This is a genomic window from Nocardia paucivorans NBRC 100373, assembly GCF_000308675.1.
Classification (GTDB): domain Bacteria; phylum Actinomycetota; class Actinomycetes; order Mycobacteriales; family Mycobacteriaceae; genus Nocardia; species Nocardia paucivorans.
The window spans coordinates 1-57671 of record NZ_BAGE01000125.1 but is presented as its reverse complement, the minus strand read 5'-3'; the positions used below and the strand labels follow the sequence as shown (position 1 = coordinate 57671).

The window sequence follows — 57671 nt, the reverse complement described above, 5'->3', positions numbered from 1 at the left end:
AGATCGGTTACCGCCACACCGTGGAGGACTCGGTCTACGTCGACGAGCGTTTCCACCGGCGCGGTGTGGCGACGGCCCTGCTCACCGAGTTGATCGCCCGGGCCCGGCGCGCGGGCGACGTGCACGCTGTGATCGCCGCCATCGAATCCGGCAATACCGCCTCCATCGCCCTGCACGAGCGTTTCGGTTTCCGCACCGTCGGCGTGTTGCCGGAGGTGGGCCGCAAGTTCGACCGCTGGATGGACCTGACACTGATGCAGCTCACGATCGAGATGGGCGTAACGTCATGAAGGTGAACAACACGCGCACCGCCACCCGGTCGGCTCGCTACGACACCACACCCGTCGTCGTGCGCGATCTGGGCCTCATCGACTATCAGCAGGCGTGGGACCTCCAACGTTCCCTCGCCGAACAGCGCGCCGCGGACAGCGGCTCCGACCATCTGCTGCTGCTCGAACACCCGTCGGTATACACCGCGGGCCGGCGCACCCAGCCGGAGGACATGCCCGTCGACGGCAGCCCGGTCGTACAGACCGACCGCGGCGGCAAGATCACCTGGCACGGTCCCGGCCAGCTGGTCGGCTATCCGATCATCCGCCTGGCCGAACCCATTGATGTGGTCGATTACGTGCGCCGCCTCGAGCAGGCCCTCATCCAGGTGATCACCGACCTCGGCGTGGAATGCGGCCGGGTGGAAGGCCGCTCCGGGGTCTGGTTGGCCGCCGACGGCCCGCTGCGGCCCGAACGCAAGATCGCCTCCATCGGTATCCGGGTGCAGCGCGGTGTCGCCATGCACGGGATCTCCCTGAACTGCAATCCCGACCTCGACGCGTTCGGCACCATCATTCCGTGCGGTATCCGCGATGTCGGCACCACCACACTGTCGCGTGAGCTCGGCCGTGAGGTCACCGTCGCCGAGGTCCGCCCCCAAGCCGCCGAGGCCATTATCGCCGCCCTCGAGGGTGATCTGCCCGTCACCGCGCACGATATCCCCCGCGCCCCGGCGAACGAGACGAAAGTGGAGCAGGTTTCGTGACTTCCGCCCAGGCCCCCGCCGGCCGCAAACTGCTGCGTATCGAGGCCCGTAATGCCGAGACCCCGATCGAGCGCAAACCGAAATGGATCCGCACCCGCGCCACCATGGGCCCGGAGTACTCCGAACTCAAGGGTCTGGTGAAACGCGAAGGCCTGCACACCGTGTGCGAGGAGGCCGGCTGCCCGAACATCTTCGAATGCTGGGAGGATCGCGAGGCGACATTCCTCATCGGCGGTGAACAGTGCACCCGCCGTTGCGATTTCTGCCAGATCGACACCGGTAAACCGGCCGCCCTCGACCGGGACGAGCCCCGTCGCGTCGCCGAGAGTGTCCAGGCCATGGGGTTGCGTTATTCCACCATCACCGGTGTCGCCCGCGACGATCTCGACGACGGCGGCGCCTGGCTGTACGCCGAAACCGTCCGCGCCATCAAGAAACTCAATCCCAATACCGGCGTCGAACTCCTCATCCCCGATTTCAACGCCGATCCCGACCAGTTGGCGGAGGTGTTCTCCTCCCGCCCCGAGGTGCTCGCCCACAACCTGGAGACGGTGCCTCGAATCTTCCGGCGTATCCGTCCGGCGTTCCGCTACGAGCGCTCCCTGGCGGTTATCACCGCCGCCCGCGAGGCCGGCCTGGTCACCAAGTCCAACCTCATCCTCGGTATGGGCGAAACCCCCGAGGAGGTCACCCAGGCCATGCGTGACCTGCACGAGGCGGGCTGCGACATCCTCACCATCACCCAGTACCTGCGTCCGTCCCCCCGGCATCATCCGGTGGACCGCTGGGTGAAACCGGAAGAGTTCGTCCGGCATTCGAAGGTCGCCGAGGAGATCGGTTTCGCCGGTGTGATGGCGGGACCGCTGGTTCGTTCGTCCTACCGCGCCGGCCGCCTCTACGCCCAGGCGATGGCCCATCACGGGCGCGAGATCCCCGCGGCCATGGCGCATCTCGCCGAAGAGGGCACCGCCGCCCAGGAGGCGAGCGCGGTGCTGTCGCGTTTCGGCAGCTGAACACCGATCGATACCACCGCCCGGGAAACACGACCGTTACCCGGGCGGTTTCCTTTTCCGTATGGTTTACCGAAAACCTTGCCGTTCAGGCTGTTTCGATGATCTAATGCGTCATCCGCGACAGGCAAGACAGTGGCGCCGTGGCTGCTGGACCATGGCCGGTGTTCGCGTATTCGGATACCGCGCGGGCACCGCGCCGGTATCGTGGACCATTGGACCCGAGACCGGAAGTGGGGGCGGTTGTGACGCATATCGAACGCGTCGAAATGCCGGACGGCGCGGTGATCTACGCGCAGATCGAGGAAGCGGAGACAGCGCAGACCGGAGTGGACGTGGGTCTGCGCGACCGGTTTCGGCTCGACAATCTCGGTCCGACGATCAGAAGTGTCGCGACCTCGGTGCATCGGAGTGTCGACGGATTGAAACCGGATCGGATCGCCGTCGAATTCGGACTGGAGCTGGCCCTCGACGCCGGCAAGGTCGTGGCGGTGTTGGCGTCGGGCGGGGCGAAGGCCTCACTGAAGGTCACCCTGAAATGGAATCCGGGCGCCGCGTCCACCGGAGAGTAAGGGGGCCTGGGCCGTGCCGGGGCACGCCGAGATACGGGATCTACTCGAACCCGCCACCGCGGCGGTGAGCCGCGACGAAGCGGACGCCGAACGCATCGGTACCGCGTTTCGAGTGGCCCCCGACTACGCGGTGACGGCGGCCCATGTCGTACCACCGGATCCCCGAGCCCGGGTCCGGCTGGAATTCGGCGAAGGCAGTGCGTGCGGCGCCACGGTCGTGGCCGCGGACCCACCCGACCGGCAGGGTCGGTGGACCTTCGAAGACCTGGCCGTGCTGCGACTCGAACGACCGGACGAGGTCGCGGCGCCGTGTGTGCTCATGGCCGATGCGCTGCCCGACCACGGCGACGAACTGGTCGTCTGCGCGCTGAACGCGGCTTTTCCCCCGCGGGTTCTGGAACTGTACGACCAGTACCGGGTTCGGGAGACCCATTCGCGGCAGAATCCGCCGTTCTTCACCGTCGACGGCAGCCGGGCGGTGGTCAAGGGCATGTCGGGCGGACCGGTGTGGTCGGTGCGGCACGGCGGGGTGATCGGACTGGTCAAGGCGAGCGAGCATATCGGGGCCGCCCAGGGCGGTGCGGTGGCCTGTCTGCTCCCCGGCCTGCGCCGAGTGTGCGATCCGGAGCTGTACGACCGGCTCGTCACCGGGCACGATGCCTATCACCACGAGCGTCAGGCGTGGACCGACCGGCTGGGCGGTTCCGAGGAGGCCGTTATCCGCCGCTGGCTGGTGGAGATCCACGGCCGACTGGCCGGGGCGGCCACCGCGGAGGAGCGCCGTGTCCCCGCCGGTCTGCTCGACACCCTGCTCGACCTCTACGCGCCCGACGACCCCTCCCGGTTCCTCACCCTGCGCGATCTGGCCGAGTTCATGGGAACCGATACCCAGGAACCGAAATGGGGCCTGGCCAAATTCTGTGTGCACACCGCGGCCCATCTGTCCCCCGACTCCCCGCTCGCCACGGGGCTGCGGGAACTACCGGAGGTCCGGGGTATGGTCCCGCGGGCGCGGACCCGGGAATACGCCGCCTTGCTGCGGTCGACCCGTTCGTCGCCGAACGAGGTCACGACCCTGTTCGGCATCATCCTTCCCGAGGAGGGCCCGCGGGTGGACGACCGTTCGTCGCCGCCGTACCGGGTCGAACTGGCCCGCAAAACGGGTGACCGGGAAATCGTCGCCCTCGACGGTGGCCGGCGCTGTGCCGACTACGCCGAGGCCACAGCGGTGCTGAAACGTGAATTGGACCGGGTGCTGCACGATATCTATCGCCGGCGCGACACCGTGGAGATCGTGATCGCGCTCCCCGACGAACATCTGGGCGACGAGCCGCTCTACACCTGGCAGCGTCCGGATGCCCGCCCGTTCGCCAAATTCCTGATGCGGCTGCGACGCAGCTGCACCTGGGAGAAGAGCGGCGAACAGATCGCCGAGCTGGAGGATCGGTGGGAGGTGTTGCAGCGCTGGGGAATCGACGCGGTGGAGTGGTTCGACTGCGCCGATCCGCGCGGCCGTGACCTGCCGGCGCTCCAGGAACTGTTCGTCCCCGAACCCTCGCCCGCCGCGATCGCGGTCACGGAGGTTCCCACGGCCCAGATGCTCACGGCGGCGCATTCGAATTCGGTGCCGGTGACGATCTGGCGTAACGACCGGTGCGCGGTCCACTACGACGCTCCGGCGTCCACCGCGGCAGCGACGCGTTCGGGCGACACCCCGCCGGCGCCCGCGGTGGGTGCTTCCACGGACGATACGGAAAAAGTACCCTGCGCGGGGGCCGTGTTTCGCCGCCGAGTCGAGGAAAGCCTGGCAGGATTGCCGCCGGTCGATTGGTACACCACGGTTTGGAACAACCAACGGGACGCGAGACCGTCCACCGATGAGCGAGACCGGCTCTGGCGCACCACGGTCTTCATCCTCGATATTCCGGGGCAGAGTAAGCGCCGCCCGCACCCGCTCGCCGGCCCGCGAAGTTCATGAGACGGGAGTGCAGATGACAGCGCCGAATTGGCACGTGTTCCGCGGTTCGGGTGAGCCGCGGCCGGACGGCTGGGACGCCGTGCCCCCACCGATGATCGCCCGCACCTTCACCGGATCCCCCGTCCTGGCCTCACCGAAGCCGCAACCGGACCAACCGGCCCAGATGGACCGGAAGCTGGGTCGCGGCGAGATCGGCGCACATCAGTTGCGCCCCGACGATCTCGACATCATCAATGCCGCCCTGTTGTGCCGACGGCCGCTGCTGGTCTCGGGCGCCCCCGGCCTCGGCAAATCGTCGCTGGCCTATCTGATCGCTCGCGAGCTGGGGCTGGGCCCGGTGCTGCACTGGCCGATCACCAGTCGCAGCTCCCTCGGGGAGGGTCTCTATCACTACGACGCGCTGCGCAGATTCGAAGAGGCCCAGCTCCGGGGCAACGCGCAGGCCACCGGGGACGGCCGCGATATGGCCGACTACATCACCCTCGGCCCGCTCGGCACGGCCCTGCTTCCGTATCGGCGGCCGCGCGTGCTGCTGATCGATGAGATCGATAAGGCCGATATCGATCTGCCCAACGATCTGCTGCACGTCTTCGAGAACGGCGAATATCACATCGATGAGCTCCGCCGGGTGCGCGCGCACCTGCCCGAGGTGGAGGTCTTCACCCACGAGGGTCGGGAGCGGGTGCCGATCCGGGACGGGTTCGTGCAGTGCAACGCGTTCCCGGTGATCATCATGACCAGTAACGGCGAGCGCGAGTTCCCGCCCGCGTTTCTGCGCCGGTGCCTGCAACTGCGTCTGGGCAAACCCGATCGACCGCAGCTGGAACGGGTGGTGGCCGCACATCTGGGAAGTGCGGTGGTGGACGAATACGGCGATATCATCGATGATTTCATTCGTCGACGCAGTGAACTGGGAGCGTTGCCGACCGACCGTTTGCTCATCGCCCTACACGTCCTGACCCAGGCCGAGGGCGTGGACCGACGGCAATTGGCCGAGCGGCTGCTGCAACCGACGGATGCCGGAGGCTGAGATGGCGACCTTGTCCGACCTTCTCGACGCACTGCGCGGCATCGACGTGGACGGTGGCGTCGTCGCGGAAGCCCTCTGGCTGGCCCGGCATATCGACGACCGGGCGGAGACGGCCCCGGCCCCGGAACCTCCACCGGCCGAGCCCGATCCCCGCGCCGCGCCCGTCCACTCGTCCGGTGGGCAGAGCCGACCGTTGATACCGCGCGAACCACCGCCCGTCGCGCGACGCGGTACGGCGCAGGAGTGGCGGTACCGTCCCGAGGTCGATATTCCGGCCCCGTCACCGCTCGATTCCGCCGGACGTCTGCTCGGCGAACTGCGTCCGCTGTCCCGCCGAATCCCCGACCCGCGGCAACGTGAATTCGACGAGACGGCGACGGTGGAGCGGGCCGCCCGCACCTCGATCGCGTGGCCGGTCACCCGCGCGGTGCCGGTGCGGCAGCGGGAAGCGGCGGTGGTTTTCGATCGGCACGCGTCGATGGCGGCGTGGAGCGGGTTGGTCGACGCGGTGCGCGCGCTCATGGACACGGTCGGCTTCCGCCGGGTGACGGTGTGGTATCTCGACGCGGACGACGCCGGTGAGCCGCGGTTGGCGACCCGCCCCCACGATGCGGCGAACCGCCCGTTGTCGGCGTTGAACGACCCCACCGGCCGCCGGGTGATCATGGTTTTCACCGCCTGCCTGGGCGATGCCTGGGTGCGCGGTACCGCGGCGGCCGCGCTGGAACGACTGGCGGCACGGACCCCGGTCGCGATCGTGCAGACCCTGCCGAACCATCTGTGGCGGCGAACCGGCCTGGAATGGGGGCAGGGACGGATAACCTCCGTGATCCCGGATCGCCCCTCGCCGTTGCGTGTGCTCACCCCCGCCGACGATGCCCTCACCCCTGTCCCGGTTATCGAGTTGACCCCCGACTGGGTCGGGCCGTGGGCGCAGTTGTTGGCGGGTGAACGCCTTACTGTCGGTTATCCGCTGCTGCGCCGACCGGCTCCGGACCGGATCGAACGCGCCCGCTCCCTGGCCGAACTCCAGGAGGCGGAGCTGGGGGTGGGGGCCACCGAGCAGGTGCGGCGTTTCCGGGCGGCGTCCTCGCCGGAGGCGTTCCGGCTGGCCGCCGCGCTGGCCCAGGTTCCGCTGGTGCTGCCGATCATGCGACTGGTGCAGCAGGCGGTGCTGCCGGGCAGCAGCCGCAGTGTGCTCGCCGAGGTGCTGGCCGGCGGCCTGATCGAGGACGCCACCACCGGTTCGGCGCCGCCGTACACCGTGCCCGAGGACAGCCGGATGTTCACCTTCCGGCCGGGGGTGGCCGATGTGCTGCGGCGCGCTCTGCCGCGCAGCCAGGCCACCGAGGTGCTGTCGTCGGTATCCCGATTCATCACCCAGCGCTACGACGTACCGGGCTCGGTATTCCGTGCCACCGTCTCGCAGTCGACCGAGGGCCAGACCCCATTCGCGTACCTGTCGCCCGAGACCCTGCGCCGGATCGCGCCGAACTTCCCCACCCCGCCCGATGAACCGCCGACCTCCGACGAGGAGCAGCGGTACGCCGATGCCCTCGGCGCGGTGGCGGCCGCGCTGCGGCACGGCGATGGGGAGGCGGTATCGGCGGCGGCGCAGGAGGCGCTGCGAACCCTGCCGATCGGGCACCCGCGACGAGCGGAGTTGGTGCTGCGGGTGACGGGCACGCTGCGGCGGCAGTGGGAACGCACCGGCGAGCTGCGCTGCCTCGACGAGGCGATCGCCATGGCCAAGACGGTGCTGGCCGAACTCGGCGAGGACGACACGGTACCGACGTTGACGGAGCTGAGCCGGCTGTTGTTGCTGCGCTACGAGGCCGCCGGCGGACCCGATTTCCTGAGCGACGCGGGCCGGGTCCTGCGCACCGCGCTCGACACCGTGGAACCGAACGCCACGACGCGGACGGAACTGACCGAGCAACTCGGGGACGTTCTGGTCCGACGCTGCGAGGACACCGGCGACCCGCTGCACGGTTGGGAGGCGGTGGACCGATATCTGGAGGCGGGTGAGGAAGCGCCGGACGACGATCCCGAGCGGTCCCTTCGCCTGATGCTCAAGGTGGTCCGCGCCTATCTCGATATCGCGGCGGTGTCGGCCTACCCGCAGCAGGATGTGGAGCAACGCATCGTCGAACAGTTCCGTTATGCGACAACCGCTCTCGCGGAGCCGGGGAACGAGACGGTCGCGGCCCTGCGCGCCGTGGCCGAACGGGCGGCGTACGCCGTGCGTTCCGATGCGCTGCCGCCGGTGACCGCGAGCCGATTGGCGGAGATCCTCGCGGCGGTTCCCGGCGTGGAGGACGACCCGACCCTGGCCCGCGCCCACCGCCTCCTCGCCGACGCGGGGACCGACCACGGTTCGCCGTGATGGCATCGGACAGCACGCTACGCCGGTGGGGGGTTCTCGGCGCCGCCCTACTGTCGGCGGGTGTGGCGGCCGGACTCGGCGCCGTGGCTCTGCGGGCCGCCCTCGATCTCACCACCGAGGTTCTGCTGGGTTCGATTCTGCGGCTCGAACCGATCGCGTCCGGCCTGTGGTATGCCCCCGCCGAAGCGCTACCCGACCGCCGAGCACTGCTGCTGCCGCTGCTGGTGGCGGGAGGCATGATGGTGACCGTGGCGATCTCACGGTCGGCCGGCCCGCCGGTGAACGGCACCGACGGGGTCATTCACGCGGTCAATACCCGTGAGCTGTCCGGTCTCACCGCCCGCGGCGCCCTCGTCAAACTGGCCGGCACCGCGGTGACCCTGGGCGCCGGCGGTTCGGGTGGCACCGAGGGACCGGTGGTACAGGTGGGCGCCTCCTTGGGGGCCGCGCTCACCCGCCGGTTCGGATTGTCCGCCGCGGACGCGAGTCTCGTGGTCGTCGCCGCCATGGGGGCGGGGGTGGGCGCGTTGTTCGAAGCACCCCTGGGTGGCGTGATATTGGCCGGGGAACTGTTGCGCCGCCGCGGTATCGGCTGGACGGCATCGGCGGCCGCGCTGCCGACCGCACCGGTCGCGTTCGGCGTCTACGTCGCCGTGTACGGCTACCACCCCATGTTCGGCAGTACCGGTTTCGGTTCCCCGTGGAATCCGCTCACCACCGGTCTGCTCGTGGCGGTGGGGGTGGGCTGCGCATTGGTGGCGCGCCTGTATGTCCGGATCTTCCACCGTCTCGGCGTTCTGCTCGCACCGGCGCGGAAACGGCCGTGGCTCACCGCCGCCGTGTCCGGTGCCGTTATCGGGGCCGTCGGTATCGCGGTGCCGATGACGCTCGGAACCGGTTACGGCGTGGTGTCCCTGGGTATTTCCCCGACCTCGGCCGCGGCGCTGCCGTTGTGGCTGTTGGCGGTGTTGCCGTTCGTCAAGATCGTGTCCACCGCTGTCACCCTGCATACCGGCGGAGTGGGTGGAATGTTCGGTCCCGCCATGGTCATCGGCGCGTCGGCGGGCACGTTCGGTTGGCGGCTCGCAACGGATTTCGGCGTGGACGCCGGCCCCGTCGCGGTTTTCACCCTCACCGGGCTTGCGGCCTGCCTCGGCGCGTCGGTGCGCGCGCCACTGGCCGCGATCGTGCTCGCCGTCGAGGTGGCCGGATATCCGATACCCCCGATCGGCATGGTCGCGGCGGTGTTGCTCGCCGCCTTCGTCACTCGTGACATCACCCTGTTCCCCAGTCAGATGGTGTCCGCGCATCCGCGTGTTCCCCCACGCCCGACTGTTTCGGTTATGTTGAAAACAGCTGCCGCGTGGTCGAACCGAACGGTTGGCGGACCCCGGCCGGTTCGTCGCGACCGGCTCGGCCCGCCCAGGGAGGGGTGCTCGATGGAAACCGAAACCGCCTGCGGTATGCCGGATCTGACCGATGTGCCGCTCGAGGAGCTGCGCGACAACCATCACCCCGATGTGCTCGACGCGTTTCGCACCGCGCTGCGTCGCCGCGCCGCGGCCGGGATCATCCTGGCAGGTTTCAACGGGGGCGGGGGCGCGTGATCGGCATATCGAAAACAGCTGCGGCACCGCGTGATGTCCTGACCGTATCCGATGCCGAACTCGACGCCCTGGCGCGGCTGACGGACACCCCCGCCACCCTGCCGCTGTTGCAGCGCGCCCGAACCAGCCGCAATATGGCCTTCCTCGCCGCGCTGCTGCGCAACGGTTCTCCCGACTCCACGCGCGATTCCCGAAACCACCGCGCCACACCGCTATCGGCCCTGCTGCGTGGCCGTTCCGACACATCGGCCCGGATGGTTCCGCCGGGGTACGAGGTTCTGGTGCGGGTCCAGCGCCGCCGCCCGGATGTGGTGCGCGATATCCTGCACCACCACCGTTTCGGCGCGTGGGTGGCGGTATGCGCGGCCGAAACCGCCACGGAATCGCCGGACGGCGATCCGAACGCGCTCTCGGCGCATCTGGCGTCGTTCGCGGCCGTGGCCGCCCTCCGGACCGGTATCGAGTTCGATCTGGAACTTCCACAGATCGGTGACACGGTGGTGCTGCCCGGACTGGGCTGCTGGACCGGCCCTGTCGCCGAACGGATTTCGGTGCGCTATCACGGTGCCGAGCCGCCACAACCGACCGGATATCACTGGACGCCGCTACGTCGGTTGACCGCCGCGTCCCCGATCGGTACGGCCGAGGTCGAATTCGACGACCTACCCCCCACACCTTCGGCCTGGCCGGAGGCCCCCGATGGTCGACTTCCCCACGACGACACCGAATTCCATCGCTGGCAGCAGCTGTTCGCGGCGGCGGTGCCGCTGCTGGCCGATGCCGTGCCCGAACTCGCCGCGCCGCTGGTCCAGGGCATGCGCGCTCTGCTGCCGCGCGGCCGGGAACCGGGCGGGTTCCTCACCTCCACCCTGGTGGATTCGTTCGGCGCCGCCGCCATGATTCGCCCGGACGATCCGGTGACGCTGGCCACCGGTTTGTTGCACGAGTTCCAGCATTCGAAACTGGCCGTGCTGATGGAACTTCTACCGCTCATCACCGAGAACGGCCCGGCCGATATGCCGTCTCCGTGGCGGCGCGAACCCCGGACCGCCGGCGCCGTTCTACACGGCGCATACGCGCATCTGGCCGTGGCCCGGTTCCTGCGGCGAGTGGCCGACACCCCGGACGGTGTTTCGATCCCCGACGCGGCTGCGGTGGAGCAGGATGTGCGTATCGGATGTGAGACTCTGCTCGACTCGGATCGGCTGACCCCGAGTGGTCGCCGATTCGTGACGGTGATGCGGCATGCCGCCGCGGCCGAGGACACCGGCACAACGGCCGGATCGACAGTGTGATGGGAGTGGCGAACGTGGTGCCGATGTCCGCGCAACCGGCTCCGCCCGGTTCGATCGTCGTCGCGTACACCTCCGCGGACACGGTGTGGGCATTGTGGTTACAGCAGCTCGGCACCGAATCCGGCCTCGAGTTCCGACTACACCGGATCGAGGCGGGCGCCGGCCTCCCCACCCGACCCGAGTTCGGCACGCTCATCCTCGTGATCAGCGACGATTTCGTGCGCGATATCGATTTCTCCCCGGACGACTGGGCGGGTTACGCCGCCGACCCGCGCGGCCTGCTCGCGGTGATCGTCGCGTCCGCCGAGGTACCCCCGGCCACCCACGCCATCCCGGCCGCCGATCTGCGGCTGCTACCCGACGAGAAGCAGGCCCGAGCCCGGATCCGACGCGCCCTCGGCCGCACCGACCCGACCGTGCCGCGGGCGACCCTCGGGCAGGCGGGCCACATGCGGGTGCGGTATCCGAACCAGCAGATGTTCGTCGACTACCGGTCGACGAGCGTGCCGCAACACCAGCCGAATTGGTTCTACGGCCGGGAGCGGGAACTCGAGGCGCTGCGGGACCGGCTGGACATCTCCGGTGCGGTGGTGTTGACCGGTGAACCCGGCTGCGGCAAAACCTCCATCGCCGCCGCCTACATCCACCGTTTCCGCTCCCAATACGACATCATCGCCTGGATATCGGGCGATAACGATGCCATGATGCGCACCGAACTGGGCCGCCTGGCACAACCTTTGGGTCTGCCCGACTCGTTGCCGCGCGCCACCCGGCACCGTGATGTGGTGGCCGCGCTGCGCGCCACCACACGTCGCTATCTGCTCGTCTACGACAATGTGGTCCCCGACCATCACCGGTCGGTCCCGGAGGGGATGCTGCTGCCGAGTCGTCCGGCGTTGCTGTCGGAGATCGCTCCCTGGGACGGTTCCGGCCATATCCTGCTGACCTCGAAGACCACCGACTGGGATTTTCCGCATGCGATTCCGGTGCCGCTGTTCACCGCGGCCGAGGGCAGCGATTTCCTGCGCCGGCACAGCGATATCGACGAGGACCTGGCCCGACGGTTCAGCCTCGCGGTCGACGGCAGCCCCGTCCTGCTCAGCGCACTGGCCCGCCGGGGTTCCCGCGGTACCCCGCTGGACGAAGCGCTGTTGGAGCAGGTTCGAGCCGAACCGTTCGCCTCGCTGCGGGACGAGTCCTACAAGCGGGCCGCGTCGATCGTGGGCGATTCGCTGCGTCCGTTCGTCGACGAGCCGATCGGCTCGGACGGGTGGGCCGCCGGTCGGTTGCTGCGCCTGCTGACCGCTTTCGCCCCCGATCAGCCGGTCTCCTTGGAGCTGTTGACCTCCCAACTGGCCGATACCGACCGCCCCGCGGCGACCCGGCTGCCGGCTCCGCTGGCCGAGGCACTGGCCAACGACCACCGCCGCAAGAACATCGTCGACCTGGTCACCCGCGATTCGGTGGCACAGGTGTGCGCCGATCCGCTCGTCGAAAACGGCACGGCGCTGAAGGTCCATCTGGTGCCCTGGCACGGTATCCACGACTTCCTGCCCCGGGACGTCTCCGAGGCGAACCGACACATCGCGCATCGGCTGCTCTGCGACGCCGACCCGAACGACACCGATCTACCGGCGATGTGGAACCGCTACCTGTGGCTGTGGCAGCAGGTGGAACACACCGACGCGCTGAACTGCCCCCGGGTGTCGGATCCGGACGACCCGTGCGCGCATCTGCCGGAACTGGTCCGTCACCTCATCAAATCGCTGCGGGTACAGGGTGAGTTGACCGCCGCCGCGAGCCTGGGACAGCGGGCGGCGCGGCTGTGGTCGCAGCGACTGGGCGACACCCATATCGGTGTGGTGCGCATACGCATCGTGACCGGCAATGTGCTGTGGCAGCGGGGGGAATGGGAACGCGCCCACGAGGCCGCCGCGGCGGCCCTGTCCGGTGTCGCGGACCGTCGCGACAGCGATCCGGAGGAATACGTCTGGGCGGCCGACCTGCTCGCCGCGTGTATGCGCATGGCCGGCGACTGGACCGGCTCGGTCGCCATCAGCGAACGATCGCACGGGTGGGCGCGCGAATGCCTGGGCGAGGCTTCCCTCGAAACCGTGCGCGCCGCCCACAATCTGGCGGTGGCCTACCGGGTCATGGGCCGATTCACCGAGGCCATGACCCTCGACGCCACCAATTACCAGCGTTTCCAGAACGATCCGGCGCTGTCCGTCGACCCCATTCTGCGGTTGCACTGCGTGAACAATGTGGCCCGCAATCACCGGGAACTCGGCAATTACGAGGTGTCGGTGGCCCTGCAGGAACGGGTGCTGGCCGATTTCAGCGATATGTTCGACAGCCCGCTCCAACAGAACGTCCTGCGGGCACGAAAGAATCTGGCGGTCTCCTACCGCAAGGCCGGCCGTTACGACGAGGCGCTACGGCTGCAATACGAAAGCCTCCTCGACCACGAGAAGGTGTACGGTCTCGACCATCCGGAAACCGTGGCCGCGCGCACGAACACGGCCAACGATTATCGGGTGACCGGCGATACGGAACGAGCCCTCGAATTCGCCGCCGAAGCGCACCGCCGATACGCCAACCACCACCCCACCCACCCGTATACGGCCGCATGCGCGGTCAACTACGCGGCGGCGCTGCGACTCGCCGACCGATACGAGGATGCCCTGTCCCTCGACCGGGAGGCCGTCGAAATCCTCACCGACCGCCTCGGCGAGAACCATCCGTACACCCTCACCGCCCACACCGGTGTCGCCTCGGACCTGGCCGGATCGGGTCGGGTGGCCGAAGCGGCGGAGCTCGGCGCCCAGGTGCTGTCCCGCAACCGTCGGGTTCGCGGCGCGGACCACCCCTACACCCTGCAGAGCGCGATCAACCTCGGTCTCGACCTGCGGGCACTGGGCCGAATCGAGGAGGCCGACGCCCTCGAGCAGGACGCCCTCGACCGGTACGCCGAAACCCTCGGCACCGGACATCCCGACTATCGAGCCGCGAAGGAGCGTATTCGCGGCGTTTGCGATATCGAGCCACCGCCCATGTGATTCCCGCGGTCGTCCCGACAACGGCACACGCTCCGGTCGGCGGTGAAACGCCCATCATGTCGCACAGCGCATGACCGAGACGTCCTCGGTCGGATGGCGGGCACGACCGTGCCGGAGGTTCACACCGATGTGGTCTCTCGATCGGCACCGCTACGGTGTCTCGCTCGGCCGAGACGCCATCGGGATTCGCCGATCGATGACGTCACGATTCACCGACGCAGCCATCGGCTACTGTGCACTGGCCGCCGGACGGACGATGATTTCGTTCACGTCCACTTCCGCCGGTTGACCGATCGCGAAAGCGATGGCGTCGGCGATGGCGGAGGCCGGAATCGCCACGGATCGGTAGGCTTTCATTTCCTCGCGGGCTGTTGGATCCGAGATGGATTCCGCCAGTTCGGATTCCGTGACTCCGGGCGATATCGTCGTCACCCGGATATCGCCCGTCGATTCCTGCCGCAGCCCCTCCGAGATCGCCCGGACGGCGAACTTCGTGGCGCAGTAGACCGCCGCGGTCGGAACCACCTCGTAGGCACCGACCGAAGCGATATTGACGAAATGTCCACTCCCCTGGGCTCGCATGATCGGCAGCGCGGCGGCGATTCCGTGGAGGACGCCGCGGACATTGACGTCGAGCATGCGGTTCCACTCGTCGACCTTCAATGCCTCGAGCGGCGACAAGGGCATGACACCCGCATTGTTGACCACCACATCGATGTGCCCGAAACGCTCGCGTGCAGTGGCGGTGAAGGCTCGAACGTCGTCGAGGTCGGTGACATCGACGCGGTGGAAGTCCGCCTCTCCATCCGAGGCGGTGATCTCCTCGGCCAAACGCCGGAGGCGGTCGGTGCGGCGCGCGCCGAAGAACACCCGGTGTCCCTCGGCGGCCAACTTCCGGGCGGTGGCTTCGCCGATACCGCTGCTCGCCCCGGTGATCAGCACTGTTTTGGTCCGGGTCATGATGCTCGGTCCTCTCGGTACAGGACGAGGTGCTCGTGGTGGAGCACGCCGTCGCGGATATCTCCGGTGGCGGTGAAGCCGAGGTCGTCGACATGGTCGGGGTGTTTTCCCGTCACCGTGCAACTGCCGGTGTGGGCGCTGCGGCGCGCGTCCCTGGCCTCGTCGTAGCGACCGTCCGCGCGTAATTCCTGTCGGATGTACCCGTCACCGGTCACCCACACACCGACGACATCCGCTGTGCCCACGGTTGTCCTCGGCCGATCGGTATCGCTTTCCTCGTGTGAATGCACGATCCGAGTCTGTCCGGCTCCCGGCCGGGCGAACAGGACGCGTCCCACCTGGGTGCCGCACACCCAGGCAGCGGAAAACGGTGGTGACGCCAGGGTCGGGTGGATGTATCGCACCCCTACGGGCCCGGGTCCGGAACTACGCTCGATGTATGCCGTCGTCCAATGAGCTCGGACAGTTCCTCCGGTCGCGTCGCGCGCAGGTCTCGCCCGAGAACGCCGGGGTCCGGACCTACGGCGTTCGCAAAGTGGCGGGGTTGCGACGTGAGGAGGTCGCGTTCCTCGCCGGGCTCAGCGCCGACTACTACACGCGTTTGGAGCAGGGCCGCGAACGCAACCCGTCGGTCCAGGTGATCGATGCCCTCTCCCGTGTGCTCGGGCTCGACGCCGACCAGGAGATGCACCTGTACCGGTTGGCCCGGCTGGTGCCGACGGCACGGGGAGGCGGTGGCCAGGGGTCGGTGAGCCCGGTGCTTCTGCAACTGATGAACACTTTCGCCTCGACGCCGGCGTTCGTGCTGAATCGGACGCTGGACATCCTGGCCACCAACCGTCTGGCCGCGGCCCTGTTCTCCCCCTTCACCGACGCGGACAATCTCGTGCACATGGTGTTCACCGATCCCGCGGGCCCGGAATTCTTCACCGATTGGGACCGCGCGGCCCGGTCCACGGTCGCGTCCCTGCGCCTGGCGGTGGGACATGCCCCCGATGCCGCCCGGGTAACCCGGTTGGTGGACGAGGTCTCGGCGGCGAACCCGACTTTCCACCGGTACTGGGAACAAGGTCATGTGCGCGGTAAGACGGTGGAGACCAAAAAGCTCACCCACCCCGACGTGGGCCCGCTCGACCTGACCTTCCAGACGTTCGATGTGCGGGACAAACCGGGACAGCAACTGGTGATCTATCAGGCCGAACCCGGATCAGCCGGTGACCACGCCCTGAAACTCCTCGGGTCGCCGGCCGCGACGAAATACCGCGACCGTGAGAACACCGACCTCGCCCTCCCCGATCACGGCTGACATAGCGACCTGACCTTCCGCACCGGTATCCCACCGCGACTCACCTGCGGCGAAGGCCCACTCGTCCCCTCGAGAACCACCGACACGGTTGGGCGGCGACACCGGTGGCGAACTCCTGGATGTATCCGCGCTGTCGCCGGATTTCCCACCACTTCATATCCGGGGCCGCGGGGCCGACCCGGACGTTCACCCCTCTTCCTTTTACTCCCCGCTCATCCCGGTAATGGTGTTGACTATCCGGCATGTTGGACTCGAACGCCCCTGCATCTCAGCCATTACCACCTCGGCCGCAAGGGACTTCTGCGCCCACTCGGACCGGACAGACAGGCCATGTCCTGTTGTCGGTCGCGATCATGGTCGCCGGTATCGGCGGAGGGCTGCTCGCGTGGCATCCGTGGGACAAGGGACCCGCACCGGAACCGCCCAAGGATCCGCACCACATCACCATCCAGCGGGTCGGTGAGCAACGGGACCCGACCGGCAGTTCCAGCGAGAACCGGCCGGTGTATTGCATGACCAACGAGGTCGGCGGTCTGTACTGCCTGGTGATGCCCAGCCGCTATGCCGGTATCCAGGAAGAACGCCGCTGACCCCTGGCGGCCGCCTTCGAAGGGGATGTGGGATCGCAAAAGCCCTTTGCACGTGAATCCGCTTCGTTCGGCGGCCCGCCGGGAAGCCGGTTTGTCCGGGCCACAGGTCGGCTCCGGTCGCGCGAGAGCGAGGTGGTCGAATTCTCGACCACCTCTTCCTCTGCCCCGGCCCGGCTCGACAGATGCCCTTCGGTAAAAGGCAACTCGGGCATATAACTCGGGCATATAACTCGGACATATACGAAAACCATCGGCACGGCCGACCGGTCCGATCGGCGCGAAACGACGCCCTCTCCGATCCTGCCAAGACAGCAGGAAGGGCCGCCACGGTTCGGGGGCGGCCTGTGGAATACATCTCGTAGTCGGGCTCGACTTCCTGCTCCAGCCCGATTCGGGCCTGGATGAGCTCCGGCGACTTCGCCGGTCCATCTGCCGGTACCGCGCGACGCGGGAGTCATCGACCACTTTCGACCGTTCGAGTATCCGACGCCGGAGGGCGCCGCGTCGGGTTCGCCGCAGGCCTCGGCGTAGCGGGCGGTGCGGGTATCCACGATCGACTCGACCGATGCGGCATCGGCCGGCGAGTCACCGCTGTCCCCACCCGGAAACCCGCGCGGCCGAGGTCACATTTATTTAGTAGTTAGTAACTAGTAACTTACGGTCATGGCCGAACGGATGAGCAGAACGGAACGCCGCGCCCAGGTGCTGGCCATCGCGGCGGGTGAGTTCGCAGAACACGGGTTACACGGGGCATCGACCGAGGCGATCGCGCAGGCGGCGGGGATCACACAGGCCTACATCTTCCGGATGTTCGGGACGAAAAAGGCGCTGTTCTTGGAGCTGGTTCGTGCGGCGTTCGAGCGGGTCGGCGACGGAATGCGAGAGGCCGGCGACGGCAAGACCGGATTGGACGCCCTCTCGGCGATGGGCGCGCAGTACTTCGACCTGCTCGCCGATCGGACCGGACTGCTACTGCAGCTACAAGGTTTCGCCGCATGCGGCGATCCGGAAGTGCGGGACGTGGTGCGCGAATGTTTCGCACGCCTGTGGCACACCACCGAGGACGGCACCGGACTCGAACCGGTGACGGTGAAAACGTTCCTCGCCTTCGGGATGCTGCTGAACGCGGGCGCGGCGATGGATATCGAGCAGGTCGACGCGGCATGGGCCGAAGGCGTCCGCACCCGGATCCGACCCGGCCTGTTCGCGCACATCACCGCTGAGGAAAACCGATGAACATCCGCACCGAAGGCCGCGGCGAAACCCCCGACCAGAGCGATGGGCGACTGAGCGTCTCGCTTGTCTGCACCGCATTGGCGGGAGCGGTGGTCGGCAGTGTCGGCGCACCTCTCATCACCTCGGTCGCCACCGGAATGCACGTGTCCCTGGATGCGGCGCAGTGGACCCTGACGGTGACCCTGTTCACCGGTGCGATCGCGGGGCCGGTCCTGGGCCGCCTCGGCAGCGGTCCGTACCGCCGCGTCACCATCCTCGCCACCCTGGCCCTGGTCACGCTGGGAGGCCTGCTGACAGTGCTCCCGCTCCCGTTCGCGGTATTGCTGATCGGACGCGGACTACAGGGGCCGGCCGTCGCGGTCGGAGCGCTGTTGATGAGCGTGGCCCGCACCCATCTGCCGTCGGAACGCGCGACCTCGACGATCGCGGCATTATCGGTCGCCTCGACCGTCGGCATCGGGGTCGGTTATCCGGCTGTCGGCCTTCTCGACCAGCTCGCGGGTCTGCGCGCCGCATACGCACTCGGTTTCCTGCTGTCCGCCGCCGCACTCCTCATCGCCTGGCGGACACTGCCCGCCGAGGAACCCGGCGAGCCACCCCGCCTCGATGTGACCGGCGCACTACTGCTGACCCTCGGCACCCTCGGGACCCTCCTCGTTATCGCGCAACCCTCGCTATGGAGCACCACCTGGCTGGTCGGCGGTATCCTCGCCGGCTCTGCCGCGGTCCTGACCCTGTGGGCGTTCATCGAACTACGGACCACAGCGCCGCTGGTGAATCTGCGGTTGCTCGGCCGAGCGCCCGTACTCCGGGCCAACGCGGCGATACTCGTCACCGGAGCAGGTTTGTATCTGCTGTTCAGTCTGTTCACCCGCTACGTGCAGACACCCGGCGACGCCCACTACGGTTTCGCCCTGTCCGGTGTGGCCGCGGGCGCGGCCCTGATCCCGTTCTCCCTGCTCGGATTCCTTGCCGGAAAAGCGGTTCCACGTCTCACCGCACGTATCACCGAACGGTGGACCTATGCGTTGTCGGTTGTGATCGCCGCCGCCGGCTCCTTGCTGTTCGCCGTCGGCAGCCGGTCACTCCTGGCCGTCCTCGCCGCGATCGCTCTCCTCGGTTTCGCCGTCGGAGGTGTGTTCGCGGTGATGCCCAAGCTCGTTCTCGTCGGCGTTCCGCACGAGGAAACAGCCAGTGTGCTCTCGATCAATCAAATCGGTCGCAGCATCGGAATGAGCATCGGCAGCGCACTCGCCGGCTTCTTCCTCGCCGCCGCCACACCGAACGGCGCAATGCTGCCCACCGAAAACGGTTACATCGGCACCGCGCTGTGGGCACTACCCCCACTCACCGCCGGCGCGCTCATCGTCGCCACACACCGAACCCCTCGTCCACCGGTCCACGCAACGAAGGGAACTATGGCGTAGGGCACATAGTGATGGACATAGGGAACCGATACCGCACTGCGTACAGCAGAATGATTGAAAATCAATCGTTTTGGTCATCATGATTGCGGGGCATTCCTGCCGTCGGGCCAACGACAGAAGGAAACGAAATGCGCTGGAGCAAGGTCGTCGGCTCGGTGTTGATTGCGGCAAGTGTCGTGTCCGGTTCGGCGGGCGTGGCGTCCGCCGAGGGAAACGAGCCCGCAGCGCCGACTCATGCCACCACGGTGCCCGGGAGTGAAATATCGTCCCTCTTCGGCTGCTCGGAGGTCGCCGGTTACACCGTCTTCGGTCATGTGGAAGTGATGCAGGAGGGTATTTCGGAGGTCCTGATGAACCAGGCCATCCGCTGGGGTGAGGAATCCATGGGGGAGGACCCCGGAACGACGCGCTACGAGGACACGGATGTGTGGGTGGTTCTGAACAGGGACTGCGAGGTGGTGGCAGCGGGTTGGACCTGATCCACCCGCATCGGTCCGTCGGCGAACAGAAGCCTTTCGAGCATGCATGCGACCTACGACCCCGAGGCCGACGCCGCCTATATCGCGGTGAAGCACCCCATCGGCGCGGGCGAAGCGGTCCGACAGCAAAGCGTACCGATCGATAACGCCGAAATCGTCCTCGATTTCGACAAGGACAATCGGTTGCTCGGGGTGGAGATCCTCGGGGCCGGTGGTGTACTGCCCGCACAGGCTCTGGAAGCGGCGCAACATCCGCAATGACGGGCGGATAGCGGCCGGTGCCTACGCGCCGAGTGGTCCCGCTATCCGTCGGATGGTGGGTCCGTTCGGCGCAGCGCCACCGACACAAGAGCGCCGATTACTCCTGATACGGTTGTCGCTGTCGGTCCGAGAAACCGCATCAGCACGGTTATCGTCAGGAGAGCCACGAACGCTCCGACCAGGTCCGCGCCGGTGAAGCGACGGCGTTTTCCCGAGTCGGCGGAACGAGGCCCGGGGTTCGGATAGTTGTCTGTGCTCATTGCCTTTCGCCGGTATTTCCGCAATGGGCGTCCGGTCGCGGACCTGGGTCTCAGGACAGCACCGGTACGGTTCAGGCTCCCACGGACGACAGCAGCATGGGTAGCGCGTTCTGCATCTGCACCTGCCAGGTCGTCCAGTTGTGCCCCTGATCGGGCACATACCGTTCGTCCACTTGCGCGCCCAACTGTTGGAGTCGGTCGACGAAACGGTAGTTCTGCTCGTAGACGGCGCTTTCCACCGCATCGCCCTTGCCGTAGGACACGAACAGTGGTTTGCCGGTGAGGTCGGCGGCCCGACTGTAGGGGTTGTTCTCCTCCCAGATGGCGCGCTGGTCCGGAATCGTGTAATCGCCCCAGACGCGTTTCCAGTCGGCGCCGCAGCCCTGGCCCGGTTTATCGGGTTCGCTCCGCGCTCCGGAGGCCTCGAGCGGGTCGACGTTTCCGCTGAAGGAGGCCGCGGATTCGAATCGGGTGGGGTATTCGGCGGCGAATTTCATCGCGCCGAGACCGCCCATCGAGTTACCGGCGATGGCGCGGGTGGTGCCCGCCCGGTAGCTCGTTTCGAGGATGGTGCGCACATCGTCGAGCAGGTATTTCTCCCAGGCCGGCGCACCCCAGGAGCCGTAGTTCCACCAGTCGGAGTAGGCGCTGCACCAGCTGGTTTCGGGAAGGACGAAAATGGCGTTGCGACCTGCGGTCAGAGCCTCCAGATTGCCTTTGTCGGTCCAGGATTTGTGGTCGTCGAGACCGCCGTGCAGCACCCGGATGGTGGGCCAGGTGCGGTCGGCGTCCTTGGACCATCCGGGTGGTAGCAGCAGGCGGACGACCTTGACCGACCACTCCGGTCCTTCCAGGTTGGGTGAGGAGATCCCGATATCGAGAATGCGGTCGCTCACGCGCGTTTCCCACCGCACGATACCCGCCGCCTGCGCGGGCAACCGTGGCACGAATGTCATTGCAACACCGAGCAGTATCGCGACCACGACCAACGCGATCCTGCTCGGAGCCGACACGGTGGACGCCTTTGCCGCGAAACCATGTTCCGATGCGCCGGCGTTCCGCCGTCCGGATGTCGACCCGCTCATCCTGTCCCCCATGGCGTTCGAGGTTCGCCCGATACGCTCGCAGTCCAATGGCGCCGAGGGCGGTCGGGAGCCGACTGTTGTGGTTACGCCACCCCGTAGGCGCGGGCCAGGGCGAGGCTGTCCTCATAGGTGCGGTAGCGCGTGATGTGTCCGTTCTCGACGGTGAAGTGGAAGGCGAACGGGGAGACGAACAGGTCACCGGTCTTGCGGACCCGTTGACGCATGTTTCCCAGCGCCACCACGTGTGTTCCGTCGACGACGAGCCGGTCCACGGTCAGTTCCTCCGCCGTCAGATGGGTGGGTAGGTCGCGGAAGAACGCGGCGGCCTCGGTGCGGGTGGAACGGCGACCGGTCCACGGCACCTCGTCGGCTCCGTAGACGTACCAGTCGACCTCGTCGGCGAACAATTCGGCGAGGCGGTCGAATTCACCCGCGCGGGAGCGGCGATAGAACTCCTCGACAACGGCGCGTGCATTGCTCATCGGATTACTCCTGTTCTCCGGCCGGCGACAACTCGTCGGAACCGTCAGGCCTCGACGACGGACGGTTCACGTTCGGTCCCGACGGCCGGTGCGGCGGCCGCCGCTCGGGTCAGGGCGTTGGACCACGCGACGATGCCGAGTGCGACCACCCCCAATCCGGCCCCGATCCACGCGACCGACGGGTATCCCAGGCCCGCGCCGATCGCCAGACCGCCGAGCCACGGCCCGGCCGTGATCCCCACATTGAACGACGACACATTGCAGGCCGCGCCCAAGGTCGCGGCCGCGGGGGCCAGCGTGAACACGCGGCTGTTCAGGACGGGGTTGATACCGAAACCGAAGGCGCCCAACAGGAAGGTGAGGAGCACGACCGGCACGATGTGGTGCGCGGTGGCGGCCAGTAGCGCCGAGGTGACGGTGAGGCCGGTGATCCCGACGACCAGGGTGCGTATCGGGTGGGCGTCGGCGACACGGCCGCCGAGAGAGATGCCGAGCACGCTGCCGAGGCCGTAGAGCGCCAATACGATCGGCACCCGGTTCTCGGCCAGTCCGGTCGTTTCGGTCAGCAGCGCGCCCAGGTAGCCGAAGTTCACCAGCAGTGCGGCGGTGGCCACCATGGTGGTGCCGAAGAGCAGGGCGACCGGGCCGGTGGCCAGGGAGCGCAGTTCGTGGCGTATCCGCGGGCGCTCGGCGGGGCGGATATCGGGGACCTTCGCGATGATGCCGAGCGCGGAGACCGCCGTCGTTATGGCGACCGCCCAGAAGGCGGCGCGCCAACCCAGGTGCTGGCCGATGAACGTGCCCGCCGGTAGGCCGATGATGGTGGCGACGGTGAGCCCGCCGGCCACCACGCTCATCGCCCGGGCGCGCGCGGTGACCGGCACCAGGGCGACCGCGGTCACGGAGGCCGCCGACCAGGACCCGGCGTAGACGAAGGCCGCGACGACCCGGGATGCGAACAGCACCCAATAGTCGGAGGTCAGCGCGCCCGCGACGTGCGCGGCGAGGAAGACCGCGATGAAGGCGAGCATGGCGTTGCGTCGCGACCAGCGCAGGGTCGCCACGGCCAGAATCGGCGCGCCGACCAGCATGCCCAGGGCGAAGGCCGAGATGAGCAGCCCCGCACGGGGGATGGAAATACCCAGATCACCCGCCATTTCGGTGAGCAGTCCCGCGAGCATCAGCTCCGAGGTGCCCTGGGCGAAGATCGATAGGCCCAGGATGTAGACGGCCAACGGCATCGAAGCTTCCCTTCACATTTTGTATCGTTCAGTTCAAAACAAAGTCGGACCAAGACGCGCGCCCACGACCCGGATGCCGAAGCCGAAAGGACTACGCCACGGACGCGAACGACGAGATCACAATGAGCTCAACGCGACCTCCGCGATCGCCTGCAATGTCTGCCGGTCCGCCCCACCGCGAGCGACCACTCGCAGCCCACTGATGGTGGAGATCACGAAGTTGGCGAGATCGACGGCGCTCTTGGACCGGTCGATCTCACCGGCCGCCTGCCCGACCTCGAACACACTCGCGAGCGCCGCCAATCGCCGCTGCCGATCCTCGGCCAGCAATCGGGACACCTCGGAATCGCGTTGCCCCATTTCGACGGTGGCGTTCACGACCAGACAACCCAGCGGTTCGTCGTCCGGCGGCTCGACGGCCGACCACAGCAGCGACCGTATCCGGTCCTTCACGGAGCCGGGGCCGTCCAGGATCGCGAAGGTGCGGGCGTTCTTGTCGTCCATATACCGGCGCAACGCCCGCTCGTACAGGTCGCGCTTGCTTTCGAAGGTGTTGTAGATGCTGCTGCGACCCAATCCGGTCGCGACGCAGAGGTCCTGCGTCGACGTCCCCTCGTAGCCGGCGTCCCAGAACGCGCGCATCGCCGCGTCCACCGCCCGCTGTTCGTCGAATTTCCTGGGTCGAGCCACGCGCTCACCCTAACATGTTTTGAACATATCGGTCCAAAACAGTGTCGCGGCATCCCACGATCAGCTCTCGATGGGCAGGACCGCCCCGCGACAAGCGCGATCCGCGCCCTGGCGCTCCCCTTCGGGAAGCCGCTCCGACCGAATCCGGTGACGACCGAATCCGGGTTTCGCCGCTGCGGTTCGGTGGCGACGGATCAATGGGCCCTTCGGCGGGGGTAAGACGCAGACTGCGTTCGAGCTGCACCGGCGTCTTCCCGGCAGTGTCGTATGCGATCCGGAAGAGGTGGGTTTCGGGCTGCGCCGAATGATGGTCACTGTCCGTCACGCCCGTCGGTGAGCGGGCGGACGATCCCGCCGATCCGGATCCGCCGGCGCGGCAGGTCGATATCGTCGAGAACGCGGCCGGGACTACTCGTCGCCACGCGGCGGCGCCGGGAAAATCCGCAACGCGGGTAATACGTTTCCGTCCGCATCTCCACGGCCACCGATACCGAGCACCGAGACGCCGGCATTGTCGAAGGTGCGGAAAACCAGACCCGTGGGCGCCTGGACTTCTCGAAGCACCCCGTTGGCCTGCATCGCCACCGCCGCGCGTTCGGCGGCATCTCCTTCGGGTGCCCCTGCCTCACACGCCAACAGACGCACCGGGGACTCCGGTGTCTTTGCGGCGGCCTCCAACTCGTCTTTCTTCGTCGCGACCAATTTCCCGAACTCTTCCCCGTCCAGGTGCACGTCTCGGGTGGGATACACGAGCTGCTCCGGTATGTGATACCCCGGAATCGAACGAGCGGGTTCGAAGGTGGGTGGCCCCTGCACCCTCACCTTGACGGCGAAAACGTCCGAACTGGCGTGCGAGCTCACCATGATGCTGCGCTCGGTCGCCGGATCGTCCGCACCGGGAAGAGGTTGAGGCGTGGGATCGGGCACCCAGTCCTCTTCTCTCGTACGCACTGTCGTGGCGGGCCAGAAATAGGTGAATTCTCGGTCGATCTTTTCGTCGGACCGCTGAACCCACTGGGCACGAGTGGCCCGGTCCGACGGTTTTGTCGGAAAACTGATGCCGCGCCGGCCCACACGATCTTCCAGCACGTCGTAGATCACCTGGTCCGGTGAGAACACCGCGAGTTTGCCGTCTTCGTCCTTCCCACGAATCTCGTTGATCACCTGAGCTTTTCCGTCCTGCTCGGCCGCCCGGGCGGTTCTCGACACATCACCGAAGCGGTCGGCCATCTCCGTTAGTGGACGCGCGGAAACGGACGCTGCCCGATCCATATCCACGGCAAGCGTCTTCGTCAGATTCTGCAGGACTCCACGCACAGACACGGTCATGAACACCACCGGAGTTGAGGGACCACCCATACGAGCCACGAACGCAGTGATGAGTATCGACCATCCGAGGGCCACTCCTCCGGGCCCCCTCCCCTACAGCGGGATGGACAGGCAGAGCGCCTACCTGGGCATTTGACCGATTCGGGTCAGGAATCCACCCCGCGACAGACTTCGGCGAATTCACGGGCGGCGCGGTCGGAATCCAACCCCAGCACGGCCGAACGCACCCGCTCGCGGGTGGACTCGGTCTGCTCACGCATGTTCTGTTCGAATTTGAGTTCGATATCGGCGGGGGTGAGCGGACGCCGGCCGTGGCCGCGGTTGACCGCCTCCCGATGGGAGAGCACGCGGCCGTCGCGCAGGGTTATCTCGATGGCGGCCGAATACGCTTCGGGGAACAGGCTTTCCGGGTCGTCGGCGACGGTGACGAGGTCGGCGACGGCATGGATGGCGGGGTCGCGTAGGGATTCGTCGGTGAATTCGGCCAGGGTGAGTTCACCTCGGACGATACCGGCGCCGACGACGTACGGCAGGCTGAATTTGGCGTCGTAGACATTGCTCGGCCGCCGTTTGCGTTCCATCGGTTCGCAGATGGCGGCGGCTTCGGTGGGATGGATGAGGCAGTGGATGCCCGCGATGTCGTCGGCCCGGATGCCGTGTGTGTTGCGCAGGTGTAGGACCGCGTCGGCGAAGGAGTGGGTGAAATGGCAGCTCGGGTAGGGTTTCACGCCGGTCGACAGGATTTCCCAGCGGGCCCCCAGCTCCCCGATCAGCGCCTGCTCGTCCCATTCCGCGCCGGGTAGGTGAGTGGCGTAGAGCCCGTAGCGTCCTTCGTAGACCCGGCGGGGTCCGGGCCAGCCGACCGCGGCGAAGGAGGCGGCGGTCAGCGCGGAGCCCGCGGCCCAGCCGGGGTGGAGGCGTTTGGTCCAGGCGCCGTCGTCGAGGAATTCGAGGATTCCCGAGGCCATGGAGCCCACGATCTGTTGCGCTCCCGCGATGACGTCCGCGCCGCCGCCGGCGAGCCGGGCGGCGGCGACGGCGGCTCCGAAGGCGCCGGCCAGTCCGGTGGGGTGGAAACCCGCGTCGTGGAATCCGCCGTGCGCGGCGTGCCCGACGCGGGCGCTGATCTCGATGGCCAGCAGATAGGCGATCAGCAGGTCCCGACACGACCGGTCGGCCTTGACGGCCGCCACGAGTGCGGCGGGTAGCGCGGAGGCCGAGACGTGCACGATCGAGCCGATATGGGTGTCGTCGAAGTCGTGGCCGTGGATGAGGATGCCGTCGAGGAGGGCGGCGTCCGGGGCGGAGAGCCGGTCGGGCAGGCCGAGCACGGGGTAGTCGCCGCCGCGGTCGCGTAGCGCCTGCCGGGCCCGTTCGGCGAAGGGTTCGTCCGCGGCGCGGAAGGCGACCCCGACCGAGTCGAGGGCCAGGTATTTCGCCTGTTCGAGCACCGGGGCGGGGATGTCTTCGTAACGCAACGCGGCGGCGAACTCACCGATGCGCTCGGCGAGGGTGGGGTGGGACATACCGACGTCCTCCGGGTGGCGGCAAACAGTGAACGCGCTCAGTGTGCCAATCTCGACGACACTTGGCAATAAAAGTCAGACTTTTAATCCCCCACCCGAGCGGCCACCTCGGCCGAATACGCCTCGCCCGCCTCGGGGTCCATCTGCTCGTACAGCGGACGCAGGCTGTGCAGATGGGCCCGGGTCAATTGCTCGGCGGCATCGGCGTCACCGTCGAACACGGCCCGGCAGATCTCCTCGTGGTCGGCGTCGATGCGCTCCCATTCCGCGGCCGGCACCCGCTCCCGATGCAGGCGTCGGTGCAGCACCTCGTTGATGGGACGGGACATCATCTGCAACAACGGGTTTCCGGTGGCGGCGACCAGGGTGGCGTGGAAGTCCCAGTGCACCTCGAAACCCTCGGCGACCGGCATGGCGGCGGTGCTGCCGATGGTGGCGCGCAGGGCCTCGAGGGCCTGCGCGTCGGCGCGTTCGGCGGCGATCCGCGCGGCCGCCGGCTCCAGCACCAACCGCGCCTGTAGCAGATTCGCCACGGTCATGTTCTTGGTGTTCACCAGCAGACCGAGGGTGCCGCCGAGGTTTTCGGCCACGACGGCGGCGTCCGGGCTGGAGACGAAGGTGCCGCCGGTGACCCCGCGCGCGGTGTGCACCAGATGCTGACTGGCCAGCAGGCGCAGCGCCTCCCGAACGGTGCTGCGGCTGACCCCGAACAACCGGGACAGTTCGGCCTCGCTCGGCAGCCGGGCCCCCGGCTCCAGCGTTCCGCCGAGGATCTGCCCGCGCAGTTGATCCGCCACCTGCCGATAGGCGGCCTGCACTCGCCGAACCCGCAGACCGGCCTGCGCGGTGGATGTGTCGTTCATTCGTCACAGCCTAGGCCACATCCCCCGGAAAACACCTGGACGAAAAATGTCAGACGTATTGCACATCACGTTTTCGGGATGCATACTTCCAGCAACCGCGTACCGGTCGGCCGGATTCTGGAGGGGACGCGGGCATCACACGAGCAATCAGTTACAGGAGGTGCCGCGTGGCAGTCCACGACGGTTGGCAAGGGCGCTACTACGACGATTTCGTCGTCGGCGACGTCTACCGCCACCCGCTCGGCCGCACCATCAGCGAGGCCGACAACACCTGGTTCACATTGCTGACCATGAACACCCACCCCGCCCACTTCGACGCCAACTACGCGTTGAAGACGCCGTTCGGGAAGGTGCTCGTCAACTCGGGACTGACCATCGCGATGCTGATCGGCCAGAGCGTCACCGACGTCAGCCAGAAGGCGATCGCGAACCTGGCGCTCACCAATGTGAAACTCACCCACCCCGTGTTCGTCGGCGACACGCTGTACGCGGAGTCGATCTGCACCGGTAAACGCGAATCGGCGTCCCGCCCGTACGCGGGCCTGGTGGAGGTGCATTCCCGGGCCCTGAACGCCGACGGCGACGAATGCCTGTCGTTCGACCGTACGGTGCTGCTCTACAAGCGCTCCCACGCCCAACAGATCGACGCGTTCCCCGTCGCGAAGAACGGGCCGCTCACGCTGCCCGAGGAGAAAGCATGACCACGCCCCTACCGCTACAGGACGTGCGCGTCCTGGCCGTCGAACAGTACGGCGCCGGACCGTTCGGCTCGGTGCACCTGGCCGATCTGGGCGCCGACATCATCAAGATCGAGGACCCGCGCTTCGGCGGCGACGTCGGCCGACACACGCCCCCGTACGCCGAGGACAACGACTCGTTGTTCTTCGAGGCCTTCAACCGCAACAAACGGTCCCTGATGCTGGATCTGTCCAGCGCCAAGGGCCGGGAGGTGTTCGAGCGGCTGGTCCGGGAAAGCGACGCCGTCTACTCCAATCTGCGCGGGGACGTCCCGGCCAAGATGCGGCTGCGCTACGACGACCTCAAGCACCTCAATCCCGCGATCGTGTGCTGTTCGCTGTCCGGGTACGGCATGACCGGACCGCGTTCGCGCCAACCCGGCTACGACTACATGTTGCAGGGGCTGGCCGGCTGGATGTCGGTGACCGGGGAACCGGACGGCCCGCCGGCGAAATCCGGTCTGTCCATGGTGGATTACTCCGGTGGTCTGGTGGCGGCCATGTCGCTGCTGGCCGGTATCCATGCCGCCCGCCGCGACGGTGTGGGCATGGATTGCGATGTGAGCCTCTACGACACCGCGATCGGCATGCTCACCTACCTGGCCACCTGGCATCTCAACCGCGGTTTCGAACCGCGCCGCACCCGTCATTCCGCCCATCCGAGCCTGGTGCCGTTCCAGAACTTCCGCACCGCCGATTCCTGGATCGTCATCGGCTGCGCCAAACAGAAGTTCTGGGAGCGGCTGGTGGAGGTGTTGGGCAGTCCGGACTGGGCCACCGAGCCCCGGTTCGCCACCCCGGCCGACCGCTACGAGCACGCCGAGGACTGTGTGCGGCTGCTCGAACGGGAACTGGCCACACGCACCACGGCCGACTGGTTGAAACACCTGGAGGCCGCGGGTATCCCCTGCGCCCCGATCAACACCATTCCACAGGCGCTGGCCGATGAGCACACCCATGCCCGCGGCATGGTCGCCACCACCGAACATCCCCGGTTCGGGTCGGTGCGCCAGGTGGTGTCGGCGGTGCGGGTGGGCCCGCCCCGGCAGCACCATCATCGCGCCCCGCTGTTGGGCGAGCACACCGCCGAGGTGCTCGGCGATCTGCTCGGTATCGACCACACCGAATTCGAGGAACTGGCCGCGGCCGGGGCCTTCGGCGCCGAAGGGAGCGCATTGTGGACTTCACGCTGAACCCCGAACAGCAGCAGTTCCAGCGGATGCTGCGCGATTTCGTCGACACCCGGATCGTGCCGGTGGCCCGGGAATGGGAGCAGGCCGGCCGCTATCCCACCGAGATCGTCGAGCAGATGAAGGAACTGGGTCTGTTCGGGTTGATGGTGCCGGAGGAATACGGCGGGGTCGCCGCGGATTTCGTCTCCTTCACCCTCACCTTCGAGGAGATCGCCCGCGGCTGGATGGGAGTGGCCGGCATTCTGGGCAGCCATTCGCTGTCGTGTTGGATGCTGGCCCATCACGGCACCGACGAGCAGAAGCAGCGGTATCTGCCCGATCTGGCGACGGGAAAGCGTCGCACCGGTATCGCGCTCACCGAACCGGACGCCGGCACCGACCTGCAGGGTATCCGCACCACCGCCACCCGCGACGGCGACCACTACATCGTCAACGGCAGCAAGATGTGGATCACCAACGCCCGTTACGCCGATCCGCTGCCGGTGTTGGTCAAGACCGACCGCGAGGCCGTGCCCGCGCACAAGGGTATGAGTGTGCTGCTGGTGGAGGCCGACAGCCCGGGTTTCACCGTCACCAAGGACATCCCCAAACTCGGCTACAAGGGCACCGAGTCGTGCGAGATCGTGTTCGACGATGTCCGCGTCCCGGCGGCGAACCTGTTGGGCGGTCGTGAGGGTCGCGGTATGCAGCAGGTGTTGTCGGCGCTCGAGGTGGGTCGGCTCAATATCGCCGGCCGCAGTCTGGGCATCGCCCAACGCGCCTACGACGAGGCCCTCGGGTATTCGCGGCAGCGGCGGGCGTTCGGCAAACCGATCGCCGACTTCCAGGCCATTCAGATCAGGATCGCGGAGATGGCCACCCAATTGCAGGCCGCGCGTCTGCTCACCTATTGGGCGGCCTCGGCGCTGGATCGCGGGGAGCGCTCGGATCTGCAGACCGGGATGGCGAAACTGTTCGCCTCCGAGGTCGCCCTGCAGGCCGCGCAGGATTCCATGCGGGTTCACGGCGGCTACGGCTATTCGGCGGAGTTCGAGATCGAACGGCTGTATCGGGATTCGATCCTGATGACCATCGGCGAGGGCACCAGCGACATCATGCGCACCGTCATCGCCCGTTCCCTCGTCGCCGACAAGGGCAGGGTGGGCTGGTGATCCCCCGCAGCCTGCTGTTCTGTCCCGGCGACCGCCCGGAACGCCTGACCAAGGCGGTGGCGCTCGCCGATGCGGTGATCGCCGACCTGGAGGACGCCGTCTTGCCGGCGTCCAAGGCGTCGGCCCGGGCCGCCGTCGCGGCCTGGCTGCATGCCTATCCGCGGCAGGCCGAACGGGTGTGGGTGCGGATCAACGGCGAACCGGATCTGCGCGACGCCGACCTGGCCGCATTGGCGGGGCTCACGATGGCGGGCATCGTGGTCCCCAAGGCCGAACCCCCCACCCTGGCGGCGGTGGCCGAACGGACCTCGGTCCCGCTGTTGGCGCTGGTGGAGACCGCGGCCGGGCTCTGGCAGCTACCCGAGATCGCCCGCACCCCCCGGTTGCACACCATCGCGCTCGGCGAATACGACCTGGCCGCCGATCTCGGCGTCGAACGGCCCGATATCGATGCCGCGCCCCTGGCGTGGGCGCGGGCGCAGGTCGTCGCCATCTGCGCTGCGACCGGGTTGGCCGCGCCACCGGCCGCGGTCACCGCTCGCCTCGACGATCCCGCGGGTTTCGCGGAGCAGACGCGAGCACTGCAACGTCACGGCTTCTTCGGCCGGATGTGCATTCACCCCGAGCAGGTTCGACTCACCCATGAGGCCATCCGTCTCACACCGGATGAGGTGGCCGCGGCCGAGGCGGTGCTCGACGCCGCGGCGGCCGCCGAACGCGACGGCAGCGGCGTCGTCGTGGTCGACGGGCGGTTGGTCGACCACGCGGTCGTGCGGCGCGCCCGACGGGTGCGCGATGCGGCCGCACTGGAATCGTCGAAAACGGCGTTGCGAGAAGGAGCAATCCCATGAAACGCATCGGAGTCGACGTCGGCGGAACGTTCACCGACGTCATGTACTGGGACGAGAACGGCGATATCGCCGTCCACAAGCTCCCCTCCACCCCGCACGACCCGTCGGTGGCGACCGTCGACGGGGTCCGGCAGTTGGCCGAGAAGGCGGGAATCTCGGTATCCGAACTCGATCAGTTCCTGCACGGCACCACCGTCGCCACGAATATCGTCCTCGAGCACAACGGCTCCGACGTCGGGCTGATCACCACCGAGGGATTCCGCGACATCCTGCACATCGCGCGTAAGAAGCGGCCGCTCAACTACTCCTCCTACCAGGATCTGCCGTGGCAGAAATGGCAGTTGGTGCGCCGCCGCAATCGGCGCACCGTGCCCGAGCGGATCAGCGCGTCCGGGGAGATCCTGGTGCCGCTGGACGAGGACGCGGTGCGCGAGCAGGTTCGGCTGTTGGCCGAGCGCGGGGTGCAGGCCATCGCGGTGTGTTTCCTGCACGCCTACCGCAACCCGGTGCACGAGCAGGCCGTCAAACGGATTATCGAGCAGGAGTATCCGGGCGTTTTCATCTCGCTGTCGAGTGAGGTCGCGCCGCAGTATCGCGAATACGAGCGGTTCTCCACCACGGCGCTGAATGCGTTCGTGGGCCCGAAGGTGGCCGGTTATGTCACCAAACTGGCCGATCGCGCCGAGGCGGCCGGGTTCGAGGGCAATGTGCAGCTCATGACCTCGGCCGGTGGTTTGATCACCTCCCGGCGCGCGGTCGAGAACCCGGTGTTGTTGTTGACCAGCGGTGTGGTGGCCGGGCTGCTCGGTGGCTGCGCCATCGGTAAGGCGTCGGGCTATCCGAGTGTCATCACTCTCGATGTGGGTGGCACCTCCGCCGATATCGGGGTCGCCGCCGACGGCCGGTTGCGGATGAAGCATCTGCTGGACACCCGGATCGGCGACTATCACGCCATGGTCCCGATGGCCGAGGTGGACACCATCGGCGCGGGTGGCGGTTCGATCGCGTTCATCGACGAGGGCGGTATGTTCCGGGTGGGTCCGCGCAGCGCGGGCGCGGTGCCGGGACCGGCCTGCTATCAGCGCGGCGGCACGGAACCCACCAGCACCGACGCCATGGTCGCCCTGGGTTGGTTGCGCGCCGACAGTTTCCTGTCGGGCAATATGAGCGTCGATCCGACGCTGGCGGTGCGGGCCATCGAGGAACACATCGCCGGCAAGCTGGGCACCGGTGTGGAGCACGCCGCGATCGGCATCTTCCGCATTCTCGCGCAGGCCATGACCGAGGCGATCAGCCTGCACTCGGTGCGCAAGGGCTATGACCCGCGCGATTTCTCGCTGGTCGCCGAGGGCGGCGCGGGCCCGCTGTATGCCTGGCATATCGCCCGGGAACTGGACATTCCGCGGGTGATCGTGCCGCACCATCCGGGTATCGCCTCGGCGATGGGTCTGTTGGCCACCGATGTGCGGGTGGAGACCCCGGCCACGGTGTGGACCTCGTCCGACGATCCGGATGTGGCGCGGATCGCCGCCGAGTTCGACCGGTTGACCGCGTTGGCCGTGGAACAGCTCGCCGACGACGGTCTGTCGCCCGACGAGATCGTCATCGAACGCAGTATGGACTGCCGGTATATCGGCCAGGGTTACGAGTTGCGGGTGCCCGCCCCCGACGGCGCGATCGACGCCGATTGGGTGGCGCGGGCGGCGCAGGCGTTCCACGAGGTGCACGAACGCACGTATATGCAGCGCTTCGACGACAAACCGGTGCATTTCGTCAATGTGCGGGTCACGGCCGTGGGTCGGGTAGGCGAGGTGCCGTTGGCGGAGATCGAACAGGGCGACGCCGATGCCTCCGCCGCGGTGAAAACCACCACCCGCGCGGTGTTCTGGGACGAATCGGGTGACCCGGTCCCGTTCACCACCACGGTCTACGACCGGTCGAAACTGCGCGGCGGCAATGTCTTGGAAGGTCCCGCCATTGTCGAGCAGTTCGATTCCACCACCATCGTCGGTCCCGGTCAGCGGGCCACGGTCGACCGCGTCGGCCACATCATCATCGAAACCAGCACATCGGCCCAAGGAGGTCAGCGGTGACGCAGCTCGATCCCGCCGGAGTTTCGCTCGCGGGCACGCGGCCCGATACGTTCACGGTGGTCGACGTCGACCCGATCACCTTGCGCGTGATCGGCGGCGCGCTGAACTCGATCGCCAAGGAGATGGCGCAGATCCTCTATCGGATGGCGTATTCGAGCCTCATCCGTGAATCCGAGGACCTGGGTGCCGGCATTTTCGACACCAACGGCCGCGAATTGTGCGAATCGGATTCCACCCCGATGCACTGCGGTTCGATTCCCGCCTATATCCGCGGTATCGACCGCAAACTGGCCGGCACCTACAAGCCCGGTGACGTGATCCTGCACAACCACCCGTATCACGGTGCGGCCCACTCCCCCGATTACGGCATCGTCATCCCGATCTTCTTCGAGGGTCGGCATGTGGGGTTCGCCGGCTGCACCGGGCACGTCTCCGATATCGGCGGCAATTTCCCGGGCCTGTGCATGGATGTCGTCGACGTGTGGGCCGAGGGCAAGTTGATGGATGCCGTCAAGATCTACGACGGCGGGGTCCGCAACGACGCCCTGATCCAGCACATCCTCGACAATGTGCGCACCCCGGAGCAGAACGCCGGCGATCTGGAGGCCCTGATCGCGTGCGCTCGGCTGGGTGAGCGTCGCTTCACGGGTTTGTTGGAGAAGTACGGCCTGGATGTGGTGATGTCGGCGGCCGATCGGTGGATGGACTACTCCGAGGACATGCTGCGCCGCCGGATTCGGCAGATCCCGGAGGGCGAATACAGCGCACCGCTGTCCTACCTCGACGACGACGGCAAGAACCGCGATATCCCGGTGGCCGTCGCGGTGAAGGTGAAGGTCGCCGACGGCGATATCGTGGTGGATCTGACCGGTTCCCACGATCAGGTGCCCACCGCGTTCAACGTTCCGTTCGAGGGTTCGGTGCTGCCGACCGTCGCCTCGGCGGTGCGCACCCTGTTGTTGGACGAGGCCCTCACCGAGGAGTTCGTGCCGCAGAACGACGGCTGTTTCCGCCCGGCCAAGGCCTACGCGCCGGAGGGGTCGCTGTTCAACCCCGATTTCCCGGCCTCGTGTTTCGCCCGCTTCTCCCAGATCAACCGGGTTTTCGACTCGATGAATCTGGCGTTGGCGGATGTGCTGCCCGAACGGGCGGTGGCCGGTTCGTCGGCGGCGTTGTGCGCCATCGCCTATTCCGGTCTGGCCGAGGACGGTAAGTCCTACTGGGTCTATATCGAGATCAACGAGGGCTCCTACGGCGGCCGCAACGGCAAGGACGGACTGGACTGCGTCGACGCGTTGATGGCCAACACCCGCAACAATCCCATCGAGGAGGTGGAACTCAATCGGGCGATGATCGCCGAACGCTACGAGTTGCGCGACGAACCACCGGCGCCCGGACAGTTCCGCGGCGGTATCGGCAGTGTGCGCAAATGGCGGATGACCACCGACACCTTCTTCGGTTCGGAGGCCGACAACCGCAACGATCCGCCGAAGGGGTTGGCCGGCGGGCACGACGGATTGTCGGGTTCGTTCGTGCGCAATGTGGGCACCGACCGGGAGGAGCTCCTGTTCTCCAAGGTCACCCAGGAGCGGTGCGCGGCCGGTGACACGCTCGAGATCAAGATGCCCTCCGGCGGCGGATACGGCGACCCGTATCTGCGGGACCCGGCGATGGTGCTCGACGACGTCCTCGACGATTTCGTCACCGTCGACGACGCCCGGCGGCACTACGGGGTGGTGATCGATCCCGAGACCATGCGCGTCGACGAGTCGGCCACCGCCCGACTGCGCTCGGCACGGGCCACGGTGTAGCGAAAGGAGGCCGAGGTGGGTGAGATACGCGACCACGTCGAGCGGCAGCTGCGACGTATCCGGGAACGCGATCCGGACCTGCGGTCGGTGATCACCCTCCTCGGCGACCGGGCCCGTCGCCGCGCCGACGAGCTCGACGCCGCCTCCGAACCGAGAGGTCCGCTGCACGGGCTGACCGCCGGGGTGAAGGACAATATCGATCTCGCGGGCGCGGTGACCACGGCGGGTTCCGCCCATGCGGGAACGGTTCCCGCCGCCGAGCACGCCACGGTCGTGGCCCTGCTGGAACGCGCGGGCGCGGTGGTGGTGGCGAAGAACAATATGGCCGAGTTCGCCATGGGCGTCACCGGCCGCAATACCGCGTTCGGCGATTGCCGCAATGCCCGCGACCTCGCGCGTATCCCCGGTGGTTCCAGTTCGGGGTCGGCGGTGGCGGTGGCGGCCGGGTTGACCGATATCTCTCTCGGCACCGACACCGGCGGTTCCGGGCGTATCCCGGCCGCCGTCAACGGGGTCGTCGGTATTCGTCCCACCCATGGTCGGGTCTCCAATCGGGGGGTTCTGCCGGTCAGCCCCACCTTCGACACCGTCACCCCGATCGCTGCCGATGTGCGAACCGCCGCACGGGTTCTCGCCGTCCTCGACCGCGACGATTCGGGTGCGCCATGGCCGGAGGCGGTGCCGGTGGACGCGCTCCTCGACACCGGTGTGGGTGGACTGCGCATCGGTGTGGCCACCGGTCATTTCGCCGAGGGCGTCGATCCCGGCGTGGCGCATGTCCTCGATACCGCGCTGCGCCGGATACGCGCGGCCGGCGCGGAGGTCCGTGCGGTGACCGTTCCCGACGCCGAGCAGGCCCAGGAGCGGATGCTCGAGATCATGTATCCCGAGGCGGCCGCCGTCCACGCCGAACGCATCGCGCACGCCCCGGAGACGATCGACCCCGATGTGTTGCGCCGCCTGCGAATCGGGATGTCCATCCCACCCGAGACCACCGACACCGCGCACCGCCTGCGCCGCGAGTTCCGCCGCCGGGTGGACGAGTTGTTCGAATCCGTGGATGTGATCGTGACTCCCACGATCCCCACCGATGTCCCCCGCCGCGATGCCGTCGATCTGGCCGCCTCCACTCGGGACGTCGCCCGATTCACCTACGCCTGGTCCCTCTACGGCGGTCCGGCGATGAGTCTGCCCTGCGGAACTCATCCGGAAAGCGGGATGCCGGTGGGGATGCAGCTGGTGTCGGCGCCGTGGCGGGAGCATGTTCTGTTGCGGGCGGCGGCGGGCGTCGAGGACCTCCTCACCGACAGGACCTGACCCACCGGGTCGATGTTCTCCGGAACCGTGGCCTCAATCTACGTTGTAGACCTTGTCTACGATGTAGACAAGCGCCACGGAGGTGCCGGTGACAGCAGAGCGAACAGTGCGGGTGGTCGAGTCGGCCGGTGCTTGGTTACACACCGAGTCGGCCGGGTCGGGCCCGGCGTTGGTCCTGGTGTCCGGGGGCGGCGGTGACGCGGCCGTATACGAGCAGGTCGCCGGACTGTTGGCCGACCACTACACGGTGATCACCTTCGATCGGCGCGGCAATTCCCGCAGCGCGTTCACCGAACCGGATGCCGAGATCCATGTCGCCGCGCAGGCCGGCGATATCGTGGCCATCCTGGACGCCTACGGCATCGACCGGACACTGGTGTTCGGCAACAGCAGCGGCGCGATCATCACCGTGGATTCGCGCAACGACTGCTGGAGACGTTCACGGAGTTGACCTCATGACCGCGCGAAAAACACCGCAACGCACGCTGCGAACCACCTTGAATCGCGAATACATTGCGGCAGCGGCCCTGTCGGTGATCGACGAGACCGGCCTCGACGGGTTCTCGATGCGCAAACTCGCCGCCGCGCTCGGTGTCGATCCGATGGCCGCCTATCGGCATGTCACCGATCAACAGGACCTGTTCGACGCGGTAGCGGTGCGGCTGTTCGTCGAGATGGACCTCGACACCCTTGCCTGGCAGTCCGCTTGGCGACAACTGCTGCGCGGTTACGCCGAACGGATGCGCACCACCCTGCGACGCCACCCGCACGCGGTGTCGGTGTTCGCCACCCGCCCGGTGCGCGACCCCGCCGCGATCGAGATCGGTGACCGCATGATCAACCGGCTGCGCGACGCCGGATTCACCCCGACGGTCGCCATGCAGCTCACCCGCTGCCTCCGCGAATACACGATCGGGCACGTCATCGGCTGGGCGACGGCCGTGACCGGCCGCAGCCGCAAACCGGCCCCCGATTCCCCCGACTACACCCCACTCGCCGCGGCCGCCGACGCAGCCGCCGGCACCGACCATTTCGACGTCGGCCTCACCGCCCTGCTCGACGGATTCGGCCGCCGCCTCCCTGCGGGAAACCTGCCCGGAACCTAGGCTCGCCGCATCCACAGGGACGCTTCGATGCGGTACAACAGCTCCGAGTCGCTTTCACTGCGCTCGAGCACCGAGAACCACAGCAGATTGTTTCCGTGCGTGATTACGCAGAACGCGTCCCCCGCTTGGCCACGGAAAATCACATTGGTTATTCCCCAATTGTTCTTGGGGTTCTCCGGGCCCTCCGCAATCTCGTAACACAGTTGTGGTGACGGCTCTGCGGCAGGCGCTGTCCGAAGCGGGCCGGAGATCCTCGGACCGGTGTCGTCCCGACAGCTCCGAGAGAACGTCAAATCGCCGGTTTGGTTCGCATTGGTGTGCACAGTGGGAAACGGCTTGTCCCACAATACGATAGTGGCCAGACATCCGCCTCTTTCGATTTTGTGGGAAGCCGGAATATCCAACTGAACGTGCGAGTACACCCGGTTCCAGCGTGGATCGTCGTTCGGCGCAGTCGTTGTCGGGGGCGCGGCTGTCGCTGTGGTCTCCGGGAGCGCGCCGGCCGACGGCACCGAGGGCACAACCGTTATCGGGGGCAGAGCCGGATCGTCGTCGGACACGACTTCGATCACCACCGACACGATGATGCCGATCACCGCGATCACGGTCGTGATCAGCCACTCGGGCTTGCGATACCAAGGTCTCTCGGACCGTCTTTCCGTATCGCGCCGCTCATCGTCCGGCCGGGACGTCTGTTCCTGCTGCGTGGCCACCGACTGCCGCCCTCCCCAACCCGGAGTTCTCCGCTCAGAACAATAGCGCGAAAACGCTTTTCAGATCTGTGCGTACGGAATTCACAAGGCAGCGCGACCGGCGACCAGGGGCCCCGCCGAACGCGCGACAGGGCCCCGACGGATCAGCGTTCCCAGGGCAGGCAGCCGACGGCGCGCAGGCGGGTCGCCAAGCCCTGGTTGACGCCGACGGATGCGGACGAGCCGGAGCCGGCGCTGGAACCGGTTCCGAGTGAGAGCAGTAGGTCGGCGCCCAGTCCGGCGCCGATGGAGCATCCCAGCAGGTTGATATCGATCGAGATGATCTCACGCGGCCCTTCCGGCGGGGGCGCGGGCTCGTCGGCGTATGCCGGAGCTGCCGCGGCCGCGGTTGCGGCGGCCAGTGTCACGGCGGCGACGCCGGCTTTGATGAATCGCACGTATCCTCCTTGTCCGCGCCCATGGCGCGGTTCTCATACCGGGATGGTCGATCTGGTGTTCAACGGGCAGTCACCATTCCCGGATGGGTGAAATGCCCGCCTGATATTTGACAATTCGTACGCAAAACAAACCGCTCGAACGGCGGTCGACATCCTATCGATTCGCGCGAGGGCGCGACGCTGCGATTACCGCACCGACGATTCCGAATACGGCATCAGGCTCGCCGCGTCCATCTCCGGGTCGTTGTCCTCACCGAATCACGTGGTTCCACCCTCGAGGTGCGTGATCCTCCCCCATTGGGCGAGGATCAATGACCCACCTTCGTTTCGCCACTGTGACACCGAGGCGTTCGGCACCGGATCCAATCCTTTCGGCGCGGGCGCCCCCAACCCCGCGGCGATATACCGGAGGGCGGTCACCACCGCGTCGTGGGTGACGAGCAGCACGCGCCGTCCGGCGGCCACCCGCTCCAGATCGATCAGAAACCCGCGCACCCGCAGCACCACATCGGCCAACGACTCCCCACCCGGCGGCCGATACACCCAGGTCCCCACCCGTTCCCGACGCGCCCCCTCCTCCGGCGCCCGGGCCCGGAGCGCGGCGGGTGGGAACAGTTCGAACACACCCATCTCGCGGTCGCGCAGCCGCTCGTCGATGCGCGCCCGCACCTCACCCAGGGTCGGGTCCACCGTGCGGGCCGTGCGCGCCATGATCTCCCACGTCCGCCGGGTCCGCCGATACGGCGAACAGAAAACCAGATCGGGTCGCTGCGACCGATCCGTTCCCGCCCACCAGTGCCCGAGCGCGGTCGCCTGCTCCACCCCGAGCTCGGACAACTCCACCTCGGCATCCACCCCGGGGATGGGCGCGTCCACGGTCGGGTCGGCGTAGAGGTCGTTGGCCGTGCTCCGCCCGTGCCGAACGGCCCACAGACCGGCCAGGCCGGTGGGTGCGGCGATCCCGTCCTCGGTGAATACGTCGTCGGAGTTCATCGCCACCGATTATCGCCGCAGCCGGTCGAGTTTTCCGGAAACGGACCGCTCGGCATCGGGCGCGGTGCTACCGCCGGTGTCGATGGGTGTCAGCTTCGTTGTTCCAGTTCGTGTCGCAGTGTCCGCAGTTCCTCCGACAGGAGCTGTTTGTCGACCGGGTTGTCCGCTTCCGCGATCCGGTTTTCCACGGCGGCGATGCCGTGGCGAATATCGTCGGGCGTCGGGTTCGTGGCACCCGTCAGCAATTCCCCGCTCAGCTGCCCGGGACGATATATCAGCGGCTCGCCGTATCTCTGGGCCAGGAACTCGCGTTGAATGGTGTAGTGGCCGGCGCCGTAACCGGCGAATACGTCGTATCCTCGGTTGCTCCGGTCGTCGATGCAGTCCAGGATGGCGGTTTCGCGTTCGTTGACCCGATAACGCGCTATCTCGTTGACCGGGTTGGTGCTATCGATCCTGTCCGGGTTGAGCATGTCCTGCACGGGCCTATTGGGGTCGAAAGGTTCGCCGAGATATTTCTCGTGCCAGGCGAGCATGCCGTCGAATGTCAGGTGCCGGGGCCCGTCGGGATTGGGCCACCGTCCGCTTTCCCGCAGGCGGGCGTCCTCGCCGGGCACCCATTCGCGCAGCTCCGCCATGATCCGATCCTCGGGATACCCGTCTCTTTGCATACGTTTGACCTGGGTGAGGAAATACCACAGATGGTGGAGCGGTTCCCGTCCGGGATCGATGGTGGTGACGAAGTCGGTGAGACCGACGTCGCCGCGTTCGCCGCGGATACCGTGTTCCAGGGCGAGCCGTTTGACGTGATAGTGATCGCCTCGCCGGACCGCGTCGTCCAGATCGAGTTCACGGATATCGTCGGGAATATCGTTCTGTTCGTTGAGGGCGATACGTCCGCGGCCGTTGGGTTCGGACATGAACCGGTCGAACGCGCTCCGTATCACCGGGTACTGCGGGTGCGCGGGGTCTCGCGTGTGTATCTGCGCGCTGTACCAGATACGACCACCGCCGGGGGTGTCGTATCGAGCGACACTCGCCAGGTGGCCGAACACTTCCCGCTGCCGACCATCGATCACCTCGCACAAGGGCCGGCGATCGTTGAGCCGCGTCGTGAGGTCGGGGCTCGTACCGGGTTGTTCGCGGGAGTGGGGCTCATCGCGTAGCGAGCCGCGAAGCAGTTCGGCGGCTCGCCGGGTTTCGTCGGGCAGGTGGGTGGCGGCGGTGGTGGCGGGTTGCACCACACCGTCGTCGATGTTCCGATGCAGGAGCCGGCCGATCCGACCGGCCGCGTTTTCCAGTCGCGAGGCGACCTGCCGCCACGCCTCGGAGCAGAAGCTCACCGCGGAATCGCCGGCACAACTCGGTCCGGGGCGATCACGGCGATCGTGATCGCGCGGGGGCGTTTCGACACGTGGAACCTGCCTTTCGCGCAAATCGCGATAGTAGTAAACCGCATCGTGGGACCGGCCGTGTCATCGCCCATCACTCACAGCAACCGCGTGGCCACCGGTTACGGCAGCCATGAAGTCGGTGGAACCGTCCCGCCCCGTACTGCGTCATACCTGATGAGCGCGTGGACCTATTCTCGATCCTCTATACCTATGCACGCGCTCGGTGACAGCCGGTCCACCCGGACTCGTGGTTGCCGATCACGGCAATCGCAGGACCGCCACGCAGGAGGGCATGTGAGCGAACCGTTGAAGGTCGACCCGGCCGCATTGGATGTACTCGCCGGGAAGTTGGCGAAGCTCGCCGACGACAACGAGGCGAAAACCGGCTCTTACCTGAAGGAATGGTTGGATGTTCCGGGGGATGTCGGCGGAATCATCCCCATCGTCGCCCAGGCCGTCCACGATATCCGCGACAAGCTGACCTCGAATTACCCGCAACTGGGCAGCCTCACCGCCGCCTCCTCGAACGAGCTCACCAAGTCCGCCGCCATGTACCGGACCACCGATAAGTCCACCGCCGAGGCGCTCGACCGCACCTATCCGGAAGTGAAACGATGAGCGCCGCCCCGATCGAGCACCTCACGAAACCGGAGCCGAAAGACCCCATCCCGGATTTGGCGGAGTTCCTCATCACCGCCAATGCGATCTCGCCGACCTACTGGATCCAGCAGGTCTTTCAGACCTTCATCGGCACCGACCCCATCGAGTGGGTCGCCGATAAATGGGCGGGCGATTGGAAGGCGATCCAGCAGGCCGCTTTCGCGATCGACAACCTCTCCCAATACAACAAGGCCTACGCCACCGCCGTCACCGAAGCCCTGGCGGAGGTGGAGTCCACCTGGCGCGGTAATGCGGCCGACGGCGCCCGACAGTATTTCGGACAGCTCACCACAGCGCTCGATGCGCAGGCGGCGGCGCTCACCGAGATGTCGAACAAGATAGAGGGGTTCGCCCAGTCGTCATATTTGCAGGCCCAAGCTCTCGGCAACGCGTTGCAGGGGCTGGTCGACACCGCCATCATCCTGGCCGTCGAGTGGGCGGCAGCCGCCGCATTGTCGTCCACCGGTATCGGCGCGATTCCGGCCGTCGGTATCGGCGCGCTCAGCGCGTTGCAGATCACGACGCTGCTCGCCCGATGGGGAAAGGTCGTGGAGCTCACCACCCAGACGGTGACCCTCGCGCAGGGTCTTTACGGTGCGCTGCTCGGGCAGATGGCGAGCACCATGTCCGTGGAGCTGCCGCCATTGCCCACGATCAACTACGACCACCCCGGAGCGTGACATGAATCGACAGGAACCGGTGCTCGATATCGCGGGAGGCGATATCGGCCTCTCCCGGCATCTAGCGCGATCGCTCCGGACCATCGCCGACAATACCGCCGACCCGGGTCTGAAGACCCAGATCCGGGAGATCCTGGCAGGTAGGGGAAGCGTTCGGGAACTGGCGCAGGGAGAAGCCTTCAACCGTCTCCTCGACCGCGCCCTGCCGAGCGCACTACAGGCGGCGCAACGGCTGTCCGACGAGCAGTTGCACCGTCTCGCCGAGCAGGGCCGCGGCGAACTCGACCGCCTTCGGAACGAACCACCCGCACCCGAGGCGCCCGCACAGCGACCGCCCGAGCCCGAGGCACCGCCACGGCAACCATCCGCCCCAACGCCCCAACCCCCGAAGCCCTCGGCTCGTCGGGAATTGCCGCCGGAAGTCGTCGAAGCGGATGACGAGTACTTCCAAGAACGCAACCGACGGGGGTGGCTCGTATGAAATTCGACCTCGCCGTTCACCCGGAAATCGGCCCCTCCGCGCCCGGATCGCCCCACCATCTCGTAATCACCGACACGCTGCCGGATGTGTGCGCTCGGCACGGGCGGGAAGCGGTGGAGCATCGCGAAGGGCAGATGACCTTCTACACCACACGACGCGGCGGAAAACAGGTCACCCTCGTGCGCCTGCTGGGGAAACTGCTACAGATCTGGCGTTTGACCGTGGTCGAGCACACCCGGCCGGATATCGTGTTGCACGGTGAATGGCCGGTCTGCCCCTCATGTCTGCGTCCCGGCCGGATCTATCGCCGCGTGGCAACCGCGCTGATCGGTTTGGCAGCGCTGAGCGTCGTGGTCATGATCCTGCTTCTGCTGCAAGGCATCCGCCCACCGAAGTGGACGATGTTCGTCTTCCTACCGGGGTGGATTCCGATCGGGCTGCTCGTCATCATGAGGTTGTTCCAGGCGGGAGAAGTATTCGTTCGCGCGGAGATCTCCCCGGATATGCGGCAGGTCGACATCGAGGCCCACGAACGATTCGCCGCGGCCGCCGTCCGGCTTCCCGAGTGACCCGTTGCGGTCCGGTGAGTGGGTTCGCCGCCGGTGGCATGAACCCGCTCACCCGGACGAACCACGCCGACCATAAGCGCCGATCTCACGCGCGAGCTGGGCGGCCATCGATCCGACACCGCCGGCCGCGGCGCGAGGTTGCGTTCCTCGACGACCACATACTCCGCCAAGGCGCCGTCACGATCCCGGCCGATGCCCCCGACATGCCTTCGACAACCGGTTCGGCGATGTGAGCGATCGGGCGGCCCCGACACCGCCGAACCGGCCGTCAACGATCCTCCACCGACGACAGAGCGTCAGCGTGCGTCGACACGCACCTGCTCGACCGGGCTCGTGTCACGCCGAGACAGGCCGAGCACCGCGACCCCCACCGCTGCGGCGGTGAAGACGGCGCTGCACCACAGCGCCGTGGTCGGCTGCTCGGTGCGGTCGACGAGCAGACCGGCACCGGCGGGGCCGATAACGGCGCCGATATTGAGGGCGGTGGTCGCCAACGCGCCCGCTATCCGCGGAGCAGTCGGTGCGGCGGTCTGCACGATCGTCGCGATCAAGGTCGAACCGACACCGAACGCGACCGCGCCCGCCACCATCGACATGACCATCACCCCGACCAGCGAGTGCGCGACCACGGCGGCCGCGAGCCAGACCCCGACCGATACGGCGGTCCCGACCACGACGATCTGCCGCCGATAACGGTCGCTGTAGCGGCCGGCGACCGTCGCACCGAGAAACGAGCCGATACCGAACAGGGCCAGCACCACCGCAACCCACCGCTCGCCGCCGGCGATACCGGTCGTGATGGTGCCGAGATAGGTGAATCCGGCGAAGGTCGCGGCATTGACCAGGACCCCCGCCGCGATGGCGATCAGGACCTGCCGGTGCCGCAGCACCGACCATTCCCGTCGCATCGAGGGCGCTTGCCCGTCCGACGCCTCACCCTCACGCACATCACGCCCGAGCATCACCCACACCGGCACGAGCGCTGCCGCGCCGATAACGGCCACGGCCCAGAACGCCGAACGCCAACCCCAGACCTGGCCCAACAGCGTGCCCGCCGGAACACCGGCGATACAGGCCACCGTCACCCCGGACACCACCACCGAGGTCGCGCGACCGATTTTCGCCGGCCCGACCATCCTCGGCAACGCGGCCAACGCAACCGCCAGGAAACCGGCATTGGCGACCGCCGCGACACCACGCGTCACCAGCAGCAGCGCAAACCCGGTCGCCACGGCCCCGACGACATGAGCCGCACAGAACAACCCCAAAAACGCTGTGGCCGAATACCGCACAGGCAACCGACCCGCCGCCATCGCCATCACCGGCGCCCCCAGCACCATGCCGGCCGCGAACAGCGAGGCCAACAGCCCGGCAGCGCCAACCGAGACGCCGATATCGACCGCGATCTCTTCCAGCAGTCCCGAAACCATGAATTCGGATGTGCCCTGCGCGAAAACCGCGACAGCCAGCACGAACACCACAATGGGCATCAGAAGACACTCCCCGGATACAGGGCACCGCCGTCATACCCACGGCGCCCGGAACGAGTTGCCGAATCGGGCGAACCCTCACCCGATAGCAAGAAACCGACATCATCCGGCGTTACGAGATGCACGAACCGCACCGATCGCTCGACGACCGGCGGGAAACACACTCACAACGCCGCCCGACCCACAGGCCGAGCGGCTACCGTCTGGACGCCTCCGGGGAATTCACCCCGCCACCATATCAACCCACCCGAACCGAATCGAACCGATAACATCACGATCCGCAACGGCCCGTACGGGCCCGCCTCGAGCGATAAGCAGCGAAACACCTGGTAACGGGATTACCGAGACCGATATACCGGCGAGCGGGGAATACGCTCGAACCGTTCAGGCCAACTCGACGACCGGACGGATGAGCAGTTCGGTGACGGATTGATCATCGGAGCCGACCCACGCCCCGAAGTCCTTGTCCCGGTAGGCGGTGGCCAAGGTGAGCCACCCCAGGAAGAATCCGGTTCCGCCGCAGGTGGCACCACCACCGTCACCACCGCAGACGATGCCCGGCTCCGTGGTGAACTCGTGCCGATACGGATCCTGACCGATCATCAGACCCCACAGGTTCGGCTCCCGATGCGGGCCTGTCGAATGATCGAACGGATAACCGTCGACCGGACTGTCGTCACCCCACCGGAACAGGGTGGGCGCGCCGGCACCACAGGCGTATTCCCACTCGTCCGGGCTGCTCGCCCGCACTCCCGACGCAGCCGCCTTCGCCAACGCCTGTTCATAGGACACCTGCTTCACCGCCTTGGCCCGACGCACCTGTCCCCGTTCGTCGAGCTCGACTTTCAGACTTCCGTCGGGGCCCATCATGCCGACCGTGCCATTGGGTCGAGAACCGGACCGGGCAGCCAACTCCAGGACCCGAGGATCATCGACCGGCACACTCTCCAGGCACGGTTCCAGCGCCTCGACCCCCACAAGCATCGCGGGAAGTTCCACCACCCGTTCCGGAGAGGTCATCGCATCGACGAACTCCGTGATCCCGGGCAGGCCGTACTCCTCGGCGCTCTCGGCGAAGTCGGCCGCCTGGTGCGGCGACGGGACGAACCTGCTCCCGTCATAACCCAATCGCACCCGGCCACCCGGAACCAACGCCAACCGCATACCCGCACGGTCGAACAGGGCGATACGCTGTCGCCGGCCCGCGTACTCGTGGAAGTGGATGCCGACCAGCTCCACATCGTTCTCGCGGGCAATCGCACTCGCGACCCTCGTCGCCGATTCATCGCTCAGTTCCCGCCATCGCACGGCAGTCAGATCAGCATGCGCCACCTGGGCATTCTGGCGAAGCAGCCGAACCGCGACAAGTCGAGCCCACACATCCAACCGGAACTTTGAGCTTGTCTCCGACAAGACAAGCATGACAAGAGGATCGAAAGAAGCTGTGGATCGTGGCAGGCTGTGCACAGTCCGCCACGATCAGCGATCATCGATTACCAGACAGATGGCGGATGAAGCCGTCCCACTGACTCGGAGTGAAGATCAAGGCCTCACCATCCGGGTTCTTGGAATCGCGAACACCAACCAATTCCCGGTCAAGGAAGGCAACCTCAACACAGTCTTTGGTAGCTGAACTGTAGGAACTCTTCCGCCATACCGCTCCGGATAGATCGACATCGTACTTCCCACTCACGCGACAAACTCCTTTGCTACCCGCCGAAGCAGAGCCCTACTTGCGGTTTCGTCCAGCGCTGCGTCCCTCAGCGCTTGGTGTGCCTCATAGTAGCGGCGGACATCACTGGGTTTCTCCAAATACAGGTCACCGGTATAGCTCTCCAGGTAGACAACCGGCGGTTCGATCTGCGTGCCTCTCTTGTCCGTACCGAAATCGAGGATCGTGAACGGCCCCATGGGGTCACCCAGGGGAATACCAGCACTGAAAGGCAACAGACGGACCGTGATGTTGGGCCGGGTTGACATGTCAGCTATATGCCTGAGCTGCGAAGACATGATTCTCGGGCTCCCCACGAGCCGGCGGATCGCGCTCTCCATGAGAACTACCCGCAATGTAGTCGGCTGCCTCTTGCGCGTGAGCAGCCCTTGACGTTTCACCTTCATCTGAAGGCGCTGCTCTACACCCTCCGAACGCTCCTGGGGTAGAGCAGCATTCAGCAGAGCCCTGGCATAGTCTGGCGTCTGCAAGAGACCCAACACAGCGTCAGGTGCATACGAGGTCAACTGGCAGGCCGCAGCTTCCAGCCCCATGTACACATCGAAGTTGTCCGGAATCAAGCTCCCGAACTCGTGCCACCACGACTTGACAGCAGCCTGCTGCGCCAGCCCCACCAGCGCTTCGGTTTCCGTCTCACTTGCGTTGTAGATGCCGCACAGATCCCGCACGTCAGGCACCCGTATCCGCTCCGACTGCCCGGTCTCGATCCGTTGGAGCGTGCTCGCTCCACGGTCGATTCTCCGCGCTGCCTCCGGAATCGTCATTCCGGTCTGCAACCGCAGGTCTCGCAGGTAACGCCCGAGTTGCCGTCGCGGCAGAGTACTTCCGAGTTCTGACATGTGACGAGCCCCCATTCTGGTTTTCCACGCAGCGATTACTGCATCGAACACGCGCTTCGAACGGGTTCTGTCCTGCGGTTTCGATGAGATTTCCACGGAAAGAACGCAATCGAGCAACCACACGACACGGACATGCTGTCCTGAACCCGCGCCCGGCAGGGGTGGCAATACCGATATCCCCTCCACCACCCCGTACCGATCCGCCTTCGGTCCGGGCGTACTCAAAACCATAAATACCAGGGAGTTTGATGTCCATACCCACCGAGAACAGGGCACTCGGACGCTACGACCACTACCGAACCGTATGCGGACTGTCCTGTCACAGAGACGAATCCGGCAGAATCGCGATCACCCTAGGAGGCGACCTCCAGACGCTCACCACTCCGGAACAACGCGGCCAAGCCATACGAAAATCCCTGTCGGCCCGTCCCCTCACCGGCCCGACCCTCCGACATCGCTCTCGTCGCTACACCTTCTCGACCTCGTATCCGACCGAGGCCGCGGATCATTCGCCCTACTCCCGCATCCTGCTACGTACCAACTCCCAGACCGTCCCACCCCAAGGCATCGTGGCACTCCCCTCAACCGGCCACCTCCGCATCTACCGTCGGTGGATCAACCCCGCCCCCGATGTCCTCCAACCAACCCTGAAAACTCTCCTCGACACTCTCGGTGAATGCGCGACTGACCCCTCCCCCATCGCGCTCCGACGACCCCGATGTACACCTCAGCGTCTTCCTGTACGACACCCGCCTCGACTACGCCGCCCGCCGCTCGGCCGCCCACCTGTTCCTCGTCGAATGGAACACCCGGCAAGCGTGCCTCGCGATCACCCTTCCCGACCCACCGGCCAACCTGCCCAGACTCCCCTGCGAACGGCTCTACCTCTGATCCCCACCGCTCCGACGACTCGAACAACCCGCTCCTTTCTTTCCGGCGATAACCGATCAACGATGAAGGACCACATGACCCCCGATTCCCATCCGCCCGCCCCCGGCGGACCCTCGCACGTCTCATCCCACACCCACCGGCTCGCCGTCGGCTACCTACGCGAAGACCTCAGCACCGATCTCGGCTTCGACACCGTCCGACTACGCCTGTGCGCCATAGCCCACGGCTACATCCTCACCCGCGTCATGCTGGCCGACTCCCCACGCCATCACCCTCGCCTACTGACCGCTCTCCTCCACGACGGCATCACCGCACTGCTCCTCCCGGAACTCGACCATCTCCCCGAAACCACCCGAGTCGCCCTGCGCTCCACCTGCGACATCATCGCGGGCGGCACTGTTCTACCGCGACTCGACAACACCGCGAGCGGTAATCCATAGCCGACCAACCACCTCGACCGGGTCATCGAGACCTGTCTTCCTCTGTGCCAACAACAATGCGGCCACCAGGTCCAGCCGGCCGCCGGTCGAAACGGATACTTCTCCCCTTCTCGGCCCACCTCACACGGCCCCCTCCCTTCGGTCGATGCTGTCGAAAATCGAGGGAACCGTTGCGGACCCCGCTGCGTCCTATAGTCATGACGGGGAAATCCCGCACCACGGCCCACGGGGAGAAATCCATGCGCATCGCCACCGCACTACGCACCACGCTGCTCACGGCAGCGGTAGCAACACTCGCCTCCGGGTGTGGCGTACTCGAGAGCGGGGAAGCCGCCAACCAAGGCCCTACCACCACAACCCGCGACATCGACGACATCGTGGTCTTCAATCCATGTACCCAGATCAGCGATGAGGTTCTGACCTCCGTAGGTCTAACCCCCTCTTCAAAGAGCGTGGTGACAGATGCGCCAACAGGGCCTGCGTCGTGGCGTGTCTGCTCTTGGACACCATCTGTCCCGGAGTATGCAATCGGAGTGTTCTCTACTAGCCATACGCTCGATGAGGCCCGCAATAACGAGAATCACACCGACGTTCGTGAGACCACTGTTGGGGGGAGACCAGCCCTTTACTCCCGCGATAAGTCAGATACCGACCGCAGTGCTTGTTACGTCTCGTTCTCCGCACAACAGGGAATGTTCGAAATCCGCGCATCCTGGCTCGATGACAACTCCAATAAGAAGGATGTTTGTGCACTTGCCATGCAACACGCTGTTGCGCTTGAACCTCACCTCCCTGAGTGACTGCACCGCATGGCAGAACCAGATCTGAAGCAGAGGACATAGATGTCAGAAAATGTGCAGAACGAACTACAGCAGTGGCAGCAGTTCAAGCAGCAGGCAATGAACGGTGAGATGCACTTGGAGGAGGGTATCGGCGAAGCACTTAGCACAGCATGCGATAACTATCGCTTAAAACTGGTCAGGTTGAAGGATAATGCAGAAGGGCTCGACCACCTCTCGGGCTACGGGGGCCTGCCGTCCGCTATCGCCATACGAGACAAGTTCCAGCAGAAGGCCGTTGGTGGTGGCGACAATCCCGACGACAATGCCGTCAAACGCCTGGAACAACACATCGAACTCGCCGAGCTCATGCGCGATACCTATCTCGCCGCCATCGGCAGACTTCGGAGTGCCGACCAGGACACTGGTACTCAGCTCACCAACACCGGGGAGGGACTGCGCTAATGCCATTACCGGCGATCCTGGGGGTCGGTGCCGCCATCGCCGCCGTTGCGAGCGGTGTGGCGGGTGTTGTCGACAACTACAGCCAATCCCGCGAGAACCAGGACAATGCCAATCGTGCCCGCGAGGCGGGGGAACAGCAGTGGACCGGTGACCGCCGGATCATCACTTCCGAGTGGGCCCGCATCAGTCAGGGTTTCACGGGGGAATACGCGCCTGCGCAAGCTCCTCGAGAGGCGTTCAAGACCTGGTCGCACACAAAGATCTGGGAAGCGTTGAACGGTCAGGGCGAGTTCGCCGACAAGGGACCGGTCAAGGAGAGCGATATCAATGCCGGCGCCGATGGTTGGCGCAGACTGCAGGAGGCCACCGGCACCGCCATCGACGAGTTCCGTAGGGAAATCGAAACCATCCTCACCGAGAAGTGGGGTGGTCGAACCGCCACCGCTGCCATGCAGGCCACCATCGACTACACCAACAAGGCCACACTGTTGCCGCTGTCGTTCCAGATGGTCGCCAATGGAATCGATCTCGTGCAGGGCTATCTCGGTCAGGCCCGGATGTCGGTGATCCCGCCGATCGAAACCTCCGGATTCGACGAGTTCGTGGTGACTGGGCCCCGATGGGGGATCCACCGATCATGCGAGTTGCGGTTGGTTGAACTCGGTCGGTGTCCATTGCTGCCGGAACGCTTCGGGAGTGAGGAAGCCCAGCGATCCGTGTGGCCTGTAGGTGTTGTACTCGATGCGCCAGTCCTCGGCAAGGACTTGGGCTTCGGTCAGCGAGCGGAACTGCTCGCAGGTCAGGAATTCGTCGCGGAATCGGCCGTTGAACGATTCGCAGATCCCGTTCTGCCATGGTGAGGCGGGGTCGATGAACGCGGGGTCGACGCCGGTGAACCGGCACCAGTCGGTCATGGCGTGTGCGGTCATCTCGGTGCCGTTGTCCATCCGGATATGCTCCGGTTTCCGGCCGGTCGCGGCGACGAGTTCGTCGAGCACAGCGACGAGCTGATCAGCGGTGCACGACCGGAACGCAGTCACCGCCAGAGCCTCGCGGGTGAACTCGTCCACGATATTGAGAAACCGGACCTGGCGTCCGTCGGCGGTGACATCGACCTGGAAATCCAGCGCCCACATCCGATCCGGCCGCGACGCACGCAGCCGTTGATGTCGACCCGCACCGATCCGTCGCTTCTTACGCACCCGGACAGGTCGTTTCAACCCGTGCTCACGCCACAACCGGCGGGTGCGTTTCCGGTTGACCACCAACCCCTCGGCCCGACACAGAGCGTGAGCTTTGCGCCGTCCCCACCGCGGATGCGCTCGTGAGATCTCGCGAAGCCGCCCGGTCGGCAACCGCTCGGTCTCGGCAACCGTAGGCCGGCGGCGCTGTGTCGAGCGGGGTTGCCCGGCGACCCGGCACGCCCGGCGCTCGCAGACCCCGAACCGGTCCCGCAAAACCTGCACGGCCCTGCGGCGACGGTCCGGGCTCAATAGTTTCCCCGGTTCAGCTCCTTGAGCATGTCGATATCGAGGGCCTGATCAGCGACCATCCGCTTCAACCGGGCGTTCTCACGTTCGAGCTCTTTCAACCTCTTGGCGTCCTCGGATTTCATGCCGCCGTACTGGTTCTGCCGGCGATGCCAGGTCGCATCGGAAATCTCGAGGTGTTTGCACACGTCCTCGATCGTGAAGTTCTCACCGAGCAGCCGTTCTCCCTCGCGGAGCTTGCGGATGATCTGCTCGGGCGTGTGCCGACGTCGTGACATGGTGTGATCGTCTCCTTCTGCACCCATTCTGGTGCATCAGAACTCTCACAACCGGTGGACCCACCCACCGGGCTCCAGTCACGAGCCCCCATTCTGGTTTTCCACGCAGCGATTACTGCATCGAACACGCGCTTCAAACGGGTTCTGTCCTGCGGTTTCGATGAGATTTCCACGGAAAGAACGCAATCGAGCAACCACACGACACGGACATGCTGTCCTGAACCCGCGCCCGGCAGGGGTGGCAATACCGATATCCCCTCCACCACCCCGTACCGATCCGCCTTCGGTCCGGGCGTACTCAAAACCATAAATACCAGGGAGTTTGATGTCCATACCCACCGAGAACAGGGCACTCGGACGCTACGACCACTACCGAACCGTATGCGGACTGTCCTGTCACAGAGACGAATCCGGCAGAATCGCGATCACCCGGGGAGGCCGCCTCCAGACGCTCACCACTTTGGAACAACGCGGCCATGCCACACGAGAATCCCCGTCGGCCCGTTCCCTCGCCGACTCGACCCTGCGGCATCGCTCTCGCCGCTACACCTTCTCGACCTCGTATCCAACCGAGGCCGCAGACCATTCGCCCTACTCCCACATCCTGCTACGCACCAACTCTCGGACCGTCCCACCCCAAGACACCGTGGCACCCCCCTCACCCGGGCGTCTCCGCACCTACCGTCGGTGGATCAACCCCGCCCACGGTGTCCTCCCATCACCCCTGAAAACCCTCCTCGACACCCTCGATGAAGGCGCGACCGATCCCTCCCCCATCGCGCTCCGACGACCCCGATGTACACCTCAGCGTCTTCCTGTACGACGCCCGCCGCTCGGCCGCCCATCTGTTCCCGGCCGAGTGGAACCACCCGGCAACCGGGCCTCGCGACCATCCTCCCCGGACTCCCCTGCGAACTCCTCTACCGCTGACCCACTCCTCCCCCAGACCGGCCTGAACAAGCAACTCCCTTCGCTCCGGCACCCACCGACTCACGAGGAAAAGGACCACGTGACCCCCAACTCCCATCCACCCGTACCCGACGAACCCACGCACACCTCACTCCGCACCCACCGGCTTGCCGTCGGCTACCTACGCGAAGACCTCAGCCCCGACCTCGGCTTCGACACCGTCCGACTACGCCTGTCCGCGATCGCCCACGGCTACACTCTCACCCGCGTCATGCTGGCCGACTCCCCCCGTGACCACCTTCGCCTCCTGACCGCCCTCCTCCACGACGGCATCACCACACTGCTCATCCCAGAACTCGACCATCTCCCCGCAACCGCCCGCGACGCCCTCCATCCGGTCTGCGACATCATCGCGGGCCGCACGGTCCTACCACGACTCAACAGCACCGCGACCGACAATCCATAGCCGACCACCCATCTCGATCGGATCATCGACACCGCCTTCTCCGAACCCACCTCACATGCATGGCTCCCGCTCTAGGCCGACGAAGTAGCGGATCCCCGCGATGTGGTCCACCTGATCCGACCCCGCGCAGGAAGCCAGATCACGCGGACCGAACCAACGGGGTCAGGTCACCAACACCGATGCTTCCGCACGGCCGTCGACCACACCCACGACAATGTCCTGGCCTGCACTCACCCACCAGAAACGAACCCACGACGCGAGCTCCAAGGGGGAGCCGACCAGCCCACACCATCGACGACCATCCGACAACAAGCTCATTGCGGCGACACGCCGAACATATCGACACTACCGACGGTCCACTGCACAACACCCCCGAAAGCCCGCCTCCGACAAGGCATTTACCTGCGGCTCTACCATGGGGTCCTCATCAGCCCCTCGAGGAACCGCGCTATCAGCGCAAATCGCCTTCTCTCCACCCCATTCCCTCGGGCCCGTTACCTGCCCACCGGACCTCGAAACGGGAGGGAACCGAAGCCGGCCAGGGTGCGTCATATAGTCATGTCGGGGGGAATCCCGCACCACGGCCCACGGGGAGAGATCCATGCGCATCACCACCGCACTACGCACCACACTGCTTGCAGCAACGGTGGCAGCCCTTGCATCCGGGTGCGGCGCGATCGAAGGCAAGTCGACCACCGCAACCCCCACCACCACCCGCGACATCGACAAAATCGTGGTTTTCGACCCGTGCACCCAGATCAGCGACGATGTGCTGGCATCCATGGGACTGGATCCTGCATCCAAGAATGTCGTGACCAACGCCCCAGAAGGACCGACGTCGTGGCGCGTTTGCAACTGGACACCCAAGCATCTGCAGTACGCAGTAGCTGTGTTCTCTACCAGCCATACGCTGAACGAGACTCGGACAAACAAGAACCACACCGATATCCGAGAAACCACCGTTGGTGGCCGACCCGCGGTCTTCTCACGAGACAAGTCCGATCCTGATGTGGGCTGCTACGTCTCGTTCTCCGCGCAACAAGGGATGTTCGAGATCAACGCCACCTGGATGGAAGGCGATCCCAGCAACGGCGATATATGCGCAATCGCCATGCAGTATGCCACCGCGATAGAACCCCACCTACCCAAATAGGTACGGAAACTGCACGGAATCCAAAACAGGGGCGCCATGACAAAGGACGTTCAAAACGAACTGCAGCAGTGGCAGCAGTTCAAACAACAAGCGATCAACGGCGAGATGCGGCTGGAAGAGGGCGTTGGTGCAGATTTGGCACAAGCCTGCGAGAACTACCGTCTGAAGCTTCAGCACCAAATTGTAAATGCTCGAAACCTTAGCCGTCTTTCAGGTTTCGGCGGCCTACCCTCTGCTCTCTCCATACAGGACAAGTTCCAGCGAAAGGCCGTCGGTGGTGGCGACAATGCCGACGACAACGCCGTTAAACGCCTGGAACAACACATCGAACTGGCCGAACTCATGCGCGACACCTACCTCGCCGCCATCGGCAAACTCCAAACCACCGACCACGACACCGGCACCCAACTCACCAACACCGGAGAAGGATTGCGCTGACACCCCCGACCATCCTCCCAGCGACGATGGGTAAACCTTCTTCTACCAGTCGGGACTGCCACACAGATAGGTGACAGCCTGACCTGCCCCACCGGACGAATTCGAAGCCGATCTCAGCCCAACCCGATACCGACGCTTCCGCACGGCCGTCGAATCCGCACGGCCGTCGAAGCAGTCATCAACCACACCTACAACAATGTCCTGACCTACACTCGCCCACCAGAAACGAACCCACGACGCGATACCCAAGAGAACCAACCAGCCCGCACCATCGACGATCACCCAAAAACAAGATCATTGCAGCGACACGCCGAAAACATCGACACTACCGACGGTCCACTGCACAAGGCTCCCGAAATCCGACCTCCGACAGAGTATTTCCTGCGGTTTTGCCATGGGGTCCTCATCGCCCCTACGGGGGTTGGCAGCACCCCCGTCCGGCCCACCGCAGCACCGAACCCATCACGCAGTCCTACATCACCGGAGCTGGCGTCAAGTCCGACGAGGAGTCGAGCATCTCCTGACGACAAACTGTCAAGCATCTGCTGAGATCAGCAGATTGACACAGGATAGGGCCAAAGCCAATCCTGTTTCCACCTAGGGCCATAGTGGGGAAATCTCGCACCGCAGCCCATGGGAAGATGGCTGGAGCCCACCTACCTGATCAGCGAACCGCGCCGGATGCAAGGGGCGCCGTGTCGGAAAACGCACAGAACGACATTCAGCGACAACAGTAATTCGAATAACAGACGCCGGCCGGGCCGGCGAGAACCGCTCGGCTTCTCCACAAGTGAATATCGATGATCCCGACCAACTCGGCGACCGCGTCGATTCAATCGAAATCGTTCTAGCGGAAGGATTTTCGAGACAGAAGACTTGCTTTACGGTAACCGGTTCCATCTTGGTGGCCGTGCGCTGAGCAGCCGATTTCGGAGATCGCTGTTATGCCATCGACCTATATCATCGGCACAGTGGGCAGTCTCGTTCCGCTCGGCGGTAACGAATCAGCGCCACCCAACGTCTTCATTGGTGGACAGGTACAACCAGCGAATCGAGAGAATGCGCCCGGGAATCGGCGGCACAGATGGACTCCTACAAACAACTGAACCTCTACAAACCGCTGAACCCCGGAGGGCTACTCGCCCGGGCGATGAAGAACGTCGCACAGCAGCTGGCCGGACTGGCCAAGGAGAGCAGCAAGCATGGTTTCGGCCTGGAAAGCTTGGCCTCGAAGACCGCCGCTGCACCGAAAACGTTGATACTCGCCGAGCAGAACGCCCGGAAAACCATGTCGGCAGTAGACCTACTGCCGACAGGCCGTACCTCGAACGGTTCGGTTTTCGATCGAGACCTCCCCACCCGCACCGATCGTGCGCCGCGAACAGCAAAGCCGTCCGCACTGGTGGCCAAGGTGCCCGACCTCCATGGACACACACTCGAGCGAGCCGAAGCCGAGATGTCACGCAGCGGATTCACCTTCAAATCGGAGACCGCCGGCGGATACCGGCGCTACCGGGCCAAGGACAAAAGCGAGATCTGGATCCGCCCGAACGGCGAAGTGCAGCGATTCGGCCCCAAGGTCAGTCCGGGACCGAACCAGAAAAGCTACCGACCGCGATATCTTCCAGGCGGAACCGAGACCCAGGAACACTCGACCGGAGAGATGGTGATCCGATGAAGCATTTCGAACAGATCCGCCTCGCGGCACCATTGTGTGTCGGGTACATGGTCGACCGCCTGACCCTGTCGCAAATCGACGAAACCGACGCACTCGATATCGGCCTGCGGTGGGGTCCGGCCAAGCCGGATATCATCCTGTCCTTCCAGGACGTGTACTACTTCGAAATCGGGCGACTCCCCGGCCCAGGAGCCGAACCACTCGACGACGTGACAGCGACGGTACTGCCACCGGCCGACGAACCATGGCCGGCCCAACTGCACATCGACACGATCCGCTCCGCAGCGCTGCCGCCACTGCTGTGGTTCCGCGCCGAAGGACCGGTTCAACTCAATGTCGTGGCCGCGATTGCGAACGCCTTCGTCGAGCTGTCGCCGGATGATTCCGTGCCTCCCACATAGCAGTCCGGCCGGATGAGCTGATCCGGAATCGCCTGGAGCGGGCGAGGCACGTCCAGCTCTCAATGGGAGCAACCCGGTCGGATGGAGTCGTCGACGCCGTCGAATGCTGCAACAACACATCGAACTGGCCGAACTCGTGCGTGAGATCTACCGCGCTACTCTCGGCAAGATCCAGACCACCGACCACGACACCCAGCTCACCAACACCGGAGAAGGACTGCGCTGATACCACTGGCCTGTCCCCGAACGACTTCGGCCTCATGACCTCCTGCGGATCACTCTGCCTCAACTCTCACAACCATGGCCCGGAAACAGGGGGGGCAGATCA

The 57671-nt window shown here is 66.1% G+C and carries 59 protein-coding genes (1 of these 59 running past the window's edge); 39 read left to right on the top strand and 20 right to left on the bottom strand.

Going from position 1 to position 57671, the window contains the following annotated elements:
• The 10 genes from ON32_RS25270 to fxsT form a co-directional block, all read left to right on the top strand.
• Nucleotides 1-290: the 3' portion of a GNAT family N-acetyltransferase gene (locus tag ON32_RS25270; RefSeq protein ID WP_174361667.1), read on the top strand. Its footprint begins 238 nt before the window's first position; only the last 290 of its 528 coding nucleotides appear in the window; the start codon falls outside the window, past its left edge; it ends in the stop codon at nucleotides 288-290.
• The gene (lipB, locus tag ON32_RS25265) at nucleotides 287-1036 is read left to right on the top strand and encodes a lipoyl(octanoyl) transferase LipB (RefSeq protein ID WP_051133670.1); all 750 of its coding nucleotides are present in this window, start codon (nucleotides 287-289) and stop codon (nucleotides 1034-1036) included. Before ON32_RS25270 ends, lipB begins: the two co-directional genes overlap by 4 nt.
• Nucleotides 1033-2049, top strand: a complete 1017-nt coding sequence (lipA, locus tag ON32_RS25260) for a lipoyl synthase (RefSeq protein ID WP_040793523.1) — start codon at nucleotides 1033-1035, stop codon at nucleotides 2047-2049. The genes lipB and lipA overlap by 4 nt, the downstream gene beginning before the upstream one ends.
• A 140-nt stretch (nucleotides 2050-2189) precedes the next feature.
• Nucleotides 2190-2618 carry a CU044_2847 family protein gene (locus tag ON32_RS25255; protein ID WP_157224365.1) on the top strand — a complete coding sequence of 143 codons (429 nt, stop codon included), beginning with the start codon at nucleotides 2190-2192 and terminating at the stop codon, nucleotides 2616-2618.
• Between the two features lie 13 nt (nucleotides 2619-2631).
• Nucleotides 2632-4596, top strand: a complete 1965-nt coding sequence (locus ON32_RS25250; protein ID WP_040793522.1) for a trypsin-like peptidase domain-containing protein — start codon at nucleotides 2632-2634, stop codon at nucleotides 4594-4596.
• A gap of 13 nt (nucleotides 4597-4609) precedes the next feature.
• Nucleotides 4610-5626, top strand: coding sequence for an AAA family ATPase (locus ON32_RS25245; RefSeq protein ID WP_040793521.1), 1017 nt, complete (start codon nucleotides 4610-4612; stop codon nucleotides 5624-5626).
• A 1-nt stretch (nucleotide 5627) separates the two neighbouring features.
• On the top strand, nucleotides 5628-8012 hold the full coding sequence (locus tag ON32_RS25240) for an SAV_2336 N-terminal domain-related protein (protein ID WP_040793520.1): 2385 nt from the start codon (nucleotides 5628-5630) through the stop codon (nucleotides 8010-8012).
• Nucleotides 8012-9619: a chloride channel protein gene (locus tag ON32_RS25235; protein WP_040793519.1), complete on the top strand. Its 1608-nt coding sequence runs from the start codon at nucleotides 8012-8014 to the stop codon at nucleotides 9617-9619. Before ON32_RS25240 ends, ON32_RS25235 begins: the two co-directional genes overlap by 1 nt.
• Nucleotides 9616-10914 (top strand): aKG-HExxH-type peptide beta-hydroxylase, encoded by a 1299-nt coding sequence (locus ON32_RS25230; RefSeq protein ID WP_040793518.1) that lies wholly within the window; start codon nucleotides 9616-9618, stop codon nucleotides 10912-10914. The genes ON32_RS25235 and ON32_RS25230 overlap by 4 nt, the downstream gene beginning before the upstream one ends.
• A 23-nt stretch (nucleotides 10915-10937) precedes the next feature.
• Nucleotides 10938-13973 carry an FxSxx-COOH system tetratricopeptide repeat protein gene (fxsT, locus tag ON32_RS25225; RefSeq protein WP_157224364.1) on the top strand — a complete coding sequence of 1012 codons (3036 nt, stop codon included), beginning with the start codon at nucleotides 10938-10940 and terminating at the stop codon, nucleotides 13971-13973.
• A gap of 228 nt (nucleotides 13974-14201) precedes the next feature.
• On the opposite strand, the gene ON32_RS25220 is transcribed toward fxsT, so the two are convergent.
• Both ON32_RS25220 and ON32_RS25215 read right to left on the bottom strand, forming a co-directional pair.
• A complete protein-coding gene (locus tag ON32_RS25220) occupies nucleotides 14202-14933 on the bottom strand; it encodes an SDR family oxidoreductase (protein WP_040793516.1) in 732 nt (243 codons plus the stop codon).
• Complete coding sequence (locus tag ON32_RS25215) at nucleotides 14930-15223, bottom strand: Atu4866 domain-containing protein (protein WP_051133672.1); 294 nt, start codon at nucleotides 15221-15223, stop codon at nucleotides 14930-14932. Before ON32_RS25215 ends, ON32_RS25220 begins: the two co-directional genes overlap by 4 nt.
• 149 nt (nucleotides 15224-15372) lie before the next feature.
• Between ON32_RS25215 and ON32_RS25210 the strand changes: the two genes are divergently transcribed.
• The 6 genes from ON32_RS25210 (at nucleotide 15373) to ON32_RS25185 (ending at nucleotide 20232) form a co-directional block, all read left to right on the top strand.
• Nucleotides 15373-16239, top strand: a complete 867-nt coding sequence (locus ON32_RS25210; protein ID WP_040793515.1) for a helix-turn-helix domain-containing protein — start codon at nucleotides 15373-15375, stop codon at nucleotides 16237-16239.
• A 338-nt stretch (nucleotides 16240-16577) separates the two neighbouring features.
• The gene (locus ON32_RS25205) at nucleotides 16578-16829 is read left to right on the top strand and encodes a hypothetical protein (protein WP_217998114.1); all 252 of its coding nucleotides are present in this window, start codon (nucleotides 16578-16580) and stop codon (nucleotides 16827-16829) included.
• Between the two features lie 663 nt (nucleotides 16830-17492).
• Complete coding sequence (locus ON32_RS25200; protein ID WP_245551286.1) at nucleotides 17493-18065, top strand: TetR/AcrR family transcriptional regulator; 573 nt, start codon at nucleotides 17493-17495, stop codon at nucleotides 18063-18065.
• Complete coding sequence (locus ON32_RS25195; protein ID WP_040793513.1) at nucleotides 18062-19492, top strand: MFS transporter; 1431 nt, start codon at nucleotides 18062-18064, stop codon at nucleotides 19490-19492. The genes ON32_RS25200 and ON32_RS25195 overlap by 4 nt, the downstream gene beginning before the upstream one ends.
• A 128-nt stretch (nucleotides 19493-19620) precedes the next feature.
• Nucleotides 19621-19971 (top strand): hypothetical protein, encoded by a 351-nt coding sequence (locus ON32_RS25190; protein ID WP_040793512.1) that lies wholly within the window; start codon nucleotides 19621-19623, stop codon nucleotides 19969-19971.
• A 42-nt stretch (nucleotides 19972-20013) separates the two neighbouring features.
• The gene (locus tag ON32_RS25185) at nucleotides 20014-20232 is read left to right on the top strand and encodes a DUF2283 domain-containing protein (protein ID WP_040793511.1); all 219 of its coding nucleotides are present in this window, start codon (nucleotides 20014-20016) and stop codon (nucleotides 20230-20232) included.
• A gap of 331 nt (nucleotides 20233-20563) precedes the next feature.
• On the opposite strand, the gene ON32_RS25180 is transcribed toward ON32_RS25185, so the two are convergent.
• From ON32_RS25180 to ON32_RS25150, 7 genes are all read right to left on the bottom strand, one after another.
• Nucleotides 20564-21448 (bottom strand): alpha/beta hydrolase, encoded by an 885-nt coding sequence (locus ON32_RS25180; protein ID WP_085995268.1) that lies wholly within the window; start codon nucleotides 21446-21448, stop codon nucleotides 20564-20566.
• A 212-nt stretch (nucleotides 21449-21660) separates the two neighbouring features.
• A complete protein-coding gene (locus tag ON32_RS25175) occupies nucleotides 21661-22059 on the bottom strand; it encodes a nuclear transport factor 2 family protein (RefSeq protein WP_040793510.1) in 399 nt (132 codons plus the stop codon).
• A gap of 44 nt (nucleotides 22060-22103) precedes the next feature.
• The gene (locus ON32_RS25170; RefSeq protein WP_051133668.1) at nucleotides 22104-23300 is read right to left on the bottom strand and encodes a Cmx/CmrA family chloramphenicol efflux MFS transporter; all 1197 of its coding nucleotides are present in this window, start codon (nucleotides 23298-23300) and stop codon (nucleotides 22104-22106) included.
• A 117-nt stretch (nucleotides 23301-23417) separates the two neighbouring features.
• Nucleotides 23418-23990, bottom strand: coding sequence for a TetR/AcrR family transcriptional regulator (locus ON32_RS25165; protein ID WP_040793509.1), 573 nt, complete (start codon nucleotides 23988-23990; stop codon nucleotides 23418-23420).
• Between the two features lie 408 nt (nucleotides 23991-24398).
• Nucleotides 24399-25319, bottom strand: a complete 921-nt coding sequence (locus ON32_RS25160) for a hypothetical protein (protein WP_157224363.1) — start codon at nucleotides 25317-25319, stop codon at nucleotides 24399-24401.
• A gap of 146 nt (nucleotides 25320-25465) precedes the next feature.
• A complete protein-coding gene (locus tag ON32_RS25155) occupies nucleotides 25466-26845 on the bottom strand; it encodes an MmgE/PrpD family protein (RefSeq protein ID WP_040793507.1) in 1380 nt (459 codons plus the stop codon).
• A gap of 83 nt (nucleotides 26846-26928) precedes the next feature.
• A complete protein-coding gene (locus tag ON32_RS25150) occupies nucleotides 26929-27708 on the bottom strand; it encodes a FadR/GntR family transcriptional regulator (RefSeq protein WP_051133667.1) in 780 nt (259 codons plus the stop codon).
• Nucleotides 27709-27875: 167 nt separating this feature from the next.
• Between ON32_RS25150 and ON32_RS25145 the strand changes: the two genes are divergently transcribed.
• From ON32_RS25145 to ON32_RS27385, 9 genes are all read left to right on the top strand, one after another.
• Nucleotides 27876-28409, top strand: coding sequence for a MaoC family dehydratase (locus ON32_RS25145; protein ID WP_040793506.1), 534 nt, complete (start codon nucleotides 27876-27878; stop codon nucleotides 28407-28409).
• Nucleotides 28406-29638 carry a CaiB/BaiF CoA transferase family protein gene (locus ON32_RS25140; protein ID WP_040793505.1) on the top strand — a complete coding sequence of 411 codons (1233 nt, stop codon included), beginning with the start codon at nucleotides 28406-28408 and terminating at the stop codon, nucleotides 29636-29638. The genes ON32_RS25145 and ON32_RS25140 overlap by 4 nt, the downstream gene beginning before the upstream one ends.
• Nucleotides 29623-30789 carry an acyl-CoA dehydrogenase family protein gene (locus ON32_RS25135; protein ID WP_040793504.1) on the top strand — a complete coding sequence of 389 codons (1167 nt, stop codon included), beginning with the start codon at nucleotides 29623-29625 and terminating at the stop codon, nucleotides 30787-30789. Before ON32_RS25140 ends, ON32_RS25135 begins: the two co-directional genes overlap by 16 nt.
• Complete coding sequence (locus ON32_RS25130; protein WP_051133666.1) at nucleotides 30786-31640, top strand: HpcH/HpaI aldolase/citrate lyase family protein; 855 nt, start codon at nucleotides 30786-30788, stop codon at nucleotides 31638-31640. The genes ON32_RS25135 and ON32_RS25130 overlap by 4 nt, the downstream gene beginning before the upstream one ends.
• Nucleotides 31637-33733: a hydantoinase/oxoprolinase family protein gene (locus ON32_RS25125; RefSeq protein ID WP_040793503.1), complete on the top strand. Its 2097-nt coding sequence runs from the start codon at nucleotides 31637-31639 to the stop codon at nucleotides 33731-33733. Before ON32_RS25130 ends, ON32_RS25125 begins: the two co-directional genes overlap by 4 nt.
• On the top strand, nucleotides 33730-35544 hold the full coding sequence (locus ON32_RS25120; RefSeq protein ID WP_051133665.1) for a hydantoinase B/oxoprolinase family protein: 1815 nt from the start codon (nucleotides 33730-33732) through the stop codon (nucleotides 35542-35544). The genes ON32_RS25125 and ON32_RS25120 overlap by 4 nt, the downstream gene beginning before the upstream one ends.
• Before the next feature lie 15 nt (nucleotides 35545-35559).
• On the top strand, nucleotides 35560-36861 hold the full coding sequence (locus ON32_RS25115) for an amidase (protein ID WP_051133664.1): 1302 nt from the start codon (nucleotides 35560-35562) through the stop codon (nucleotides 36859-36861).
• An 88-nt stretch (nucleotides 36862-36949) separates the two neighbouring features.
• Nucleotides 36950-37312, top strand: coding sequence for an alpha/beta fold hydrolase (locus ON32_RS25110; RefSeq protein WP_157224362.1), 363 nt, complete (start codon nucleotides 36950-36952; stop codon nucleotides 37310-37312).
• A 4-nt stretch (nucleotides 37313-37316) separates the two neighbouring features.
• Nucleotides 37317-37967 (top strand): TetR/AcrR family transcriptional regulator C-terminal domain-containing protein, encoded by a 651-nt coding sequence (locus ON32_RS27385; RefSeq protein WP_051133662.1) that lies wholly within the window; start codon nucleotides 37317-37319, stop codon nucleotides 37965-37967.
• Here the strand turns inward: ON32_RS27385 and ON32_RS25100 are convergent.
• The 4 genes from ON32_RS25100 to ON32_RS25085 form a co-directional block, all read right to left on the bottom strand.
• The gene (locus tag ON32_RS25100) at nucleotides 37964-38680 is read right to left on the bottom strand and encodes a hypothetical protein (protein WP_040793502.1); all 717 of its coding nucleotides are present in this window, start codon (nucleotides 38678-38680) and stop codon (nucleotides 37964-37966) included. The two genes, ON32_RS27385 and ON32_RS25100, sit on opposite strands and share 4 nt — an antisense overlap.
• A gap of 143 nt (nucleotides 38681-38823) precedes the next feature.
• The gene (locus ON32_RS25095) at nucleotides 38824-39117 is read right to left on the bottom strand and encodes a hypothetical protein (protein ID WP_040793501.1); all 294 of its coding nucleotides are present in this window, start codon (nucleotides 39115-39117) and stop codon (nucleotides 38824-38826) included.
• A 258-nt stretch (nucleotides 39118-39375) separates the two neighbouring features.
• The gene (locus ON32_RS25090) at nucleotides 39376-40110 is read right to left on the bottom strand and encodes a histidine phosphatase family protein (protein ID WP_051133661.1); all 735 of its coding nucleotides are present in this window, start codon (nucleotides 40108-40110) and stop codon (nucleotides 39376-39378) included.
• A gap of 89 nt (nucleotides 40111-40199) precedes the next feature.
• The gene (locus ON32_RS25085) at nucleotides 40200-41453 is read right to left on the bottom strand and encodes a hypothetical protein (protein WP_040793500.1); all 1254 of its coding nucleotides are present in this window, start codon (nucleotides 41451-41453) and stop codon (nucleotides 40200-40202) included.
• A gap of 345 nt (nucleotides 41454-41798) precedes the next feature.
• Here ON32_RS25085 and ON32_RS29205 point away from each other — a divergent pair, with 345 nt between their 5' ends.
• From ON32_RS29205 to ON32_RS25065, 4 genes are read left to right on the top strand one after another with little or no spacing between them, the layout of a single operon-like run.
• Nucleotides 41799-42122, top strand: a complete 324-nt coding sequence (locus ON32_RS29205) for a type VII secretion target (RefSeq protein ID WP_040793499.1) — start codon at nucleotides 41799-41801, stop codon at nucleotides 42120-42122.
• Nucleotides 42119-42844, top strand: a complete 726-nt coding sequence (locus ON32_RS25075; RefSeq protein WP_040793498.1) for a WXG100 family type VII secretion target — start codon at nucleotides 42119-42121, stop codon at nucleotides 42842-42844. The genes ON32_RS29205 and ON32_RS25075 overlap by 4 nt, the downstream gene beginning before the upstream one ends.
• Nucleotide 42845: 1 nt before the next feature.
• Entirely contained in the window at nucleotides 42846-43325 is a 480-nt protein-coding gene (locus ON32_RS25070) for a hypothetical protein (RefSeq protein ID WP_040793497.1), read from the top strand.
• A complete protein-coding gene (locus ON32_RS25065; protein WP_040793496.1) occupies nucleotides 43322-43894 on the top strand; it encodes a hypothetical protein in 573 nt (190 codons plus the stop codon). The genes ON32_RS25070 and ON32_RS25065 overlap by 4 nt, the downstream gene beginning before the upstream one ends.
• 296 nt (nucleotides 43895-44190) lie before the next feature.
• On the opposite strand, the gene ON32_RS25060 is transcribed toward ON32_RS25065, so the two are convergent.
• The 4 genes from ON32_RS25060 to ON32_RS25050 all read right to left on the bottom strand — a co-directional run bounded on the left by ON32_RS25060 (nucleotide 44191) and on the right by ON32_RS25050 (nucleotide 47955).
• Complete coding sequence (locus ON32_RS25060; protein WP_040793495.1) at nucleotides 44191-45384, bottom strand: Cmx/CmrA family chloramphenicol efflux MFS transporter; 1194 nt, start codon at nucleotides 45382-45384, stop codon at nucleotides 44191-44193.
• 384 nt (nucleotides 45385-45768) lie between these two features.
• A complete protein-coding gene (locus tag ON32_RS25055) occupies nucleotides 45769-46716 on the bottom strand; it encodes a hypothetical protein (RefSeq protein WP_040793528.1) in 948 nt (315 codons plus the stop codon).
• A gap of 154 nt (nucleotides 46717-46870) precedes the next feature.
• Nucleotides 46871-47077: a DUF397 domain-containing protein gene (locus ON32_RS28335; RefSeq protein WP_083874782.1), complete on the bottom strand. Its 207-nt coding sequence runs from the start codon at nucleotides 47075-47077 to the stop codon at nucleotides 46871-46873.
• Nucleotides 47074-47955 carry a helix-turn-helix domain-containing protein gene (locus tag ON32_RS25050; protein ID WP_040793527.1) on the bottom strand — a complete coding sequence of 294 codons (882 nt, stop codon included), beginning with the start codon at nucleotides 47953-47955 and terminating at the stop codon, nucleotides 47074-47076. Before ON32_RS25050 ends, ON32_RS28335 begins: the two co-directional genes overlap by 4 nt.
• 672 nt (nucleotides 47956-48627) lie before the next feature.
• Here ON32_RS25050 and ON32_RS25045 point away from each other — a divergent pair.
• The 4 genes from ON32_RS25045 to ON32_RS25035 all read left to right on the top strand — a co-directional run bounded on the left by ON32_RS25045 (nucleotide 48628) and on the right by ON32_RS25035 (nucleotide 50530).
• Nucleotides 48628-48846, top strand: coding sequence for a hypothetical protein (locus ON32_RS25045; protein ID WP_040793494.1), 219 nt, complete (start codon nucleotides 48628-48630; stop codon nucleotides 48844-48846).
• 74 nt (nucleotides 48847-48920) lie between these two features.
• Entirely contained in the window at nucleotides 48921-49286 is a 366-nt protein-coding gene (locus ON32_RS25040; RefSeq protein ID WP_157224360.1) for a hypothetical protein, read from the top strand.
• 239 nt (nucleotides 49287-49525) lie between these two features.
• Complete coding sequence (locus tag ON32_RS28330) at nucleotides 49526-50086, top strand: DUF3558 domain-containing protein (protein WP_157224359.1); 561 nt, start codon at nucleotides 49526-49528, stop codon at nucleotides 50084-50086.
• Nucleotides 50087-50128: 42 nt separating this feature from the next.
• Nucleotides 50129-50530 (top strand): hypothetical protein, encoded by a 402-nt coding sequence (locus ON32_RS25035; RefSeq protein ID WP_040793492.1) that lies wholly within the window; start codon nucleotides 50129-50131, stop codon nucleotides 50528-50530.
• Between the two features lie 5 nt (nucleotides 50531-50535).
• Here the strand turns inward: ON32_RS25035 and ON32_RS28325 are convergent, their stop codons facing one another.
• On the bottom strand, nucleotides 50536-51162 hold the full coding sequence (locus tag ON32_RS28325) for a hypothetical protein (protein WP_083874780.1): 627 nt from the start codon (nucleotides 51160-51162) through the stop codon (nucleotides 50536-50538).
• A gap of 3 nt (nucleotides 51163-51165) precedes the next feature.
• Nucleotides 51166-52298, bottom strand: a protein-coding gene (locus ON32_RS28320; RefSeq protein WP_245551284.1) for an IS3 family transposase whose coding sequence is annotated in 2 segments (ribosomal slippage) — nucleotides 51166-52034 and nucleotides 52034-52298 — 1134 coding nt in all. Because the reading frame shifts where the segments join, the coding sequence is not laid out codon by codon here.
• Nucleotides 52299-53307: 1009 nt separating this feature from the next.
• Between ON32_RS28320 and ON32_RS25015 the strand changes: the two genes are divergently transcribed.
• Complete coding sequence (locus ON32_RS25015; RefSeq protein ID WP_040793488.1) at nucleotides 53308-53673, top strand: hypothetical protein; 366 nt, start codon at nucleotides 53308-53310, stop codon at nucleotides 53671-53673.
• Nucleotides 53674-53835: 162 nt separating this feature from the next.
• Here ON32_RS25015 and ON32_RS29200 read toward each other — a convergent pair whose 3' ends face one another.
• A complete protein-coding gene (locus tag ON32_RS29200) occupies nucleotides 53836-53991 on the bottom strand; it encodes a hypothetical protein (protein WP_157224358.1) in 156 nt (51 codons plus the stop codon).
• Between the two features lie 283 nt (nucleotides 53992-54274).
• On the opposite strand from ON32_RS29200, the gene ON32_RS27380 reads away from it, so the two are divergent.
• From ON32_RS27380 to ON32_RS30630, 5 genes are all read left to right on the top strand, one after another.
• A complete protein-coding gene (locus ON32_RS27380) occupies nucleotides 54275-54826 on the top strand; it encodes a DUF3558 domain-containing protein (RefSeq protein WP_051133660.1) in 552 nt (183 codons plus the stop codon).
• Between the two features lie 36 nt (nucleotides 54827-54862).
• Complete coding sequence (locus tag ON32_RS25005) at nucleotides 54863-55264, top strand: hypothetical protein (RefSeq protein ID WP_040793487.1); 402 nt, start codon at nucleotides 54863-54865, stop codon at nucleotides 55262-55264.
• A 1084-nt stretch (nucleotides 55265-56348) separates the two neighbouring features.
• Complete coding sequence (locus ON32_RS25000; protein WP_040793486.1) at nucleotides 56349-56942, top strand: hypothetical protein; 594 nt, start codon at nucleotides 56349-56351, stop codon at nucleotides 56940-56942.
• On the top strand, nucleotides 56939-57343 hold the full coding sequence (locus ON32_RS24995) for a hypothetical protein (protein WP_040793485.1): 405 nt from the start codon (nucleotides 56939-56941) through the stop codon (nucleotides 57341-57343). The genes ON32_RS25000 and ON32_RS24995 overlap by 4 nt, the downstream gene beginning before the upstream one ends.
• 103 nt (nucleotides 57344-57446) lie before the next feature.
• The gene (locus ON32_RS30630; protein ID WP_281032256.1) at nucleotides 57447-57569 is read left to right on the top strand and encodes a hypothetical protein; all 123 of its coding nucleotides are present in this window, start codon (nucleotides 57447-57449) and stop codon (nucleotides 57567-57569) included.
• Nucleotides 57570-57671 lie beyond the last annotated feature (102 nt).

Coding starts and splice junctions, on each gene's coding strand:
- ON32_RS25040 (WP_157224360.1), top strand. CDS start 48,921: ATGACCCCCGATTCCCATCCGCCCGCCCCCGGCGGACCCTCGCACGTC.
- ON32_RS25005 (WP_040793487.1), top strand. CDS start 54,863: ATGACAAAGGACGTTCAAAACGAACTGCAGCAGTGGCAGCAGTTCAAA.
- ON32_RS25170 (WP_051133668.1), bottom strand. CDS start 23,300: ATGCCGTTGGCCGTCTACATCCTGGGCCTATCGATCTTCGCCCAGGGC.
- ON32_RS25090 (WP_051133661.1), bottom strand. CDS start 40,110: ATGAACTCCGACGACGTATTCACCGAGGACGGGATCGCCGCACCCACC.
- ON32_RS24995 (WP_040793485.1), top strand. CDS start 56,939: ATGAAGCATTTCGAACAGATCCGCCTCGCGGCACCATTGTGTGTCGGG.
- ON32_RS25050 (WP_040793527.1), bottom strand. CDS start 47,955: ATGTCAGAACTCGGAAGTACTCTGCCGCGACGGCAACTCGGGCGTTAC.
- ON32_RS25000 (WP_040793486.1), top strand. CDS start 56,349: ATGGACTCCTACAAACAACTGAACCTCTACAAACCGCTGAACCCCGGA.
- ON32_RS25180 (WP_085995268.1), bottom strand. CDS start 21,448: ATGACATTCGTGCCACGGTTGCCCGCGCAGGCGGCGGGTATCGTGCGG.
- ON32_RS25220 (WP_040793516.1), bottom strand. CDS start 14,933: ATGACCCGGACCAAAACAGTGCTGATCACCGGGGCGAGCAGCGGTATC.
- ON32_RS25210 (WP_040793515.1), top strand. CDS start 15,373: ATGCCGTCGTCCAATGAGCTCGGACAGTTCCTCCGGTCGCGTCGCGCG.
- ON32_RS30630 (WP_281032256.1), top strand. CDS start 57,447: ATGCTGCAACAACACATCGAACTGGCCGAACTCGTGCGTGAGATCTAC.
- ON32_RS25240 (WP_040793520.1), top strand. CDS start 5,628: ATGGCGACCTTGTCCGACCTTCTCGACGCACTGCGCGGCATCGACGTG.
- ON32_RS25140 (WP_040793505.1), top strand. CDS start 28,406: ATGACCACGCCCCTACCGCTACAGGACGTGCGCGTCCTGGCCGTCGAA.
- fxsT (WP_157224364.1), top strand. CDS start 10,938: ATGTCCGCGCAACCGGCTCCGCCCGGTTCGATCGTCGTCGCGTACACC.
- ON32_RS25070 (WP_040793497.1), top strand. CDS start 42,846: ATGAATCGACAGGAACCGGTGCTCGATATCGCGGGAGGCGATATCGGC.
- ON32_RS25150 (WP_051133667.1), bottom strand. CDS start 27,708: ATGAACGACACATCCACCGCGCAGGCCGGTCTGCGGGTTCGGCGAGTG.
- ON32_RS25175 (WP_040793510.1), bottom strand. CDS start 22,059: ATGAGCAATGCACGCGCCGTTGTCGAGGAGTTCTATCGCCGCTCCCGC.
- ON32_RS25245 (WP_040793521.1), top strand. CDS start 4,610: ATGACAGCGCCGAATTGGCACGTGTTCCGCGGTTCGGGTGAGCCGCGG.
- ON32_RS25200 (WP_245551286.1), top strand. CDS start 17,493: ATGGCCGAACGGATGAGCAGAACGGAACGCCGCGCCCAGGTGCTGGCC.
- ON32_RS29200 (WP_157224358.1), bottom strand. CDS start 53,991: ATGAGCTTGTTGTCGGATGGTCGTCGATGGTGTGGGCTGGTCGGCTCC.
- ON32_RS25155 (WP_040793507.1), bottom strand. CDS start 26,845: ATGTCCCACCCCACCCTCGCCGAGCGCATCGGTGAGTTCGCCGCCGCG.
- ON32_RS25235 (WP_040793519.1), top strand. CDS start 8,012: ATGGCATCGGACAGCACGCTACGCCGGTGGGGGGTTCTCGGCGCCGCC.
- ON32_RS25190 (WP_040793512.1), top strand. CDS start 19,621: ATGCGCTGGAGCAAGGTCGTCGGCTCGGTGTTGATTGCGGCAAGTGTC.
- ON32_RS25125 (WP_040793503.1), top strand. CDS start 31,637: ATGAAACGCATCGGAGTCGACGTCGGCGGAACGTTCACCGACGTCATG.
- ON32_RS25065 (WP_040793496.1), top strand. CDS start 43,322: ATGAAATTCGACCTCGCCGTTCACCCGGAAATCGGCCCCTCCGCGCCC.
- ON32_RS25160 (WP_157224363.1), bottom strand. CDS start 25,319: ATGACCGTGTCTGTGCGTGGAGTCCTGCAGAATCTGACGAAGACGCTT.
- ON32_RS27385 (WP_051133662.1), top strand. CDS start 37,317: ATGACCGCGCGAAAAACACCGCAACGCACGCTGCGAACCACCTTGAAT.
- ON32_RS25075 (WP_040793498.1), top strand. CDS start 42,119: ATGAGCGCCGCCCCGATCGAGCACCTCACGAAACCGGAGCCGAAAGAC.
- ON32_RS25035 (WP_040793492.1), top strand. CDS start 50,129: ATGTCAGAAAATGTGCAGAACGAACTACAGCAGTGGCAGCAGTTCAAG.
- lipB (WP_051133670.1), top strand. CDS start 287: ATGAAGGTGAACAACACGCGCACCGCCACCCGGTCGGCTCGCTACGAC.
- ON32_RS25060 (WP_040793495.1), bottom strand. CDS start 45,384: ATGCCCATTGTGGTGTTCGTGCTGGCTGTCGCGGTTTTCGCGCAGGGC.
- ON32_RS27380 (WP_051133660.1), top strand. CDS start 54,275: ATGCGCATCACCACCGCACTACGCACCACACTGCTTGCAGCAACGGTG.
- ON32_RS28330 (WP_157224359.1), top strand. CDS start 49,526: ATGCGCATCGCCACCGCACTACGCACCACGCTGCTCACGGCAGCGGTA.
- ON32_RS25195 (WP_040793513.1), top strand. CDS start 18,062: ATGAACATCCGCACCGAAGGCCGCGGCGAAACCCCCGACCAGAGCGAT.
- ON32_RS25185 (WP_040793511.1), top strand. CDS start 20,014: ATGCATGCGACCTACGACCCCGAGGCCGACGCCGCCTATATCGCGGTG.